Annotated in this window: 50 protein-coding genes (1 of these 50 running past the window's edge); 16 read left to right on the forward strand and 34 right to left on the reverse strand. The window is 71.1% G+C overall.

Annotated elements, in window-relative coordinates; all coding sequences use genetic code 11:
- From AC07DS_RS42365 to AC07DS_RS42380, 4 genes are all read left to right on the forward strand, one after another.
- Positions 1–1890 (forward strand): ATP-binding protein (locus AC07DS_RS42365; protein WP_479154067.1); only part of this gene is annotated, 1890 nt, incomplete at its 5' end.
- The gene (locus AC07DS_RS42370) at positions 1884–2603 is read left to right on the forward strand and encodes a response regulator (protein ID WP_479154068.1); all 720 of its coding nucleotides are present in this window, start codon (positions 1884–1886) and stop codon (positions 2601–2603) included. The genes AC07DS_RS42365 and AC07DS_RS42370, both read left to right, overlap by 7 nt.
- Before the next feature lie 43 nt (positions 2604–2646).
- Positions 2647–3045 (forward strand): OB-fold nucleic acid binding domain-containing protein, encoded by a 399-nt coding sequence (locus tag AC07DS_RS42375; RefSeq protein ID WP_479154069.1) that lies wholly within the window; start codon positions 2647–2649, stop codon positions 3043–3045.
- Positions 3046–3048: 3 nt separating this feature from the next.
- Entirely contained in the window at positions 3049–3816 is a 768-nt protein-coding gene (locus AC07DS_RS42380; RefSeq protein ID WP_479154070.1) for a DUF3159 domain-containing protein, read from the forward strand.
- 67 nt (positions 3817–3883) lie between these two features.
- Here the strand turns inward: AC07DS_RS42380 and AC07DS_RS42385 are convergent, their stop codons facing one another.
- From AC07DS_RS42385 to AC07DS_RS42395, 3 genes are all read right to left on the reverse strand, one after another.
- Positions 3884–4552 (reverse strand): potassium channel family protein, encoded by a 669-nt coding sequence (locus AC07DS_RS42385; RefSeq protein WP_145882902.1) that lies wholly within the window; start codon positions 4550–4552, stop codon positions 3884–3886.
- The gene (locus AC07DS_RS42390; protein WP_145882901.1) at positions 4552–5223 is read right to left on the reverse strand and encodes a potassium channel family protein; all 672 of its coding nucleotides are present in this window, start codon (positions 5221–5223) and stop codon (positions 4552–4554) included. The genes AC07DS_RS42385 and AC07DS_RS42390 overlap by 1 nt, the downstream gene beginning before the upstream one ends.
- A gap of 127 nt (positions 5224–5350) precedes the next feature.
- Positions 5351–5488: a hypothetical protein gene (locus AC07DS_RS42395; protein WP_479154071.1), complete on the reverse strand. Its 138-nt coding sequence runs from the start codon at positions 5486–5488 to the stop codon at positions 5351–5353.
- Between the two features lie 161 nt (positions 5489–5649).
- Between AC07DS_RS42395 and AC07DS_RS42400 the strand changes: the two genes are divergently transcribed.
- Both AC07DS_RS42400 and AC07DS_RS42405 read left to right on the forward strand, forming a co-directional pair.
- Positions 5650–7698 (forward strand): APC family permease, encoded by a 2049-nt coding sequence (locus AC07DS_RS42400; protein WP_479154072.1) that lies wholly within the window; start codon positions 5650–5652, stop codon positions 7696–7698.
- 177 nt (positions 7699–7875) lie between these two features.
- Positions 7876–9204 carry a class I SAM-dependent RNA methyltransferase gene (locus tag AC07DS_RS42405; RefSeq protein WP_479154073.1) on the forward strand — a complete coding sequence of 443 codons (1329 nt, stop codon included), beginning with the start codon at positions 7876–7878 and terminating at the stop codon, positions 9202–9204.
- A gap of 215 nt (positions 9205–9419) precedes the next feature.
- Here the strand turns inward: AC07DS_RS42405 and AC07DS_RS42410 are convergent, their stop codons facing one another.
- Complete coding sequence (locus AC07DS_RS42410) at positions 9420–10211, reverse strand: COG4705 family protein (RefSeq protein ID WP_479154074.1); 792 nt, start codon at positions 10209–10211, stop codon at positions 9420–9422.
- Positions 10212–10403: 192 nt separating this feature from the next.
- On the opposite strand from AC07DS_RS42410, the gene AC07DS_RS42415 reads away from it, so the two are divergent.
- The 4 genes from AC07DS_RS42415 to AC07DS_RS42430 are packed head-to-tail and all read left to right on the forward strand — an operon-like array spanning position 10404 to position 14526.
- Positions 10404–11255: a COG4705 family protein gene (locus tag AC07DS_RS42415; RefSeq protein ID WP_479154075.1), complete on the forward strand. Its 852-nt coding sequence runs from the start codon at positions 10404–10406 to the stop codon at positions 11253–11255.
- Between the two features lie 45 nt (positions 11256–11300).
- On the forward strand, positions 11301–11954 hold the full coding sequence (locus tag AC07DS_RS42420; protein WP_479154076.1) for a response regulator transcription factor: 654 nt from the start codon (positions 11301–11303) through the stop codon (positions 11952–11954).
- Positions 11955–12004: 50 nt separating this feature from the next.
- Complete coding sequence (locus AC07DS_RS42425; protein WP_479154077.1) at positions 12005–13213, forward strand: sensor histidine kinase; 1209 nt, start codon at positions 12005–12007, stop codon at positions 13211–13213.
- A gap of 38 nt (positions 13214–13251) precedes the next feature.
- Positions 13252–14526 carry a COG4705 family protein gene (locus AC07DS_RS42430; RefSeq protein ID WP_479154078.1) on the forward strand — a complete coding sequence of 425 codons (1275 nt, stop codon included), beginning with the start codon at positions 13252–13254 and terminating at the stop codon, positions 14524–14526.
- A gap of 64 nt (positions 14527–14590) precedes the next feature.
- Here the strand turns inward: AC07DS_RS42430 and AC07DS_RS42435 are convergent, their stop codons facing one another.
- The 5 genes from AC07DS_RS42435 to AC07DS_RS42455 all read right to left on the reverse strand — a co-directional run bounded on the left by AC07DS_RS42435 (position 14591) and on the right by AC07DS_RS42455 (position 18949).
- Positions 14591–15367, reverse strand: a complete 777-nt coding sequence (locus tag AC07DS_RS42435; RefSeq protein ID WP_479154079.1) for a polysaccharide deacetylase family protein — start codon at positions 15365–15367, stop codon at positions 14591–14593.
- A gap of 31 nt (positions 15368–15398) precedes the next feature.
- Positions 15399–16559 (reverse strand): acyltransferase family protein, encoded by a 1161-nt coding sequence (locus AC07DS_RS42440; protein WP_479154080.1) that lies wholly within the window; start codon positions 16557–16559, stop codon positions 15399–15401.
- Between the two features lie 88 nt (positions 16560–16647).
- Positions 16648–17565 (reverse strand): transporter, encoded by a 918-nt coding sequence (locus AC07DS_RS42445; RefSeq protein ID WP_479154081.1) that lies wholly within the window; start codon positions 17563–17565, stop codon positions 16648–16650.
- A gap of 35 nt (positions 17566–17600) precedes the next feature.
- Positions 17601–18518: an ATP-binding cassette domain-containing protein gene (locus AC07DS_RS42450; RefSeq protein ID WP_479154082.1), complete on the reverse strand. Its 918-nt coding sequence runs from the start codon at positions 18516–18518 to the stop codon at positions 17601–17603.
- Positions 18515–18949: a GntR family transcriptional regulator gene (locus AC07DS_RS42455; protein ID WP_479154083.1), complete on the reverse strand. Its 435-nt coding sequence runs from the start codon at positions 18947–18949 to the stop codon at positions 18515–18517. The genes AC07DS_RS42450 and AC07DS_RS42455 overlap by 4 nt, the downstream gene beginning before the upstream one ends.
- A 302-nt stretch (positions 18950–19251) precedes the next feature.
- Between AC07DS_RS42455 and AC07DS_RS42460 the strand changes: the two genes are divergently transcribed.
- Positions 19252–19956: a phosphatase PAP2 family protein gene (locus tag AC07DS_RS42460; RefSeq protein ID WP_479154084.1), complete on the forward strand. Its 705-nt coding sequence runs from the start codon at positions 19252–19254 to the stop codon at positions 19954–19956.
- Positions 19957–19973: 17 nt separating this feature from the next.
- Here the strand turns inward: AC07DS_RS42460 and AC07DS_RS42465 are convergent, their stop codons facing one another.
- The 23 genes from AC07DS_RS42465 to AC07DS_RS42575 form a co-directional block, all read right to left on the reverse strand.
- Positions 19974–21308, reverse strand: a complete 1335-nt coding sequence (locus AC07DS_RS42465; protein ID WP_479154085.1) for a glutamate-1-semialdehyde 2,1-aminomutase — start codon at positions 21306–21308, stop codon at positions 19974–19976.
- 7 nt (positions 21309–21315) lie between these two features.
- A complete protein-coding gene (rfbC, locus tag AC07DS_RS42470; protein ID WP_479154086.1) occupies positions 21316–21867 on the reverse strand; it encodes a dTDP-4-dehydrorhamnose 3,5-epimerase in 552 nt (183 codons plus the stop codon).
- Complete coding sequence (locus AC07DS_RS42475; protein WP_479154087.1) at positions 21864–23096, reverse strand: polysaccharide pyruvyl transferase family protein; 1233 nt, start codon at positions 23094–23096, stop codon at positions 21864–21866. The genes rfbC and AC07DS_RS42475 overlap by 4 nt, the downstream gene beginning before the upstream one ends.
- Positions 23093–24040 carry a glycosyltransferase family 2 protein gene (locus tag AC07DS_RS42480; RefSeq protein ID WP_479154088.1) on the reverse strand — a complete coding sequence of 316 codons (948 nt, stop codon included), beginning with the start codon at positions 24038–24040 and terminating at the stop codon, positions 23093–23095. The genes AC07DS_RS42475 and AC07DS_RS42480 overlap by 4 nt, the downstream gene beginning before the upstream one ends.
- Positions 24037–25332, reverse strand: coding sequence for a hypothetical protein (locus tag AC07DS_RS42485; RefSeq protein WP_479154089.1), 1296 nt, complete (start codon positions 25330–25332; stop codon positions 24037–24039). The genes AC07DS_RS42480 and AC07DS_RS42485 overlap by 4 nt, the downstream gene beginning before the upstream one ends.
- A 5-nt stretch (positions 25333–25337) precedes the next feature.
- On the reverse strand, positions 25338–26621 hold the full coding sequence (locus AC07DS_RS42490; RefSeq protein WP_479154090.1) for a DUF4910 domain-containing protein: 1284 nt from the start codon (positions 26619–26621) through the stop codon (positions 25338–25340).
- A complete protein-coding gene (locus tag AC07DS_RS42495; RefSeq protein ID WP_479154091.1) occupies positions 26609–27634 on the reverse strand; it encodes an NAD-dependent epimerase/dehydratase family protein in 1026 nt (341 codons plus the stop codon). Before AC07DS_RS42495 ends, AC07DS_RS42490 begins: the two co-directional genes overlap by 13 nt.
- Before the next feature lie 3 nt (positions 27635–27637).
- A complete protein-coding gene (locus AC07DS_RS42500) occupies positions 27638–28285 on the reverse strand; it encodes a PIG-L deacetylase family protein (protein ID WP_479154092.1) in 648 nt (215 codons plus the stop codon).
- Entirely contained in the window at positions 28282–29088 is an 807-nt protein-coding gene (locus AC07DS_RS42505) for a sugar phosphate nucleotidyltransferase (protein ID WP_479154093.1), read from the reverse strand. The genes AC07DS_RS42500 and AC07DS_RS42505 overlap by 4 nt, the downstream gene beginning before the upstream one ends.
- Positions 29085–30359 (reverse strand): class I SAM-dependent methyltransferase, encoded by a 1275-nt coding sequence (locus AC07DS_RS42510; RefSeq protein ID WP_479154094.1) that lies wholly within the window; start codon positions 30357–30359, stop codon positions 29085–29087. The genes AC07DS_RS42505 and AC07DS_RS42510 overlap by 4 nt, the downstream gene beginning before the upstream one ends.
- Complete coding sequence (locus AC07DS_RS42515; protein ID WP_479154095.1) at positions 30356–31597, reverse strand: glycosyltransferase; 1242 nt, start codon at positions 31595–31597, stop codon at positions 30356–30358. Before AC07DS_RS42515 ends, AC07DS_RS42510 begins: the two co-directional genes overlap by 4 nt.
- 2 nt (positions 31598–31599) lie before the next feature.
- Entirely contained in the window at positions 31600–32832 is a 1233-nt protein-coding gene (locus AC07DS_RS42520; RefSeq protein ID WP_479154096.1) for an O-antigen ligase domain-containing protein, read from the reverse strand.
- Position 32833: 1 nt separating this feature from the next.
- Positions 32834–34312: a right-handed parallel beta-helix repeat-containing protein gene (locus AC07DS_RS42525; protein ID WP_479154097.1), complete on the reverse strand. Its 1479-nt coding sequence runs from the start codon at positions 34310–34312 to the stop codon at positions 32834–32836.
- A gap of 249 nt (positions 34313–34561) precedes the next feature.
- Positions 34562–36508 (reverse strand): heparinase II/III family protein, encoded by a 1947-nt coding sequence (locus AC07DS_RS42530; RefSeq protein ID WP_479154098.1) that lies wholly within the window; start codon positions 36506–36508, stop codon positions 34562–34564.
- A 2-nt stretch (positions 36509–36510) separates the two neighbouring features.
- Positions 36511–38694, reverse strand: coding sequence for a bi-domain-containing oxidoreductase (locus AC07DS_RS42535; RefSeq protein ID WP_479154099.1), 2184 nt, complete (start codon positions 38692–38694; stop codon positions 36511–36513).
- Between the two features lie 28 nt (positions 38695–38722).
- On the reverse strand, positions 38723–40657 hold the full coding sequence (gene asnB / locus AC07DS_RS42540; protein ID WP_479154100.1) for an asparagine synthase (glutamine-hydrolyzing): 1935 nt from the start codon (positions 40655–40657) through the stop codon (positions 38723–38725).
- A 3-nt stretch (positions 40658–40660) separates the two neighbouring features.
- The gene (locus AC07DS_RS42545; RefSeq protein WP_479154101.1) at positions 40661–42181 is read right to left on the reverse strand and encodes a Wzz/FepE/Etk N-terminal domain-containing protein; all 1521 of its coding nucleotides are present in this window, start codon (positions 42179–42181) and stop codon (positions 40661–40663) included.
- A complete protein-coding gene (locus AC07DS_RS42550) occupies positions 42178–43545 on the reverse strand; it encodes a Wzz/FepE/Etk N-terminal domain-containing protein (RefSeq protein WP_479154102.1) in 1368 nt (455 codons plus the stop codon). Before AC07DS_RS42550 ends, AC07DS_RS42545 begins: the two co-directional genes overlap by 4 nt.
- Positions 43542–44822, reverse strand: coding sequence for a glycosyltransferase family 4 protein (locus AC07DS_RS42555; RefSeq protein WP_479154103.1), 1281 nt, complete (start codon positions 44820–44822; stop codon positions 43542–43544). The genes AC07DS_RS42550 and AC07DS_RS42555 overlap by 4 nt, the downstream gene beginning before the upstream one ends.
- Positions 44812–46128, reverse strand: coding sequence for a nucleotide sugar dehydrogenase (locus tag AC07DS_RS42560; protein ID WP_479154104.1), 1317 nt, complete (start codon positions 46126–46128; stop codon positions 44812–44814). Before AC07DS_RS42560 ends, AC07DS_RS42555 begins: the two co-directional genes overlap by 11 nt.
- Before the next feature lie 73 nt (positions 46129–46201).
- A complete protein-coding gene (locus AC07DS_RS42565; RefSeq protein WP_479154105.1) occupies positions 46202–47680 on the reverse strand; it encodes a sugar transferase in 1479 nt (492 codons plus the stop codon).
- A gap of 797 nt (positions 47681–48477) precedes the next feature.
- The gene (locus tag AC07DS_RS42570) at positions 48478–49143 is read right to left on the reverse strand and encodes a hypothetical protein (RefSeq protein WP_479154106.1); all 666 of its coding nucleotides are present in this window, start codon (positions 49141–49143) and stop codon (positions 48478–48480) included.
- Between the two features lie 232 nt (positions 49144–49375).
- Complete coding sequence (locus AC07DS_RS42575) at positions 49376–49888, reverse strand: MarR family winged helix-turn-helix transcriptional regulator (protein WP_479154107.1); 513 nt, start codon at positions 49886–49888, stop codon at positions 49376–49378.
- A 58-nt stretch (positions 49889–49946) separates the two neighbouring features.
- Between AC07DS_RS42575 and AC07DS_RS42580 the strand changes: the two genes are divergently transcribed.
- The gene (locus tag AC07DS_RS42580; RefSeq protein WP_479154108.1) at positions 49947–50888 is read left to right on the forward strand and encodes an amidohydrolase family protein; all 942 of its coding nucleotides are present in this window, start codon (positions 49947–49949) and stop codon (positions 50886–50888) included.
- Positions 50889–50946: 58 nt separating this feature from the next.
- Here AC07DS_RS42580 and AC07DS_RS42585 read toward each other — a convergent pair whose 3' ends face one another.
- Positions 50947–51585 carry a TetR/AcrR family transcriptional regulator gene (locus AC07DS_RS42585; protein ID WP_479154109.1) on the reverse strand — a complete coding sequence of 213 codons (639 nt, stop codon included), beginning with the start codon at positions 51583–51585 and terminating at the stop codon, positions 50947–50949.
- A 132-nt stretch (positions 51586–51717) separates the two neighbouring features.
- On the opposite strand from AC07DS_RS42585, the gene AC07DS_RS42590 reads away from it, so the two are divergent.
- Genes AC07DS_RS42590 through AC07DS_RS42600 form a run of 3 tightly spaced genes read left to right on the forward strand, consistent with a single transcriptional unit; the run spans position 51718 to position 55204 of the window.
- A complete protein-coding gene (locus AC07DS_RS42590; protein ID WP_479154110.1) occupies positions 51718–53319 on the forward strand; it encodes a bifunctional 3-(3-hydroxy-phenyl)propionate/3-hydroxycinnamic acid hydroxylase in 1602 nt (533 codons plus the stop codon).
- A gap of 8 nt (positions 53320–53327) precedes the next feature.
- On the forward strand, positions 53328–54200 hold the full coding sequence (locus AC07DS_RS42595; RefSeq protein WP_479154111.1) for an alpha/beta fold hydrolase: 873 nt from the start codon (positions 53328–53330) through the stop codon (positions 54198–54200).
- On the forward strand, positions 54197–55204 hold the full coding sequence (locus AC07DS_RS42600) for a VOC family protein (protein ID WP_479154112.1): 1008 nt from the start codon (positions 54197–54199) through the stop codon (positions 55202–55204). Before AC07DS_RS42595 ends, AC07DS_RS42600 begins: the two co-directional genes overlap by 4 nt.
- Positions 55205–55222: 18 nt before the next feature.
- Here the strand turns inward: AC07DS_RS42600 and AC07DS_RS42605 are convergent, their stop codons facing one another.
- The gene (locus AC07DS_RS42605) at positions 55223–57001 is read right to left on the reverse strand and encodes a non-ribosomal peptide synthetase (protein WP_479154113.1); all 1779 of its coding nucleotides are present in this window, start codon (positions 56999–57001) and stop codon (positions 55223–55225) included.
- Between the two features lie 189 nt (positions 57002–57190).
- On the opposite strand from AC07DS_RS42605, the gene AC07DS_RS42610 reads away from it, so the two are divergent.
- Positions 57191–57671, forward strand: partial view of a tryptophan 2,3-dioxygenase gene (locus AC07DS_RS42610; RefSeq protein WP_479154114.1) — the 5' portion only. The gene runs 263 nt beyond the window's last position; the window shows 481 of its 744 coding nt (coding positions 1–481); its start codon is at positions 57191–57193; its stop codon lies beyond the right edge, outside the window.

The raw sequence follows: 57671 nt of genomic DNA on the forward strand, positions 1-57671 counted from the left end.
GTCTCGGCCATCTGGGGTTCGCGCGAGCGGATCGTGGTCGGCCTCACCGGCGGCCCCGAGGGGCGCACCCTGATCCGGCGCGCGGCCAGGCTGGCCGAGAAGGGCGCAGGCGGCGAGGTCATGGCCGTCTACATAGCCCGCAGCGACGGCCTGACCTCGGCCTCCCCGAAGGAACTCGCCGTCCAGCGCACCCTCGTGGAGGATCTGGGCGGCACCTTCCACCACGTGGTCGGCGACGACATACCGGCCGCGCTGCTGGACTTCGCGCGCGGTGTCAACGCCACCCAGATCGTGCTCGGCTCCTCGCGCCGCAAAGCCTGGCAGTACGTCCTCGGGCCCGGCGTCGGCGCCACGGTCGCCCGGGAGTCCGGCCCCGACCTCGACGTCCACATCGTCACCCACGAGGAGGTCGCCAAGGGCCGCGGACTGCCCGTCGCCCGGGGTGCCCGGCTGGGCCGGACCCGGATCATCTCGGGCTGGGTGGTGGGCCTGGCCGGCCCGGCGATCATGGCGGTGCTGCTGAACACCGTCGACCTCGGCCTCGCCAACGACATGCTGCTGTTCCTGGCCCTGACCGTCGCCGCGGCCCTGCTCGGCGGCCTGCTGCCCGCCCTGGCCTCGGCGGCCTTCGGCTCGCTGCTGCTGAACTACTTCTACACCCCGCCCCTGCACCGGCTGACCATCGCCGACCCCAAGAACATCGTCGCCATCGCGATCTTCTTCGGGGTCGCCGTGTCGGTCGCCTCGGTGGTGGACCTCGCCGCCCGGCGCACCCACCAGGCCGCCCGGCTGCGCGCGGAGTCCGAGATCCTCTCCTTCCTCGCCGGCAACGTGCTGCGTGGTGAGACGGGCCTGGAGGAGCTGCTGGAGCGGGTCCGCGAGACCTTCGGCATGGAGTCGGCCGCCCTGCTGGAACGCGAGAGCGACGTCGAGCCGTGGACCTGCGCGGGCAGCGCCGGATTCGGGCCCGCCCTGGAACGGCCCGAGGACGCCGATGTCGACATGCCGATCGGCGACCACATGGCGCTCGCCCTGACCGGCCGCGTGCTGCCCGCCGAGGACCGCCGGGTGCTCGCCGCGTTCGCCGCGCAGGCCGTCGTGGTGCTGGACCGCCGGCGCCTGAAGGAGGAGGCCGACCAGGCCAGGGCGCTCGCCGAGGGCAACCGCATCCGCACCGCCCTGCTGGCCGCCGTCAGCCACGACCTGCGCACCCCGCTCGCCGCGATCAAGGCCGCCGTCTCCTCGCTGCGCTCCGACGACGTGGCCTGGTCCGAGGAGGACCAGGCGGAGCTGCTGGAGGGCATCGAGGAGGGCGCCGACCGGCTCGACCACCTCGTGGGCAACCTGCTCGACATGTCGCGGCTGCAGACCGGCACCGTCACCCCGCTCATCCGCGAGATCGATGTGGACGAGGTGGTCCCGATGGCGCTGGGCGGCGTACCCGAGGACAGCGTCGAGCTGGACATCCCCGAGACGCTGCCCATGGCCGCCGTCGACCCCGGCCTGCTGGAGCGGTCCGTGGCCAACCTGGTGGAGAACGCCGTCAAGTACAGCCCGCCGGGACAGCGCGTCCTGGTGTCCGCCAGCGCCATAGCCGACCGCGTCGAGGTGCGTGTCGTGGACCGCGGGCCCGGGGTCCCGGACGAGGCGAAGGACCGTATCTTCGAGCCCTTCCAGCGCTACGGCGACGCCCCGCGCGGCGCCGGGGTCGGCCTCGGCCTCGCGGTCGCGCGCGGCTTCGCCGAGGCCATGGGCGGCACCCTGAACGCCGAGGACACGCCGGGCGGCGGGCTCACGATGGTGCTCTGCCTCCGTGCGGCAGGATCGCGTCCCGAGCCCCTCCCCGTCGGGGAGTCCAGCACAGAACCAGAGAGGCAGACCCAATGCTGAGCCCCACTGGGGGGACCCCCCAGACCCCCACGAGGGTGCTCGTGGTCGAGGACGAGCCGCAGATCGTGCGTGCGCTCGTGATCAACCTCAAGGCGCGCAAGTACGAGGTCGACGCGGCTCCCGACGGCAGGACCGCCCTCGAACTCGCCGCGTCCCGCCACCCCGACGTGGTCGTTCTCGACCTGGGCCTGCCGGACATGGACGGCGTCGAGGTGATCAAGGGGCTGCGCGGCTGGACCCGGGTCCCGATCCTGGTCCTGTCCGCCCGCCACTCCTCGGACGAGAAGGTCGAGGCGCTGGACGCGGGCGCCGACGACTACGTCACCAAGCCCTTCGGCATGGACGAGCTGCTGGCCCGGCTGCGGGCCGCCGTACGCCGGGCCGAGCCGGTCGGGCCGGGCGAGGACGACGTGACGACCGTGGAGACCGAGGGCTTCACCGTCGACCTGGCCGCGAAGAAGGTCAACCGCGCGGGCAAGGACGTCCGGCTCACCCCGACCGAGTGGCACCTGCTGGAGGTACTGGTCCGCAACAGCGGCCGCCTGGTCAGCCAGAAGCAGCTGCTGCAGGAGGTGTGGGGTCCGTCGTACGGGACGGAGACCAACTACCTGCGCGTCTACATGGCCCAGCTGCGCAGGAAGCTGGAGACGGACCCGTCGCACCCGAAGCACTTCATTACGGAGCCCGGGATGGGGTACCGGTTCGAGAAGTGAGCTGCGCTACGGCGGTGTCGGTGGGCCCCGGTACGCTTCAGACATGACTGCTGTTCCCCGTTCCCAGAAGCCGGCCGGCCGGTTCCGGCGGATGCTCGACCGGCTCTCCACCTCTCAGGAGGACCTGGAGTCCGAGGAGCTGCGGGAAGACGCCGAGACCACGGGATGCACCCGGATCGGTGACTGCCTGGACCGCCAGATCGTCACCGTAACTGGTACCTTGCGCACGGTCACCCTCCGGCCGCGCGCCGGGGTCCCCGCCCTGGAGGCCGAGCTGTTCGACGGCTCGGCCGCGCTGGACGTGGTGTGGCTCGGCAGGCGCTCCATCGTCGGCATAGAACCGGGGCGCAAGCTGATCGCATCGGGCCGGATCTCCATGAGCCGGGGCCGCCGGGTGCTCTTCAACCCCAAATACGAACTGCGACCCCTCGGACGGGAGTAGCCGGTGACGCCCCTCGACAAGCCGACCGAAGACACCGAACAGACTCGGTCGGACGATGCCCGCGCGGTCACCGAGGCCGCGCTGTTCGAGGCGTTCGGCGGTGTCCGAGGCATGGTCGAGACGGTCGTGCCCGGTCTCCTCTTCGTCGCGATCTTCACGGTCAACAAGGACCTGCACATCGCGGCGATCGCCGCACTGGCCGTGTCCCTGGTGCTGGTCGTGGTCCGGCTGGTGCGCAAGGACACCGTCAAGCACGCCTTCAGCGGTGTCTTCGGCGTGGCCTTCGGCGTGCTGTTCGCGATGTTCACGGGCAACGCCAAGGACTTCTACCTCCCCGGCATGCTCTACACGCTGGGCCTGGCGCTGGCCTACATCATCACAACCCTCGCCGGTGTCCCCCTGATCGGTCTCATCCTCGGCCCGGTCTTCAAGGAGAACCTCTCCTGGCGCACCCGCAACCCCGGCCGCAAGAAGGCCTACGCGAAGGCAAGTTGGGCCTGGGGCCTGATCCTGCTGGCCAAGTGCGCGATCCTCTTCCCGCTGTACTGGTGGGCCAACACCGCCCAGCTCGGCTGGGTGCTGGTCGCCCTGAAGATCCCGCCGTTCCTGCTGGCGGTCTGGCTCACCTGGGTCTTCCTCGCGAAGGCACCCGCGCCGATCGACGTGTTCGCGGAGATGGAGGCGGAGGAGAAGGCCGAGAAGGAGCGCAAGGCCGCGCTGGCCGCCGAGGGCGGCGAGCCCACCGGCGGACGGCACCGCCGGGACGCGTAGCCGGCCAACCGGCCGTCGTACGACGAGAAGGGGCGCCCTGGAGACCCAGGGCGCCCCTTCTCGTGGTTCAGCTCTCGCGCCGCACCGACAGCAGCTCCTCCAGCTGCTCCTCCCGGGCCTGCGCGGCCACGAAGAGGAGTTCGTCGCCCGGCTCCAGGGAGTCCTCCTTGGACGGGGTCAGAACGCGGTTGCCGCGGATGATCGTGACCAGGGAGGTGTCCTGCGGCCACTCCACGTCGCCGACCTGGGTGCCGGCCAGGGCCGACTCCTCCGGCAGGGTCAGCTCGACGAGGTTGGCGTCACCGTGGCTGAAGCGGAGCAGGCGGACCAGGTCGCCGACGCTCACCGCCTCCTCGACCAGGGCGGACATCAGGCGCGGCGTGGACACGGCCACGTCGACGCCCCAGGCCTCGTTGAACAGCCACTCGTTCTTGGGGTTGTTCACCCGGGCGACGACGCGCGGAACGCCGTACTCCGTCTTCGCGAGCAGCGAGACGACCAGGTTGACCTTGTCGTCGCCCGTCGCGGCGATCACGACGTTGCAGCGCTGCAGCGCCGCCTCGTCCAGCGACGTGATCTCACAGGCGTCGGCCAGCAGCCACTCCGCCTGCGGCACCCGCTCCACCGAGATGGCGGTCGGTGCCTTGTCGATGAGCAGGATCTCGTGGCCGTTCTCCAGCAGCTCGCCCGCGATCGAGCGGCCGACGGCGCCGGCTCCGGCAATGGCGACCCTCATCAGTGACCGCCCTCCTCTTCCGGGCCCGCGGCGAATGCCGCTTCGACCTTGTCGACGTCGTCCGCCCGCATCATCACGTGGACGAGGTCGCCCTCCTGCAGCACCGTCTGAGAGGTGGGCAGGATGGCCTCGCCCAGGCGGGTCAGGAACGCCACGCGGACGCCCGTCTCCTCCTGCAGCTTGCTGATCTTGTGGCCCACCCACTTCGGGGAGGCGTGCACCTCGGCGAGCTGCACGCCGCCGGTGGGGTCGCGCCACAGCGGCTCGGCACCCGAGGGCAGCAGGCGGCGCAGCATCTGGTCGGCCGTCCAGCGGACCGTGGCCACGGTGGGGATGCCCAGGCGCTGGTAGACCTCGGCACGGCGCGGGTCGTAGATACGGGCGGCCACGTTCTCCACACCGAACATCTCGCGGGCCACGCGCGCGGAGATGATGTTGGAGTTGTCGCCGCTGGAGACGGCGGCGAAGGCGCCGGCCTCCTCGATGCCCGCCTCGCGCAGGGTGTCCTGGTCGAAGCCGACCCCGGTGACCCGGCGGCCACCGAACCCGGGGCCCAGCCGGCGGAAGGCGGTGGGGTCCTGGTCGATCACGGCGACCGTGTGTCCCTGTTGCTCCAGGGTCTGGGCAAGAGCGGATCCCACTCTCCCGCAGCCCATGATGACGATGTGCACGACCGTCCTTCCGGTGTCCAAAAGTTACTGCTCAGCATCAGGGTCTCAGACCGACGCCCAAAGCTACACACGAGTGGTTCGGGCCGGGCACCCCTGTGCCGCGGTTTCCCGCGATCACTGTTTGTGATCACCCGATGACGTCCCTCGCACGCCGCTCACCTGCGGGTGGCTGGCGGCGAGTGATGCTGCGCACGCTGAACAGGGTCAGGATTCCGAGGCCGGCCAGGGCGACCGTGGCCCCGATCAGCTCTGCAGTCGCGGGCATGGGACCTCCGAAGTGCGATGACAGGCGGGGTCTGCCATCTAGACACGGAGGGTGTACGAACCACGGAATCCGCAGTTCCGTGCGCCCGTGATTTCACTCATGAGGCAGAACCGGGATGCCGGGTGGGCGGCTGCGTGTTCGAAGGCCTACCATCCTCTGTCGTGTCCAAACTGACCGACGTGCCCAAACGGATCCTGATCGGGCGCGCACTGCGCAGTGACCGGCTGGGCGAAACGCTCCTGCCGAAGCGCATCGCACTCCCCGTCTTCGCCTCCGACCCGCTGTCCTCCGTCGCCTACGCGCCGGGGGAGGTCCTGCTGGTCCTGTCCATCGCGGGCGTGTCGGCCTACCACTTCAGCCCCTGGATCGCGGTCGCGGTCGTCGTGCTGATGTTCACGGTCGTCGCCTCGTACCGGCAGAACGTCCACGCCTACCCGAGCGGCGGCGGTGACTACGAGGTCGCCACCACCAACCTCGGCCCCAGGGCAGGCCTCACCGTCGCGAGCGCGCTCCTCGTCGACTACGTCCTGACCGTCGCCGTCTCGATCGCCTCCGGAATCGAGAACCTCGGCTCGGCGGTCCCCTTCGTGGTGCAGCACAAGGTGCTCTGCGCCGTCGCCGTGATCATCCTGCTGACGCTGATGAACCTGCGCGGCGTGAAGGAGTCGGGCAAGCTCTTCGCGATCCCGACGTACGTCTTCGTCGGCGGCGTCTTCATCATGGTCGCGTGGGGTGCGTTCCGGGGCCTGGTCCTCGGCGACACCATGCGGGCGCCCACCGCCGACTACCACATCAAGGCCGAACACCAGGGCCTCGCGGGCTTCGCCCTCGTCTTCCTGCTGCTGCGCGCCTTCTCCTCCGGCTGTGCCGCGCTCACCGGCGTGGAGGCCATCTCCAACGGCGTCCCGGCCTTCCGCAAGCCCAAGTCGAAGAACGCGGCGACCACGCTGGCGATGATGGGTCTGCTGGCCGTGACCATGTTCTGCGGCATCATCGCCCTCGCCATGGTGACCAAGGTCCGCATGGCCGAGAATCCGGCCACCGACCTGATCCACAACGGCGTCGCGCTCGGCTCGCACTACGTCCAGAACCCGGTGATCTCCCAGGTCGCCGAGGCGGTGTTCGGCAAGGGCAGCTTCCTGTTCATCGTGCTCGCGGCGGCCACCGCCCTGGTCCTGTTCCTGGCGGCCAACACGGCGTACAACGGCTTCCCGCTGCTCGGCTCGATCCTCGCCCAGGACCGCTACCTGCCGCGCCAGCTGCACACCCGCGGCGACCGTCTCGCCTTCTCCAACGGCATCGTGCTGCTCGCCGGCGCGGCGGCCCTGCTCACGGTCATCTACGGCGCCGACTCCACGCGCCTGATCCAGCTGTACATCGTCGGTGTGTTCGTGTCCTTCACGCTCAGCCAGACCGGCATGGTCAGGCACTGGAACCGCCACCTGGCGACGGAGCGCGACCAGGCCAAGCGCCGTCACATGGTCCGTTCCCGCGCGATCAACACGTTCGGCGCCTTCTTCACCGGCCTGGTGCTGGTCGTCGTCCTGGTCACGAAGTTCACGCACGGTGCCTGGGTGGCCCTGCTCGGCATGTGCATCTTCTACGCGACGATGACCGCGATCCGGAAGCACTACGACCGGGTCGCCGACGAGATCGCGGCCCCCGAGGGCCCCAGCGACGACAGTGTCCGCCCCTCCCGTGTCCACTCGGTCGTCCTCATCTCCAAGATCCACCGCCCCACCCTGCGTGCCATGGCCTACGCCAAGCTGATGCGCTCGGACACCCTGGAGGCGCTCACCGTCAACGTCGACCCGGCGGAGACCAAGGCGCTGCAGGAGGAGTGGGAGCGGCGCGGCATCGACGTACCGCTGAAGGTCCTCGACTCGCCGTACCGCGAGATCACGCGGCCGATCATCGAGTACGTCAAGGGCCTGCGCAAGGAGTCCCCGCGTGACGCGGTCTCCGTGATCATCCCCGAGTACGTGGTCGGCCACTGGTACGAGCACCTGCTGCACAACCAGAGCGCCCTGCGCCTGAAGGGCCGCCTGCTGTTCACGCCCGGCGTGATGGTGACCTCCGTCCCCTACCAGCTGGCCTCCTCCGAGGCGGCCAAGCTCCGTGCCCGCAAGCGGCAGGAGTGGAACGCGCCGGGTGCGGTGCGGCGTGGTCCGGCGACGGAGCGGCCGAAGGAGTCCGCGGCCAAGGACTGAGGCATGCAGGCCTGAGGCATGCAGGTCTCGGGCGTCCAGGTCCGAGGCGTGCAGGGAAGGCCGTAGACTGGTGGGCTGTTGTCAGGCCCACCGGCTGCGGCCGCTTCCGTTTCCTTCCCGAAGCGCCGTTCCCGACGTCCCTTCCCGATTTCCCTTCCGATCTGGAGTCACCCCACCATGCAGGCAGAACCGACCAAGTCTCTGGTGGGCGAGGACTACGAGGTCGAGATCGGCCCCGTCGCCCACGGCGGCCACTGCATCGCCCGTACCGCCGAGGGCCAGGTGCTGTTCGTCCGGCACGCGCTGCCCGGCGAGCGCGTGGTGGCCCGGGTGACCGAGGGCGAGGAGGGCGCACGCTTCCTGCGGGCCGACGCCGTCGAGATCCTGGAGGCCTCCAAGGACCGCGTCGAGGCTCCCTGCCCCTTCGCCGGCCCCGGCCGCTGCGGCGGCTGCGACTGGCAGCACGCCAAGCCGGGCGCCCAGCGCCGGCTGAAGGGCGAGGTGATCGCCGAGCAGCTCCAGCGGCTCGCGGGCCTCACGCCCGAGGAGGCGGGCTGGGACGGCACCGTGATGCCGGCCGAGGGCGACAAGCTCCCGGCGGGTCAGGTCCCGCAGTGGCGGACGCGCGTGCAGTACGCGGTCGACGCCGACGGCAACGCCGGACTGCGCCGTCACCGCTCGCACGAGGTCGAACCGATCGATCACTGCATGATCGCCGCGCCCGGTGTCACCGAACTCGGCATCGAGGACCGGGACTGGGCCGGCATGGCGTCCGTCGACGCGATCGCCGCGACGGGTTCCCAGGACCGCATGGTGATCCTGGAGCCCCGCCCCGGCGCCCGGCTGCCGCTCGTCGAGCTCGACCGGCCCGTCTCCGTCATGCGCGTCGACGAGAAGGACGGCGGCATCCACCGGGTCCACGGCCGCGCGTTCGTGCGTGAGCGCGCCGACGACCGCACCTACCGCGTCGGCAGCGGCGGTTTCTGGCAGGTCCACCCGAAGGCCGCCGACACCCTGGTGAAGGCAGTCATGCAGGGTCTGCTGCCGCGCAAGGGCGAGATGGCCCTCGACCTGTACTGCGGCGTCGGCCTCTTCGCCGGCGCCCTCGCCGACCGTCTCGGCGAGAAGGGCGCGGTCCTCGGTATCGAGTCCGGCAAGCGCGCCGTCGAGGACGCCCGCCACAACCTCGCCGACTTCCCCCGTGTCCGCATCGAACAGGGCAAGGTCGAGTCGGTCCTCCCGCGTACCGGCATCACCGAGGTCGATCTCGTCGTCCTCGACCCGCCCCGCGCCGGCGCCGGCCGCAAGACGGTCGAACACCTCTCCTCCCTCGGCGCCCGCCGCATCGCCTACGTCGCCTGCGATCCCGCTGCGCTGGCTCGCGATCTGGCGTACTTCCGGGACGGCGGATACCGGGTGCGGACCCTGCGCGCGTTCGACCTGTTTCCGATGACGCATCACGTGGAGTGTGTCGCGATCCTCGAACCGGCCACGAAGGGATCCTGACCTTACGGGGGTCGCGCTTCGGTCGGCAGCCGGGGCAGCTGTGGGGAACCGGCGACAGCTGATTCCTGTTCCCTACGGCTGGGCCTCGGGACGAACGGAGGTGCGATCACCGCCGATGCCGAGCGGGCGGTGGTCGGCCGGACCGTCTGGCCACAGGCGTTGCCGTACACGCCCTGCGGCTGTCGGGTCGGCGGCGGTTCGCGACGGTGTCGCGTTCAGATCGCGGCGTGGGCGCCCCGGTCGCGATGGGAGACGGCCAGGTAGCCGACGAATCCGACGATCGCCACCGTCCACGCCAGAGTGACCGGAGCCAGGCCGAGGCCGAGGCCGCCGCGGGTGTGGCCGAGGGCCATCCAGTCGGCGAGGGAGGCGCCGAGGGGGCGGGTGACGACGTAGGCGGTCCAGAAGGCGGTGACCGCGTTCAGCGCGCCGAAGCGATGCGCCAGGGCGGGTGCGCAGATGACCGCCGCGAACAGGGCGACCGAGCCCAGGTAGCCGAGGCCGGCGGTGGCGGTGAGGTCGCCCGCGGCGGTGCCCAGGGCGAAGGTGGCGAGTACGGCCGCCCAGTAGAACGCTTCGCGGCGACGGGTCTGGATGGTGTGGACGGAGAGGGTCCGCTCGCCGGCGTACCAGAGCGTGAAGACCGCGGCCAGGACGACGAGGAAGGCCGGCGTCGACGCCGCGTAAGGCACGCCGAGGCCGACGTGCAGGACGTCTGCGGCCATGGTGCCGAACACGCTGACCATGACGACAGCGGTCCAATAGGCCCAGGCGACGTACCGGCGCAGGGCGAACTGGACGGCCAGGGAGGCTGCCAGAGCGAGGCCGCCGAGCGCGACTGCCGGTACCGGGCCGAGAGTCCGGGCCAGGAGGTCCGATGCCGTCTCGCCCATACCGGTGGTGAGGACCTTGATGATCCAGAAGTAGACGGTCACCTCCGGCACCTTGTTCGCCAACCGGCGTACGGGGGTGCGGGGGCGGTCGTCGAGGGCGTGCATTGCGGTCATGATCCGCACGATGGCACGCCGAGCCTGAACGCGACCTGAACGGCCGGGGCGCCTCCAACCGGTGGACGATCGCCTCGGGTCCTGCCGTCCTGGACCGTCGCCCACACGGCCTGTCCGACCTGCGCGGCGAGGCGGGCGATGCGCGGCGGCAGTCAGGATATGTTCAGGATCGGGGTGCCACGGTCGGGCGGCATGACCTATGAAACGTCTGAGAGCCAGGTGGTTCCGGAGGCCGGCCGGACAGCCTCTTCGGGTCATCGCCCGGGCTGGAACAAGGTGCCCGAGCTCACCGTCTACTTCTGGGTCATCAAGATCCTGTGCACGACGGTCGGCGAGACCGCGGCCGACCTGCTCAACGAGAAGGCAGGTCTGGGGCTGACCGGTGTCTCGGTGCTGATGAGTGCCCTGCTGGCCGGCGTGCTGGTGGGCCAGTTCCGCACGAGTGCCTACCGGGCGGGCGTGTACTGGCTCGCCGTGACACTGATCAGCGTCGTCGGCACGCTGATCAGCGACAACCTCACCGACAACATGGGTGCCCCGCCGGAGACCACCACCGCCGTCCTCGCGATCGTCCTCGCGGTCGTGTTCGTGGTCTGGTACCTGCGCGAGCGGTCGCTGGCCATCCACCACATCGACACCGCCGGCCGCGAGTCCTTCTACTGGCTCGCACTGCTCTTCGCGTTCGCCCTGGGCACCGCGGCCGGTGACCTGGTGTCCGAGCGCCTGGACCTTGGGCACTGGCTGTCCGCCGTGCTGCTCGCTGCGGTCATCGCCGCGGTGGCCATCGCGCACTTCGCATTGGATCTGGACGCGGTGTGGAGCTTCTGGATCGCCTACATCCTCACCCGCCCCCTCGGCGCTTCCATCAGCGACTACCTCTCCCTGCCCACCGGCGACGGCGGCCTCGGCCTGGGCACCGTCGTGACCAGCGCCCTGTTCCTGGCGGTCGTCCTCGCACTGTTCGTCCACCTGTCCGCCACCCGCCGGGACCTCCGCGGCTCAGACCGCGGATACCTGCGCGCTCGCGGACTGCCAGGGCGCTGACCAGGGGGAATGGAGAACTCTCGCGGTAATACCTAGGGTCGGCGTGTGGCTTTTATTATGGTGTGCGAAGACGACGCGGCGGTGCGGGACGTCCTCAAGCGCGCACTCGAGCACGACGGCCATACGATCGCGGTCGCTGCTACGGCGGACAGCCTGCTGCGAAATCTTGAGCCGGTCCCTCACCTGGTCGTCCTGGATCTGGGGCTCCCGGACGCCGACGGCCGCGATGTCTGCTTGGCGCTGCGGGCACGTGGCGTCGATGCCCCGGTGCTGATGCTCACCGCTCTGGATGGCATGCACCACAAGGTGGGCGGCTTCGAGGCGGGAGCCGACGACTACATGACGAAACCGTTCGACATCCCGGAGTTGCTGGTGAGGGTCCGTGCCCTGCTGCGCAGAACAACCGCGACGACCCCACCGAGTGGCGTCGTTCTCGATCCGGCGAAACATGTCGTGATCTACGGTTCGACGAGCGAGAGCCTGACGCCGACCGAGTTCCGGTTGCTGGGCAGGCTCATCGCCTCGCAGGGCGACGCCGTACGCCGCCACGCCCTCGTTGCCGCCGGTTGGCCGCACGGCGCGCAGGTCAGCGACAACACCCTCGACTCCTACGTTCGCCGACTACGGACCAAACTCGGTGTGCTGGGCGTGGCCGATCGCCTGGCGACGGTCCGCGGGGTGGGCTATCGATGGGAGTGAGGGGTTTCCGCGGGAGGGTCGTCGCGCTTGCGGTTCTGATCGCGACAGCGGTGGTCGCGGTGCTGGTGGTGGTCTCACACGTGTTGCTGAGCCAGGTGACCGACGCCGACGCGAACGCTCTGGCGCATACGCGTGCGGAGTCGGTGGCGGCGAACGTGACCGTACGCGGTGGCCACGTCGTGCTGATCGAGAGCAGCAACGAAGCGCTGGACACGGTCTCGTGGGTGTATGCCGACGGGCACCTCATCGACGGGATCGTGCCGCCCGGCGTCGTCGACCGCGTCGAGGCGCTCGTCGGCTCCGGGCAGTCCCAAACGACCACGGTCGGCAGTCACCTTCTGTTTGCCCAGCCGATCCGGCTCGAAGGCCACCACGTCATGGCGGTCGTGAGGGTGGATCTGACGCCGTACGAGACGTCGGAGCAGCGCAGCCTGACGATGTCGCTCATGTTGGGTGGTATCGCGATCCTGCTCGCCGGCGTCGTCGCACACCTCGTGGTGGGTCGTGCGTTGCGGGTGGTCCACGAAATGGCCGCCCTTGCCGACGACTGGGGCGATCACGAACCCGGGCACCGATTCAACCTCGGCGTTCCGCGCGATGAATTCGGGGAACTCGGGCGAACTCTCGATCGCCTGCTCGACCGCGTGGACAACGCGCTCGCGGACGAGCGCCGGCTCACCGATGAGATCGCCCACGAGTTGCGGACGCCCCTGACGGCACTGCGGGGCGAGGCACAGTTGGCGCAACTCTCCGGTCACCATGTGGCACCGGAGTCCGTGCTGACCGAGGTCGACCGCCTGAGCACGGCGATCACGACGATTCTGAGTACCGCCCGGACACGGATCGATGGCGGTACCCGCTGCGATCTCAGGGCGGCGGCGCGACAGGCGATCGCCGGTCGCTCCATCGAACTCGCCATCCCGACCGACGTCGACGTCGCCGTGGCGGGCGAACTCGTCGTGGCTCTGTTGTCACCCCTGCTGGAGAACGGACTGCGGCATGCGAGTTCGCGCGTCTGGGTCACGGGGAGCATCCAGCCCCAGGGGGTCGTGATCGATGTCCTCGACGACGGCCCGGGGTTCGATCCGGCAGAGGTTGATCGGGTCTTCGAAGCGGGTGTGACCAGCGGCGACGGGCACGGGTTGGGGCTGGCCGTGGTAAGGCGTCTCGCCGCGTCCGCGGGAGTGGCAGTCCGTGCGATCGCGGACGGTCACGGTCGTGTCGAGGTGACCTTCCCCACGCCGGAGGCGATCGCGTAGTCAGGTTGTGTGCAGGTTGGCCGAGCCAACGTCGTCGCATGACGACGACGAGCGAAGCCCGCACGCACCGCAGCGGGCGGCTGATGCTGAACAAGGTTCCCGAGGTCACCATCTGGTTCTGGGTGATCAAGATCCTGTGCACGACCGTCGGTGAGAGCTTCGCCGACTGGATCAACATGAAGCTGGGCGTCGGCCTGGTGAACACGGCCTGGATCTTCACCGCGGTGTTCGTGGTGGTTCTGGGCGTCCAGCTGCGGCTCAAGCGGTACGTCCCGTTCCCGTACTGGCTGACCGTGGTCGTCGTCAGTGTCACGGGCACGCTGTACACCGACATCCTGACCGACCAGCTCAACGTGCCGCTGTGGATCAGCTCCGCAGTGTTCTCGGTCCTGCTCGCCGTGGTCTTCGGCGCGTGGTGGCTGCGCGAGCGCACCCTCTCGATCCACTCGGTCAACACGCTGCCGCGTGAGTCGTTCTACTGGCTCACCGTTCTCGTCACCTTCGCGCTCGGCACCGCGACCGGCGACTGGACCCTCGAACTCACCGGCTGGAGCCCGGGCGTCTCGGTCCTGCTGCCGCTCGGCCTCATCGCGGCGATCGCGCTGCTGCGGAGGTTCGGCGCGAACCCGGTGCTGTCCTTCTGGCTCGCCTACATCCTGACCCGCCCGCTGGGCGCCAACATCGGCGACTGGCTCGCCTCCCCCAAGGTCGCTCAGCCGGGCGAGCCGACCGGCCTCGCGCTGGGCACCTTCACCACCAGCCTGATCTTCCTCGGCCTGATCCTGGCGACCGTCATCTACCTGACGGTGACGCGCTCCGACGTGACCGAGACCTACGACGCCACGCACACCCCGCAGATCAGCGCCAACCCCCACAGGGAGCGCAGCGCGCTGGCGTGCTTCGCCCTCCTCGCCGTCGCCACCGGGGGTCTGCTGGTCTGGGCGCACAGCCGGCCGCACGTCGGCCCGGCGCCGGAGGAGGACGCCACCTCCACCGTTCAGCTCGCCCCTGGCCAGGCCGTGAAGAAGTTCCCGTCCAAGAAGGTCGACGCACTGAAGGCACTCGCCTCGACCTCGCTCAAGGACGCACGGTCGGGGAACGCGACCGGCGCCCATGCGGCTGCCCAGTCGCTGCGAGACCTCTGGGATGCCGACCAGGCGTCGTTGCAGCCGCTGGACAACACCGGCTGGACGTTCATCGACGCCCAGATGGACCAGGTCCTGAAGACCTTCGGCATCGATCACTCGAACCCGCCGATGTCGCCGGCCCGGCAGGAGGCTGAACTCAACACCCTTCTCACGGATATGCGCTGACGGACCCGATCGGCGGCGACCACTTCCCTGAGGCCGCCGCCGATCACGCTCTCGCGGTGCTTCCTCAGGGCCGGTAGACCATGCCCGGCTGCGGCTCGGCGGGGGCGAGCAGCTGCGACACGGTGACGATGGTGTAGCCGCGCTGTTCGAGCGCCTTGATGATCCCCGGGACGGCGGGCACGGTCCCTTTGTGCAGGTCGTGCAGCAGGATGATGCCGTCGCGGTGCGTCTGGTCGAGCACCCTCCGGGTGATCAGCGCCGAGTCGGTCGTCTCGTAGTCCTTGGCCGTGACGCTCCACAGCACCTGGGCCAGCCCCAACTCCCGGCAGATCTTGGACACTTTGCGGTTGGTGCGGCCCTCCGGGGGACGCATCAGGACGGGCTTCCTGCCGGTGATCCTCTCGATGGCGTCCTGTGTCCGGGTCAGTTCCCGGCGGGCGTCGGCCTCGGCGAGGTCCGTCAGCCTGGGGTGAGTCCAGGTGTGGTCGCCGATCTCGTGCCCCTCGGCAGCGATGCGGCGCAGGATGGCGGGGTACTTCGCGATGTGGCCCTCGCCCTGCACGAAGAAGGTGGCGTGCAGGCCGTCCTGTTTGAGGATGTCCAGCAGTTCGGGCGTCGTCGGGCTGGGGCCGCCGTCGAAGCTGAGGGCCACGCACTTCGCCTTGCGGCAGTCGGTTCCAGCCACCGATCCCGACGCCTTGGCGCGGGCGGCGCGCGGTGAGGTGTGATCGTAGGTCGTGACCGTCAGGGCCAGAGTCAGCGCGACGGCCAGGGCGGCGGCCACCGTCGTGACGGCGGCGATGAGTATGCGTGAGCGTCTTGTGCGCGTGCTGAAGCGCATGCGAGACCTTTCTTCGGATGGAGTTCCGGGGTTATCGAGTGCGGGCGGGAGCCGGCTTCGCGGCCAGGTCCCGCGCCCGCATGTCGAGCGTCAGGCGATGCCTCAGCAGGTGTCCGAGACGGCGCTCCACCGTTGTGTGGATGAGCAGGGACAGTCCCAGCGCGCAGACGACGGCCATCGCCATCGAAGGCAGCGGCCCCAGGCCTGGAAAGGCCCGGAGCAAGCCCTTGGCCAAGGGAATTCCGATGCTCTGGTGGACGAGGTAGAAGGGGTAGGTGAGTCCCCCCGCGGTGACCAGCCAGCGTCGGCGCAGCCTCGCCAGTGGTCCTTTGCCACCGGCCAGCGCCAGCAGTCCGAGACAGACCGTGAGCACGGCCGCGCACACGGCCCAGGAGGGCCGGCTCTCGCCGGGGGGCACGGTGGCGTGGTCGGCCACCCGGAGTTCGAGCACGGTGAGTTCGTAGGACCACGCGAACCCCAGCAGCAGCCACAGCAGGAGGCTCTGTCCGAACCTGTGCATGAGGTAGAGGACGATTCCGGCCACGAAGAGGCCGGCGTACCGGGGCAGTACGAATTCGTCGAGCAGGGGCGAGTGGAGTTCGAGGGCGATGACAGCGGCCAGGAGCCAGGCTCCGCAGAAGGTCACCACCCGCCGGTACGACAGGCCGAACACGAGCAGCACGGCCATCAGCAGGTAGAAACGGGCCTCCACCCAGAGCGTCCAGGCGACTCCGTCCACCAGTTCGACTCCCAGTGGTCCCGGAGCCATCGTCAGGTTTCCGAGGACGGTACGAGGGTCGACACGGGTGGCGGCGGGCCAGTGGCCCAGCCGTGAGACAAGGACGAGCGCGACGACGAGGAGGACGGTGCACCAGTAGGCCGGGAAGAGCCGTGCGACACGGGAGACGGTGAACTGTGCGGGAGTCCGGCCCCAGCAACTCATGCAGATGACGAAGCCGCTGATGGCGAAGAAGAACTCGACGCCGAGCCAGCCGTAGCGGCTGATCTCGTGCAGGAATGGCGTGAGGTCGCGGAGTTCGGTGCGTCCCCAGAAGTGTGGGGTGGGTGTCCCGAGGAAGTGGTACGCGGCCACCATGACCGCTGCCACCAGGCGGAGCCCGTCCATCGCGGCCAGGCGTGCGGGCCTGGCCGTGCGGGTGCTTCTCCCAGGTGACGTGGCGTCGGCGGGCATGGCGAAGCGACCTCCGTACGAAAGGTGATACCGGTGGGGATGAAAGGGGGAGGGGAGGGGGTGAAGTGGCCGGATGCGGTCGCCGCGGTCAGACGCGGCGGCGCAGGAGCAGCACGGTGACGACCGTGAGCAGCGCGGCGAGGCCGCCGAGTACGGCGGTGTCGGTCCACTGGAAGATCCAGTAGTCACCGGCCGGGCTGGCCTCGTAGAACCGGGCGACGTACCCGTGTGCCGCCATGCACTCCCTGAGCTGGGCGCCGGACGGGAAGGCGCAGTTCAGCACGGAGTCGTGGCGGCCCGAGGCGGTGATCAGGCCGTAGTTGCCGGTCGACCACTTCTCGCCCATCACCGGTTTGGGGATGCTGCCGGCGCTGACGTAGGTGTGCGGCGGGACCAGCACCCGCGCCCGGTGCGTCCACTCCAGCAGGAGTGTCACCGCCCCGGTCACCAGCAGGGTCAGGCCCATCGCCGCCAGTACCCGGCGGGCCAGCAGGCCCAGCAGGGTGCCGGCCGCCAGGCCGAACAGGGCGGCCGCCACGACGCGGGGGCCCGAGCCGCTCAGGGCCGTGGCGTCGTACCAGAACAGCCCGTAGCTCCGGTCGGCGGCCGGTCGCCACCACCAGGCGAACACTGAGGCGAGCAGGCCGGAGAGGGCGGTCGTGATCGCCGCGGCCAGGGCGAACCGGAAGGTGAACCACTGGCCCCGGCTCACTCCCTGGGCGAGGATCATGCGGTGCGTGCCCAGTTCCCGGTCGCGGCCCAGCAGCGGGGCGCCCCAGAAGACGCCGATGACGACAGGCAGGGCGATGTTCAGCGCCCCGAGGTATTTCAGCGGTTCGACGTCCAGCAGCAGGGGCAGGCCGGTGTCGGACCGTGTGCAGTACAGCGGCCCGGTGGCGCAGTGGTCGAACAGTCCGCTGTGCAGGGCGTCCAGCATGCCCGAGCGGTAGTACGCGGCGATCGCCGCGGCGACGACCAGGGCGGCCGCGCCGATGGCGGCCGACACGCGTTGCTGTCTCCATGCGAGCCAGAGGGAGCCCTTCACGCCGCCGCCTCCGTCCGCTCGACGAGCGCGGTGGCGGGGTGCCCCGGCTCACCGGCCTGGAGGTAGCCGATCAGGACGTCCTCCAGTCCGGGCCGTTCGACGTGCCAGTCGCCGCGCGGCGGTCCGTGCCGCCGTATCAGGGCGGTCAGTTGTCTGCCGGCGGTACGGCTCCGCACGACGGTGTGCTGTCCGGCCAGGGTGTCGGCCTGGTCGGCGGGTCCGGTCAGTACGGCATGGCTTTCGCGCAACGTTTCGGCGTCCTCGCTCAGCTCGACTCGGCCGTCCCGCAGTACCAGCACCCAGTCGCAGGTCTCCTCGAGTTCGGGCAGGACGTGCGAGGACAGCACGATGTTCGTGGCGCGTTCGGCTGCCTCGGCCATCAGTTCTGCCATGATCTCGCCTCGTGCCACGGGGTCGAGGTCGGCCAACGGCTCGTCGAGCAGCAGGAGTTCGGGTCGCTTGCCCAGTGCCAGAGCGAGTGCGACGCGAGTGCGCCGGCCGGGGGACAGTTCGCCGACGCGGGCGTGGAGCGGGATGCCGCCCGCGCGGACGATCCGCTCGGCGGTCGTACGGCACCACGAGGAGTTCAGCTTCTCGCCCATCAGCAGGGTGTCGGCCACGGTGAAGCGGGGGTAGAGCGGCTTGTCCTGGGTCAGCAGCGCGACCCGGGCGCGAGCCTCCGGCGTGCCGGGTGCGGCGCCCAGCACGCGAAGTTCCCCGGAGCCGGGCCGCAGCAGGCCGCCGGCAAGGTGCAGCAGAGTGCTCTTGCCGGCGCCGTTGCGTCCGACGAGTGCGGTGATACGACCGCCGGGCACGGTGAACTCGCAGTCCCGCAGAGCCCGGCCGCCCCGCCTGCGGTACCGGAATCCCAGTCCCGTGGCGCACAGCGCGGCCGACGCGTCAGGCCCGGTCATGCATCCTCCTCCTTCTTCCGGTCCCGGTCGCCCGGGATTCCGCTGTTCTGCTCGTTGTCGTAGGCGTCCAGGACCGCTGTGACCAGGGCGAGGACATCGGCCCGCTCCAGCCCCGCGGCCCGCGCGCGGGCCACCCAGTCGGTGACCTCCTGGCGCAGCGGGGAGTCGCCCTCCGATCCGGGCCGGGCGAGCGACCGCGTCACGAAGGTCCCGAGGCCACGGCGCAGTTCGACCAGACCGGCCTGTTCCATGTCGCGGTAGGCCCGCAGCACGGTGTTGGGGTTGATGGCGGTCGCCGCCACCACCTCCCTGGCCGTGGGCAGCTTGTCCCCGACCTGCAGGGTGCCCATCCGGAGCGCCCGTTCGGTCTGCTCGATGATCTGCACGTAGGCCGGTACGCCGCTGCCACGGTCGATCCGGTAGTCGATCACGTCGCCTTCCTAGATTCCACCATGCTTGTATTAATGAATTAATGGAAGCATGGTGGATGTCCGGTGGCGATGTCAAACACCTGGGGATCGGCGCTCCGCGGCTCCGGCGCGGAAGAGCGATCCGCGGACTTTCCGACAGCGGCCTGCCCCGGCCGCGTTGTTGGTTAGGGTGGCGAGCAGAGACTGATTCCGTTGTCCATGACCGGGGTGATGGACAGGCCGGCGAGCTCGCCAGGTCGGACACGACGGGGGGCTCGTAGGTGGGGAGTTGGCGCGCGCAGAAGCCCGGACGCGGTGGGCGGGTGACCGGCCGGCCGGCGCGCGCGGTGCTGCCCCCAACGCTGCGCGTGCGGCTCGGGGCGATTGCGGCCCTCGCCGCGCTGGTGGTCGTCGTGCTCGGGGTCCTGTACGCCGACGACAGCAGGCCCGGCAGGGTGGACGCGCGGATCGGGGCGGCGCTGGACGGAGTGGGGTCGCCCTGGAGGCATGTCGCTCTGGCCTTGGACTTCCTGGGGGAGCCCGGGGGATCGGTGCCGCTGGTTCTGGCCGTCGTGGCGGGCTGTCTGTTGCTACGGAGTCCTCGTGCCGCGGTGCTCGTCGTCGCCGGCGCCGGCGTCGCCGTGGGGACGGCGACGTTGCTCAAGTCCCTGGTGGGACGCACCATCCACGAGGGGAACCTGTCCTATCCGAGTGGGCACACCGCCTTCCTCACCGCGCTCGCCCTCGTGGTGGCGCTGCTCGCGACCGGCCGGCTCGGCCTCGGCAGGACGGCCGGCACGTCACTCGTGCTTGGCGCGGCGCTGGTTGCCGGTGCCGCCATGGGCTGGGCACAGGTCGCCCTGGGCGCGCACTACCCGACCGACGTCCTCGGCGGCTGGTGCACCGCGCTGGCGGTGATACCGGCGACCGCGTGGCTGGTCGACCGGACGGCCGACCGGAAGGCTGACCGGCCGGCCGACGGGAAGGCCGGCCCGAAGGCCGACGCCGGTCGGCGGGAGCGCCGCTGACGTCACGCGACGTCGGTTCACGCCAAGCGGCGGAATACGGGCTTCACCGGGCGTCCGCCCAGCCAGGGGGTGGGGTCGGCGGCGTCGAGTGCCTTCCGGTACACCGCACACGCCTGGGCCACCACCTCGACGGTGTGATCGATGTCGGCGTCGTCGAGCGCGCTGCTCACCACGAACGACGGGGCCAGCACCCCGCCCGCGAGGAGCCGGCGCAGGAACAGGGTGCGGTACTCCTGCGACGGCTGCAGGTTCTCGTCGAGGGTCGCGAAGACCAGGTTGCTGGCCCGGCCCCGGACGACGATGTGGTCGCCGACGCCCATGCCGGCCGCGGCGGCGCGGACACCGTCGGCCAACCGCTCGCCGAGGGTGTGCAGCCGCGCGGTGACGCCCTCTTCGACGTAGGTGGTGAGCACGGCCATCGCGGCTGCCAGGGAGTGCGTCTCCGCACCGTGCGTGGTCGACAGCAGGAACACCCGGTCGCCGGAGTGACGCAGCCCGCCCAGCTCCATCAGTTCGCGGCGCCCGGCCAGCGCGGAGACGGCGAATCCGTTGCCCAGCGCCTTGCCGAACGTGGAGAGGTCGGGGACGACGCCGTACAGGCCCTGGGCGCCCGCCTCGGACCAGCGGAAGCCGGTGATCATCTCGTCGAAGACCAGTACGCAGCCGTGCCGGTCGGCCAGCTCGCGCAGGCCGGCGAGGTAGCCCGGCGGGGGCTCGGTGTGGGTGGCGGGTTCGAGGATCAGGCAGGCGACCTCGTCCTGGTACCGGGTGAGCAGTTCCTCCGTGGCCGCCAGGTCCCCGTAGGGGAAGGACACGGTGAGTCCGGTGGTCGCCGCCGGGATGCCGGCGGACATCGGCGTGGTGCCGATGAACCAGTCGTCGACGGAGAAGAACGGATGGTCGGCGCAGATGGCCACCCGCGGGCGCCCGGTGGCGGCGCGGGCGAGGCGCACCGCGGCGGTGGTGGCGTCGGAGCCGTTCTTCGCGAACTTCACCATCTCGGCGGTCGGTACCGTGGCCAGGAAGCGCTCCGCGGCTTCGACCTCCACGATGGAGGGCCGGACGAAGTTGCCGCCGCGGTCGAGTTCCCGCCGCACCGCCTCGTTCACGCGTGGGTGGGCGTGGCCGAGGCTGACCGACCGCAGGCCGGAGCCGTACTCGATGTAGCGGTTGCCGTCGACGTCCCACACGTGGGCACCGCGGCCGTGGCTGATGACCGGGGCCAGGTTCTCGGGGTACTGGTCGTCGCCCTTGGCGTAGGTGTGCGCGCCCCCGGGGATCATGGCGTGCAGCCGTTCGTTCGCTTCTCGCGACCGGGGCAGGAGGAACTCTGCGGTGTCTTCGGTGTGCACGCAGACCTCAGCTTTCTCTGTGCTTCAGGACCTCGGCGAGGCTCGGCGCCTCCCGGTCCCGTTGGGACATCAGCGCGACCGGCAAGGGCCAGGGAATGGCGAGCTCCGGGTCGTCGAAGGCGATCGTCACGTCCTCGGCCGGATCGTGCGGGCGGTCGATCCGGTACGAGGTGTCGGCGGTTTCGGTCAGCGCCTGGAAGCCGTGCGCGCACCCCGCCGGGATGTACAGGGTCGCCTGTGTCTCGCCGGACAGCTCGAAGAAGGCCCGGTTGCGGTACGTCGGCGAGTCCGGCCGCAGGTCCACGACGACGTCGAATATCTGCCCGTACGAGCACCGCACCAGCTTGGCCTCGCCCGCGCCGGAGCGCAGGTGCAGGCCGCGCAGCACGCCCCGGACCGAGCGGGACACGCTGTCCTGGACGAAGGCGTCCGGGTCGAGGCCCACCGAGCGGACCACATCGGCGTCGAAGGTGCGGCAGAAGAAGCCGCGCTCGTCGGCGTACGGCGTCGGCTCGAACAGGTACGCGCCGGCGATCTCGGGGACTTCGGTCGCTTTCACGGAGCCTCCCGCAGGGCGTGGGCGTGGTGGTTCGCCGGGAACAGTGTCGTGGTCAAGGCGGTGAACTGCTGGGCGAGTTGCTGCGCGGCGGTCCGGTTTCGCTCGGTGAGGGTCTGCCGTAGCTCCGCCGCGTGCTTCTCCAGGTCCCGGAACTGTTCGAGCAGCCGGTCGGCGTCGACCTCGCGGGCCGGGTGGCAGTACGAGCCGAGGCCCATCCGGTCCATGAGCGCCTCGCTCTTCGCCGCATAGCAGAGGGCGAGCACGGGCGTTCCGGCCTTCAGCGCGGAGATCAGGTTGTGGTAGCGGACGGCCACCACGGTGTCGGCGGCCGCCATCTCGTTCATCAGGTCGGCCAGTGAGGCCGGTTCGGCCGCGGTGACCAGCGGCGAGTCGACCGCGTCGAGGATCGCGGCGACCACCGACTCGTCGCACGTGTCGCCGGTGAGCAGCCGGACCGGCCTGCCCTCCTCGACCAGCGTGCGGACGAACTTGATCGTCCCGTCGAGGTAGCGCCGGTATATCTCCTCGGCCCGGGCCCGGTCGTCGTTGCCGCCGTGGAAGTCCATGACGCCGAGGCAGACCGTGCCCGACCGGCCCGAGGAAGGTCTCGCCTTCGGCGTCGGCAGGGAGAACGCGAGGTCCGGGTAGACCTCGTCGCGCGAGGTGTCCACGCCCGTCGCCCGCATCGCGTCGCGGGACTGGGCGTCCCGGTAGGACCGGTACGCGGCCAGCCGTGCCGACCAGCGCACCAGAGCCCGGGTCGGGCGGCTCTGGATCTCGGCGGCGCCGACGCTCACCAGCGCGACCCGCGTGCGCGTCAGTCGGCCGCTCGCGCAGAGCAGGAACAGTGAGTACGGGAAGCCCCACGGCCGTAGCGGCAGGGTGGCCTCCAGGACGCCCATGCCGGGCACGATCACCACGTCGTGCCGGCGCACCCAGGCGGCGGTGCGGTAGACGTCGACGAGTTTGCCCAGGCCCTTCGACGCGATCGCGCCCGCACGGGACGCGGTCCGGTACTCCGCGCGGTTCCAGTGCAGCCGTGTCGCGGGGATCCCGAACTTCGCCGTCACCGTCTCGGGTCCGCCGCACAGCGCGTCCACGGCCGCGTCCGGATGTTCGGCGCGGAGGTATCCGAGTACGGCTTCCAGCGATCCGTCGTTGCCGAGGTTGCCGGAGCCGAGCAGGCCGAACAGCCCTACGCGCACCGGAGTTTCGTGCGTCGGCGTCATGCCTGCCTCCCTTCACGCCCGGCGACGAGGGCGTCGACGGAGACGGTCAGCCTGGCCGGATCGACCGGGGCGCGGTCCTCGACCCGCTCGCCGGCCCCCGGCCGGACCCGGCTGGTCATCCACGCGGCCATGTGGCGATAGCAGGCACGCCGGTCCGCCGGGGACAGCGGCGCCCGCCGGATCGCCGATGCGAAGCCCCAGACGTACTCGGCGAGCAGCCGGGGCGTCGGGTGCAGCAGGCCCGCCCGGCGCGGGTCCAGGTTGACGCACCGGGAGCGCTTGGACGGGTTGGCCCGCTCGGCGCGGGTGGGGTGGTCGCGGCGGAAGTACAGGAGTTCCGGCACCTGGTGGAAGCGCCCGTGCAGGGCGATCTCGGCGACGAACGTGCGGTCCGCGTGGTGGTAGCTGTCCATCGGCTTCACCCGGCGTAGCGCGTCGGCCCGGATCACCCCGTAGAAGTCGTCTCCGCCGGGCTCGAACAGCATGCTGCGGAACCGCTCCGGTGCGTGCGGCGAGTCGGTGGCGAGGGTGTACTCGTAGGGGACCTTCACCTGGCCGTCGCCGTCGATGACCGCCTGGTCGGCGTGGGCGAGGATCACGTCCGGCCGTTCGTCCAGCGCCTGAATGCAGCGCCGCAGCAGGTCGCGGGCGTAGAGGTCGTCGTGGGAGGCCCACTTGAACAGTTCGCCGCGGCACTCGGCGAAGACCCGGTTGTGGTTCGGGGTGGCGCCGATGTTCCGGGGCAGGCGGAGGTACCGGATGCGTGAGTCCTGCGCGGCGTACTTGCGGCAGATGTCCTCGGTCCCGTCGGCGGAGGCGTTGTCCGAGATGACCAGCTCGAAGTCCTCGTAGGTCTGGCCGAGGAGGGCGTCGAGCGACTCGGCCAGGTACTCCTCGCCGTTGTAGACGGGCAGGCCGATGGTCAGCCTGGGTTGGGCGGTCATGAGGTCCTCACTTCGGGGATGGGGTGGTGGCGCTCGCGCAGGGCGGTCCGCAGGTGCAGCCACCACACGGCCGAGCCGCCGACGGTCGCGGCGGCGACGCCCCAGGCCGAGCCGACCGTGCCGGCGAGGGCCGCCCCGCCGAGCCCGCCGCCGACATAGCAGGCGGAGGCGAAGAGCTGGGAGCGCAGGCTGCGCCGGGCGGCGCCGAGCGCGCGCAGCCCGGCCGCCGCGCCGGTGCCGAGGCCGGCGCCCGCGACGCCGAGGGTGATCATCACGATGAGCTGCGAGGAGGAGTGCCAGACGTCGCCGAGGACGAACTCGCCGAGCCGGTCCGGTACCAGCAGCAGCGCCCCGCCCCAGAGCAGCGCGCCGACGGCCTGCCCGCTGCCGAGGAGGAGGCAGAACGCGCCGAGGCGGTGCGGGGCCCGCCGCAGCACGCGTGCCGCCTCCGGGACGGTGACCAGCGAAAGGCCCATCAGTACGGCGAGGAACGGGCCGAGCAGCAGCTCGGCGCCCCGCACCGCACCCACCGCGCCGAGCCCGACGATCGCGCCTAGCCCGTACGCCCGAAGCTGGCTCGCGCCGCTGAGGCAGGTGTTCTCGACCAGGTAGCGGTAGCCGAGATCGCGCTGTCCGCGAAGCCAGCCGCGGGCCTCGGTCACCCGGGGCCGGATGCCGGACTGGACGCAGCCGTAGCCCGCGGCCACCGTGGCGGACGCGCCCCAGGCGAGCACGAAGGCGGCCACGCTGCCCACGTGGGCAGCCACGACCATGGCGGGGACGAGCGCGACGCCCCACACCACGTCGTTGACGAACGCCTTCCGTCCGGTGCCGGCGGCGAAGAACGAGTACCGCCAGGCGTCCTGCAGCAGCAGCCCCGGCAGCATGACGCCGAGGCAGACGAACGCGGGACCCACGCGGCCGCCGAGGGCCGGCCCGGCCACCAGACATCCCGCGCCGATGACTGCGCCGACGCCGAGCGCGGTACCCGACGCCCGGGCCACCGCCCCGCGCCAGGAGGCCTCCGGCACGCCGCTGAAGCGCACCACGAGCGGATCGGTGGCCAGCCCGCGGGAGACGTTGAGCACCACGCCGTAGGTCACCCAGGCCAGGCTGAACACGCCGAACGCGGTCACCCCCAGCGAGCGGGCCACGTAGATGCCCACCGCGAAGTTGGAGATGCTGGAGGCGGCCTGGTCGGCCAGTCCCCAGGACAGCCGGCCGACCAGGGCCCGCTTGGCGGATCCGGCCGGTGGCGCCGTCGTCTGCGGATTCTCCTTCTCGGTGGTCATCGGCGTCACGCCTTGATCAGTTCGGCGCCGCACAGGGCGTCGGCCGCGGCGGCGACGGTGTCGAACGGCAGCCCGGACCGCTCGGCGACGTCCAGCAGGGTGTGCTCGCCGTCGGAGAGGTTGAGCACCCAGAGCATGGCCATCTGGGCCTGCTTGGTGTCGCTGCGGCCGCCGAGCGCGTCGTACAGGCCGCGCCGGCCCAGTTGCGGTTCGCCGTAGGGGCTGAGGTTGAGGTACCGCCGGTTGCGATCGAGGACGGTGAACGCCTCGCGGCAGACGGCGAGGGTGTCCGCCATCGCCGCCGGGGAGACGAAGTCCAGGTTGTCCGCCGAGGTGTGGTACTCGGGGTAGCCGGCGTACGGGGTCCGGGTGAGCGAGCCCACGCCCAGGTTGAAACCGGGCGAGCAGAACTGCCGTTCGTCGTAGCCGTACGGCGTGAACCCGGTGATGCGGTGCGGCCGTTCGGAGGCGGTCAGCACATGCCGCAGCACCCGGTCGATCTCGGCGTCGCCACGTCTGCTCTGTTTGTACGTCAACCGGCCCGGGTCCCCGGCACAGGCCAGCACCAGCCCGTGTTTGACCTGTTCCACCCGCTCCGCGTTGCGGGCCAGCCAGGTGATCGCACCGATGGTGCCGGGCGCGTAGATGAACCGGTAGGTGTAGTACGGCGTCTCCTGCGCCAGCGCGCGGGCCAGGAACGTCGCCACCGCGATGCCGGCCAGGTTGTCGTTGGCCAGCGACGGGTGGCAGACATGGCAGGAGACGATCACCTCGTCGGCGACCTGCCCGGGGACCACGTGTTCGGCATAGGTGAGGTGGCCGTCGGCGAGTGTGGAGTCGATGCGCACCTCGTACTCGCCGTCCGGCAGCGCGTCCAGGGTCTCCTGGGCCAGGCAGAACCCCCACTCCGGCTTGTAGTAGCTGGTGCGGTACGGCACCCAGGACGGACGGTCCGGCAGGGTGTGCAGGTGTCCGCGCAGCTCGGCCAGCGGCATGGTCGCCGACACCGGCACGCTGTAGCCGAGCACATGCAGGCTGGACGCGGCGAAGTCGACGACCCGGTTGCCCGCGGAGTCGGCGATGTACGCGTCCCGGATGTTCCACTCCTGCGGCACCGTCCAGTCGAGCACCTGAGTCCCGGTCGGCACCTCGTGCACCTGCAGCGGGACGTACTCGCCGACGATCTCCAAAGTGGCGCGCACCCCGTCGCCGGTGATGCTCCGGCACAGCGGGTACAACCGCTCCACCAGCGCGTACATCTCTTCGCCCGCCGTGGTCACCGGCGCCACCGCAGGGTGTCGTCGACGGCGCCGGCTTCGGACGCCGCGCGCAGCACGGCCAGCCGGGTGAAGCGTCGCTCGAAGTCCTCCTGGGTCAGTGCGTGTTTCCGGTAGGCGTCGGCGAGTTCGAGCGCGCCCTGCTGCACCGTCCACTCGCAGTCGAAGCCGGGGATCGCCGTGCGGAACCGGGAGAAGTCCACCCGGTACGACCGCGGATCGGCACCGTTCTCCCCGGTGATCACCACCTTCGCGCCGGACACCGCCTCGGCGACCTGCTCGGCGATCTCGGCGACCGTGACGTTGTTGATCTCGCTGCCGATGTTGAACGCCCGGTCGTGCACCGCTTCCCGCGGCGCGACCAGCGCGGCCGCGAAGGCCCGTGCGATGTCGGCGGCGTGCACCAGCGGACGCCAGGGGGTGCCGTCGGAGAGCACCAACACCTCGCCGGACAGGAGCGCGTGGCCCACCAGGTTGTTCAGCACGATGTCGGCGCGCAGCCGGGGCGAGTATCCGAAAGCGGTGGCGTTGCGCATGAACACCGGGGTGAAGTCGCCGTCGGCCAGCGCGTGCAGGTCGTCCTCCACCCGCACCTTCGACTCCGCGTACGGCGTCACCGGGCGCAGCGGGGCGTCCTCGGCCACCAGTTCGTCGCCGCCGGCGGCGCCGTAGACCGAGCACGTCGACGCGTACAGGAAGCGCCGTACTCCGGCGTCGCGGGCCAGCCGGGCGAGACGGACGGACGCGTGGTGGTTGATGTCGTAGGTGAGTTCCGGCGCCAGCGAACCGAGCGGGTCGTTGGACAGCGCGGCCAGGTGGATCACGGCGTCCACCCCGGCCACGTGGTCGGCCGTGACGTCGCGCAGGTCCACCCGGTGCCCGGGCGGGTCCGCGGGCTGCGGGCCCAGCACGCAGTCTGCGAACAGGCCGGCGTCGAGGCCGACGACCTCGTGCCCGGCGGCCGCGAGGACGGGGGCCATCACGGTGCCCAGGTAGCCCTGGTGTCCGGTGAGCAGTACGCGCAAGGTTCATTCCCCCAGGTCGAGAGTGAGTTTGGTGACGGCGAACGCCTCGGCGTAGCGCGCGTGGCATTCGATGCCGCGGATCCGTGCGAGGCCGAGGAAGGCCTCCCGGTCGTACCAGGGCCGGTGGCGCTGCGAGGGGTAGTGCTCCTGCAGCAGCCGCACCTTCCGTTCGGCGATCTCCGGCGACAGCGGCTGGTAGGCCGCCGGACGGCCCAGATCGCCGTCCCACTTGACGATCTCGTAGCCGAGGACCAGGTGGTCGCGGAACGCGGTGGGCAGCAGCTGCGCCAGGCCGCGGTGATCCTGGTGCGCGTCATCGGTACGCGGCGCGAGCACCAGATCCGGATCGGTCCGCTCGCGCAGCTCCTCGACCGCGGCCTTCGCCTCGTCCCAGTACGCGGGCAGCCGGCCGTCCGGCAGCTTGAGCACGGTCAGCCGCAGGTCGGCACCCGGGCAGAAGGCGGCGAGCGCGGCCTGCTCCTCCCGCTCCCGCTCGCTGCCACCGCCGGAGAGCACCAGCGCGTCGACGCGGATACCCGGCCGTGCGAGGCACAGCGTCAGCAGTGTGCCGCCGGCGCCGATGGCGATGTCGTCGCAGTGCGCGCCCACCGCGACGATCCGGTCCAGGGGCCCGGCCCCGAGCCGGATCACGCTCGCGCCCCGGCGCCGGCTCCCACGCCGTCCTGTTCCCACACGGCCCACGGGCGCTCGCCCCGGGCGTAGGCGTCGTCGAGCGCGGCCCGCTCCTTCACGGTGTCGGTCGGCTTCCAGAAGCCACGGTGCTGATGTGCCACCAGCCGCCCGCGCTTGGCCAGTTGGGCACATCCGTCGGCGACCAGGTCCCCGTTCTCCGGTATGTGGTCGAAGATCTCCTGGCGGAGCACGAAGTAGCCGCCGTTCTCCCACAGCGGCAGTTCGCTCACCGCGGTGATGCCCCCCACCAGGCCGTCCTCGCCCAGCTCCACGCAGTGGAACGACGACTGCGGCGGCACCACCATCATCGACGCCCCGGCGTCACGCCGGGCGAACCGGTCGATCATCTCCGGCAGCGGGGCGTCGGTGAGCACGTCGGCGTAGTTGGCGAGGAACATCTCGTCGCCGTCCAGGTGGTGCCGTACCCGGCGCAGCCGCTCCCCGATCGGTGACTCGATGCCGGTCTGCGCGAACGTGATCGTCCAGTCGGCGATGTCGGTGGACAGCAGCTCGGTCCGCCCGCCCCGCAGCACGAAGTCGTTGGACGTCGTCTCCTCGTAGTTGAGGAAGAAGTTCTTGATGTGGTGAGCCCCGTACCCGAGACACAGGATGAACTCCGTGTGCCCGAAGTGCGCGTAGTAGCGCATGACGTGCCAGATCAGCGGGCGCGGGCCGACCATCGCCATGGGCTTGGGGACGTCGTCGGAGGCACCGCTGCGCATCCGCATCCCGTAACCGCCGCAGAACAGAACGACCTTCATGACCCCACCTCGACGATGCTCAGTTCCGGGACGGGGAAGACCAGCCGGCCGCCCCAGTCGTGCACGAAGGACAACTGCTCGACCAGCTCGGCCCGGAGGTTCCAGGGCAGGACGAGGACGTAGTCCGGTCTGTCGGCGGCTATCTGCTCGGGCGGCAGGATCGGGATGCGGGTGCCCGGGGTGAACCTGCCGTGCTTGTAGGGGTTGCGGTCGACCGTGTACGGGAGCAGGTCGGGCCGGATGCCGCAGTGGTTGAGCAGGGTGTTGCCCTTGCCCGGGGCGCCGTAGCCGACGACCGTCTCGCCGCGCTCGGCCGCCTCGATGAGGAACCGCAGCAGGTCCCGGCGCACCTTGGCCACCCGGGCGGAGAACTCGGTGTACCCGGACAGCTCCTGCAGCCCGGCGGCCTTCTCCCGGTCCAGCACCTCGGCCACCTTTCCCCAAGCTCTCGGCTCCGCTCGAGCAGGGGATACCCCATCGGACGGCTCCCCGGCCACCTCGGCCGGCCGGGCCCACAGCCGGATGGAGCCGCCGTGCGTGGGCAGCAGCTCGACGTCCACGAGCGCGAGTCCGCCGCTCGCCAGCGCCCGGATCGCGGACGCGACCGTGTAGTACTGGAAGTGCTCGTGGTAGATCGTGTCGTACTGGTTCTCCTCGATCAGGGTCAGCAGGTGCTGCACCTCGATGGAGACCCAGCCGTCGTCGGCGACCAGGGCGCGCAGCCCCTGCGTGAACCCGACCACGTCGGGGATGTGCGCGTACACGTTGTTGGCCACGACCAGGTCCGCCGGTCCGTGCTCGGCACGGACGTCGCCGCCGGTGGCCGGGTCCAGGAACGCCGTCAGCGTGGGCACACCCGCGTCCCGCGCCGCGGCGCCGACGTTCACCGAGGGCTCGATGCCCAGGCAGCGGATCCCCCGATCCACCACGTGCTTCAGCAGATACCCGTCGTTGCTCGCGACCTCCACCACGAAGGAGTCGCCGCCGAGACCCAGCCGCGTCGCGGCGCTGTCGACGAAGGCGCGCGCGTGCTCCACCCAGGAGGTCGAGAAGGAGGAGAAGTACGCGTACTCGCTGAACGTCTCCTCCGGCGTGATCAGCGGCGGGATCTGCGCGAGCCAGCAGTCGGTGCAGACCCGCAGGTGCAGCGGGTACGCCGGCTCCGGCCGATCCAGTTGGTCCGCGGCGAGAAAGCTCTCACAGGGTGGCGTCGCCCCAAGATCGACGACGCTGGCCATCGCTTCCGAGCCGCAGAGTCGGCATCGTGTCATCTACTGCCCCCATCCCCCCTGCTCGCGCGGGTGTCCCCGCCGCGAGCCAGTACTGACCGTCCCGCGATCGCGGTGCGGTACCCCTCCACCAGGCGCTCCAGCCCGACGGCCGGGCTGAAGTCCTGCTCGTACCGGCGCCGGGCCGCCTGTCCCATCTCCCGGTTGCGGTCCGGATCGGCCGTGATCCGGCGCAGACAGGACGCGAGCGAGCCGGGATCGCCCGGCAGGTGCCGCAGCCCGGTCACCCCGTCCTCGACGAGTTCCACGAAGGCCCCGTGACCGGCGGCGACGGCCGGGACCCCCGCCGCCATCGCCTCCACGACCACCAGGCCGAACGCCTCCAGCCAGGTGGAGGGAGCCACCACGGCCACCGACCGTGCGACGGCCCGCCGGCACTCCTCCTGGTCGTACAGGCCGACGTAGCGCACGTCGTCCCGGCCCGCGGCCCAGGCGGCCACGTCCGGCTCCAGGGGCCCCGTGCCGGCGATCATGAGCGGCACACCGATCCCGCCGCCGGAGGCGATCTCGTCCCATGCAGTCATGAGCAGCCGTACGCCCTTGGCCTCCGCGAGCCGGCCGAGATAGAGCAGATGCTCGCCGGCGCCCGCCCGGACGACACCCGGTTCGGGCACGAAGTTGTGCTTCACCGCCAGGAGTTCGGCCGGCATGCCGGCCCCCACCAGGACCTCGCGCTGCGCCGCCGAGATGCAGAAGAAGCGCTCCACGCCGGACCACCACCGCCGCCGGTTGGCCGACAGGCTGACCGCGAGCGGCACGGTCGCCAGCCGGGAGCCGCGGTAGCAGCCGTGCCGGACCGCGGGCAGCGGCGTGGAGCCGACGCACTCGGTGCACGGCCGGCCGTCCCGCTGCAATGTGCCGGGCGGGCAGACCTGGGTGTAGTTGTGCAGGGTGGCGACGGCGGGCACGCCCGCGTCGGCGCAGGCGGCCAGCACCGCGGGCGACAGCAGCGGGAACACGTTGTGGACGTGCACCACGTCCGGCCGCTCGGCGCGGAGCTTCGCCGCGAGCTCCCTGCGGACCGCCCGGTTCCACGGCACCCGCAACGGCAGCGCGGCCTTGGCCGGCAGGGACAGGGCGCCGATGTCGTCGCTGCGCCGCTCGAACAGCTCGACCCGGTGGCCGGCCCCGCGCAGCAGCGCCACCTCCTGGTCGACGACCTTGTTCTCCCCGCTCGGCTGCGCCGAGGCGTAGCGGTTGTGCACCACGAGGACCTGCATGCTCAGCCCACCTCCGTTCTCTGGGCCCAGCGCGGGACGCGCCGTCGGGGGACTTCGGGTGCCGGGAAGGGAGCGGCCGGCGCGGGCGTCGCCAGCAGCGAGGCGGCCACGGCCAGATGCAGCAGATACGGGGAGGCGTCGCCCAGCCCGGCCTCGGTGTACGACGCGATCGCGCAGTAGCTGATCAGGAAGATCGCGCAGGCGCGCGAGAGCGACGGCGGCCGCAGCAGCGCGACGCCGCCCAGCACGACGATGAACGCCGCCACCAGACCGACGCCGATCACACCCTGCTCGTTGTAGACGGCCAGCCAGCTGTTGTCGATCGGCAGCCCGTCGAACGACTTGTCGCCCAGGCCCACGCCGAACAGGTACTCGGTGGTCGTCCGGGGTGCGGTCAGCAGAGCGTGCCAGACCTTGGCCCGGCCGGTGAGGCTGGAGAAGTTCTCCTGGCTCTGCCCGCGCAGGAACCACGTCTGCAGCGCGGAGGCGAACCCCACCGCTGCCACCGCGGCGATCGCCACCGCCCGGGTGAAGAACCGGCGGGCGGCGCCGCTGGTCAGCATGAGCGAGCCGATCGCCAGCGCCAGCCCGAGGAGCAGGCCGAGCGTGGCCGTGCGGGTGTGGGTCAGGGCGAGCAGGACGAGCGACGGCACGATGACCACCGCCGCGCTGGTCCCGTCGGTCCGGCGGTCGAGCAGGAGCAGCACGGTCAGCCCGATGATCACCGCCGCGTACTGTCCGATCTGCGGCGGGGTCAGCGGCCAGAGCGCGCCGACCAGCCGCCCGCCGTAGAGGTCGGGCAGGGCCGCGCCCGGTGAGGCGACCAGACCTGCGGCCACCGTCCCGAGCACCGCCAGGTACATCCGGATGTGATGCCGGACGAACGTAGTGCCGCCGTCCCACCAGCGGCTCAGCAGCCACAGCGTGCCGACGAACAGGGTCAGCCGGAAGCAGCGGAACAGAGCCCCGAACCCCGACTCCAGGTGCGAGCTGGAGATCACGCTCATCACCAGCAGCAGGGTGAGCAGGAACAGGTAGGCGCTGGCCCGCAGGCGCAGCCGGAGGTTGACCGCGAGCGCCAGGGCGAACGCGGTGACCAGCGCGCCCATCGTGACCATCTGGATGAGGGAGCGGGGGAGCGGGACGATGGTCTTCGCCCCGGCGGAGCCGAGCGTGTTGAGGACCAGCAGCCCCCAGACCGTCCCGACGATCTTCGGCGTGTGGTTCGCGCTCATCTCAATCACCGTCCGGTGCGCGGAAGGTGCTGCCCGCGTCCTGCTGGTACGGCATGCCCTGCCACTGCCCGTAGTCGAGGATCCGGCTCGGGTCGTGGGCGATGAACTTCCATGGTCCGACGTAGACGTTGTCGTGCCAGCGGTTGTGCTGCTTGAGGGTGATCGCCTCGGCCACCCGCTCGCCCTGGTACGGCGACCAGTCCGGATAGGTGCCGTAGTTGGCCAGCACCGCCATGCGGTCGCACTTCACCGTGCAGTCGACGACGGACTTGTCCAGCACGAAGCGGTTGTTGTGGATGTCCACCCGCTGGGTCCGCCACCGGCAGTCGGCGTAGAGCGGTGCGCTGGCGATCGCCGGCCGTGCGCAGCGCTTGGTGTTCTTCACCAGCAAAGTGCAGTCACCGGAGGAGGTGTTGGCCGGGCTGTTGCAGAACCGGTCGGCGTTCTCCCACAGGGTGATCCCGGACCAGTTGTTCTCCAGCACGTTCCGGTAGATCTCGATCTTGTCCGTGCGGGCCCGGATCCGCGGCTCGCCGCCGGACTCGGACAGGTAGACGGTCGCGAACGGGAAGCTGTCGCCCCGGTCGGCGTACCTGCGGCCCTCGACCCAGTTGTTCCGCCGGATCGTGTTCTTCCGGATGACCGCGTTGTAGCTGGTCTCGTAGATCAGCGCGGCACCGTCGTTGGCCTCGAGCAGGTTGTCCTCGATGCGGAAGTCGTTGTTGTTGGTGTCCGCCCACAACCCTGTTCCGCGGTTGTCGTGCACCCAGTTGCCACGTACGTCGGCGCCGTCGACGGCCCAGAACTTGACGCCCCCGGTGCAGCCGCAGCCCGGCCGCCGCCGCTCCCAGTCGTCCTTGTTGTTGCCCACGATCTCGTTGCCCTCGACCACCAGGCCGCTGATCCGGCCGGTGGCCTTGTAGGCGTTCATGCCGTACTGGCCGTTGCCGCGCAGACAGCTGGCGCGGACCTGCTGGCGGGCACCGGCCATCAGCCCGGCGCCGGAGTTGTTCTGGATCGTCGCGTGCTCTATCACCCACCCGTCGGCCGAGTCATGGTTGACCACGCCCTCGTTCTGCGGCGCGACGAAACCCTGGACGGTCAGGTAGCGGATGGTGACGTTGCGGGCGGTGCCGCCGAACGCGTACTGGTTGGTCTTCCGGCCGTCGAGCACCGCGCCCGGCGCGCCGAGGTAGCTGTCCCCTTCCTTGGGGATGACCTGGGCGTAGCGGTTCGGCTCGAGCCTGTGCCTGCCCGGTCGGAGCCAGAACGTGGTGTGCGGAGGGCTGTTCCTGGTCTTCGCAGCGAGGTCACCGGCCACCGCGGGATCGACGGTCACCGCGCCGGCCGGCGCCTTCGCCGGCCCGGCCGCGGGCTCGGCGCACATCCGGGCCAGGGGTGTGGACCGCACAGCGGTCGGCTTCGGCCGTGCGCTCGCCGTGTTCTCACAGCCGGTCGCCGCCAGCAGGACCAGCACCATCGGTGCCGCCGGCCACGCCCAGTGCCGCCGCCTGATTCCCGGGCGTCCTCCGCCCGGGGGCTGCCGAGGGATCTCCGCGGCGTCGCGACGTCCGGCACGTTCCCCCACTGCCGCAAGGGCGTTGCGCCGGCTGCGGTCATCGGCCTCCCTCAAGCTCTCGGCCTCCCCCGAGCTCGCGGCTTCGCTCGGGCAGGGGGGACCCCCGTCGCGGCGGGCGCTCCTGCTTCCACGGAGATCCACCAGAGCCCCCTAGCCGCGGAACCTGAGCACGGTGGTGAACTCCTCCGTGCCGTCGGCGAAGCCGGTGCCGACCAGCGTGGTGGCGGGTTCCTTGCGTCCGAAGCCGGCGGAGTACCAGCCCAGTGGCGGGTCGCTCTCGCCGCGATGCGCCCGCCAGCTCAGCTGCCCGGGCAGGTCGAGCGCCGCGGAGCGGTCGTCGCCGTCCCGGGTCCAGCTGAGCTGTGCCCGGTTCCCCACCAGGTCCGCGGCGATCGCCGGGCCGAGGTGGAACGCCAGCTGCACGGCCCGGCGCGGGCCGCGCACCTCGTCGACCACCGTCAGCTCCTGGCTCGCGGCCGTCAGTTCCACCCGGCGGCGGTGCACGGAGTGCTGGTAACCGTCGTGCTCGGCGCACCAACGGGCCGTTCCTCCGTCGGAGGCGCCGGAAGTGTCCGCGACCAGGACGCGGGTGCGGGCATGCCGGGTCCACAGGAACGGGCCGCCGGAGACGGACTGGTCACCGCCGTCCAGTTGCAGGGTGTTGTGGCCGAGGGTCGACCGGAAGTACTGCCGCCACTCGGGCTGCCCGTGGTAGCAGAACGTCCCCGGGTCGGCGAGCACGTCGACCCCGTCGTGCCGGACCTCCACCGACAGCGCGTCCGCGTGAGCATGCGCGGCGATGGACAGGAACCCGTGCGGACCGCCGTCGCAGCGGCACCAGATCTCCGCCGGACCACGCAGGATGGTCATGCCCGCGTCGGCGAAATGGTCCGGTCGGCCTGCCGGACGGGACACCGCCGGTGCCGTGGGCCGGATGAGCGCGGCCAGCAGCGGCGTGCGCACATCGGTGCCGGTCACCTCCGGCCACCAGCCGAGCCGGCCGAACACGGCGTCCCCGGTGGCCAGCAGCGAGGCCCAGCGGTCGGTGCCCGCGCCGTCCACGACCAGACCGTGTCCGTCGTCCGCGTCCCCCTGGCGCGGCGGCCGTAGCCGGCCGTCCACGACGGCCGCGAGCGCGTCGGTCATCCGCAGCAGCACCAGCCGGATCGACGCGGGAACCGGCACGCCCGCGGCATCCGCCTCGGCCACCGCGGCGAGGCCCAGCTCCAGCACGAGGCCGTGATACTCGGTGGCCAGCTCGCGGTTGAGACCGGACTCGAAGGTGTTGTCGCGCAGATGCCGCTCCAGCGACTTGAGCGCGTCGGCTCGCAGGCGCGCCGAGGAGGGGAACCATGCGAACGCGCAGGCCGCGGCGAACTGCCCGGCGGCCTCGGCGATGATGTGGTTGTTCGCCGAGGACCCCCGGCTGGGGAAGGCGGCCAGCCAGCGCTGGTGGTGCCAGATCTGGCGGTGTGCCACAGGGTTTTCCTCGAACAGCGCGGCCGCGCCCGGCCAGCCGTCGAGCAGCCGGCGGATCCACACCCAGGACAGCAGCCGGATCCCCAGCTCGATGCCGCTGGTCCAGTGCACTCCGCGCAGCGGCGCGTTGCCCGCCCACCACGACCGCAGGTGCTCGGCCACCCGCTCGGCGTACCGCACGTCCCCGGTGATCGCGTAGGCGGCGGCGAGCCGGGTGAGGTACTGATGCCGGGACAGCTCCCAGATCTGCTTGATGTCCCCGACCGCGTCCTCGTTCCGGTACGGCACGTCGAAGGCGTAGCCCCACGGAGCCCGGCGCCCGGTCTTCGGGTCGTACCACCAGTCCGGGTCGGCCAGGTCGTCGCGGTCCACCCCGAAGTACCCGGCGTGCCCGGCCATCAGCCGGTCCGCCTCGGCGATGAGGCGTTTCGCGGCGTCCGGCGGCACGGCGGCGATCGTCCCTGCGGGCAGTACGGCGGTGAACCGGGCGCCGGTCACGCTCGGGCAGTCCGGCCGCACCGACCGCCACCGCCGCCTGCGCACCGCGTCGCCGACCCGGCCGCCGACCTCCCGCGGCCCCATCCGGGACAGCCGCCGCAGGTACCAGCCCGGGCTCATGGTCACAGCGCCCTCGCCAGCGTCACCGGCGCGCCGCCGGCCAGACCGGCCTGCACGGCGAGGGTCGCAGCCGTGGTGGCGACCAGCGACTCCAGCGGCACCGGCATCGGGCCGCCGGTCCGCACGGCCTTGATGAACGCGGCCAGTTCGGCGGACTGGCCCTTGTCCCGGGCCTTGGGCAGCCGCGAACTGACCCACCGCTTGCGGGCGTGCACCGAGGCACGGACGAAGTCGTCCAGCCGCAGCACCTTGCCGTCCGCGACAAGGTCCAGCGTCTCCTTGGGGAAGCCGGGCGCGCCGGTGGTGACGTAGCTGATGGTGGCGGTGGACCCGTCCGGGTAGCGCAGCACGGCCTGCAGATCCTCGTTGCCCGACGTGGCGACCGCGTACACCGAGACCGGATCGGCATCGAGCAGCCAGCCGGCCGTGTCGATGAAGTGACCGCCCTCGCCGGCGAACCGCGAGCCCTCGGTGCCCTGTTGGAGGTACCAGCTGCCGTGCGCCAGCCGGCCCGCGTTGACCAGGTAGCGCAGGCTCGCCGGACCGGTCCGGGCGCCGAACTGCTTCCTGGCCTCCTGCAGCAGCGGGGCGAACCGGCGGTTGAAGCCCACCTGCAGCCGGTCGTTGCCGGACTCCTCCACCGCCGCGAGCACGCCGGCCAGCTCGTCCTCGGTGAGCGCCAGCGGCTTCTCCACGAACACCGTCTTGCCGGCCAGCAGCGCCTTTCGGGTCAGTTCGGCGTGCGAGCTGTGCCGGGTGACCACGAACACCGCGTCGATGGTCTTGTCGCCGAGCACGGCGTCGAGATCGGTGGTCGCCTCGGCGAAGCCGAACTTCCGCTGCGCGTTGGCCGCGGACAGCGCCGTCGTGGTGACGACCGTCGACAGCTCGACGCCGTCGCGCTGTGCCAGGTGCGGCAGCAGCATCGACGTCGCGTAGTTCCCCGCCCCGACGAACGCCAGCCGCACCGGCGTCCTGGCGGCCCGGACCGGGGTGGACGCTCCGCCGCTGTGTCGCTTCACCGCGGGCACGGCCACCGCCGGAGGCTCCGCCTCGGCCGCGTGTTCGGGGTACCGGAACAGCACGGCCACGGCCTTCAGGTCGCCGTCCTTCAGACGCCGGTACGTCTCGACGGCGTCGTCGAAGTCGGCGATGTGGGAGACCAGGGGGTCCACGTCGACGCCGCCGCGGGCGACGAGGTCGAGGAAGCAGGCCAGGTTGCGGCGCTCGGTCCAGCGGACGTAGCCGATCGGGTAGTCCCGCCCCTCCAGCTCGTACTCCGGGTCGTAGCGCCCGGGGCCGTAACTGCGGGAGAACCGGACGTCGAGCTCCTTCTCGTAGTACGCGTTCCACGGCAGGTCCAGGCGGCACTTGCCGATGTCGACGACGCGGCCCCGGTCCCGGCAGAGCCGGGCGGCCAGCTCGACGGGCTGGTTGCTGCCGCCGCCGGCGGCCAGGTACACCTGGTCTACACCGTGGCCGCCGGTGAGTTCGGCGACGGCGGTCTCCACGGCAGCGGAGGAGGGATCGCCGCAGGCCGCCGCGCCCAGGCGCTCGGCCAGCTCGCAGCGCACCGGGTCGGGGTCGGCCCCGACGACCCGGACTCCCGAGGCGGCCAGCAGCTGCACCACCAGCTGCCCGATCAGCCCGAGGCCGATGACCAGCGCCACTTCGCCGAGCTGCGGCTCGCCCTGGCGGACGCCCTGCAACGCGATCGACCCGACGGTGCCGAAGGCCGCGTGCCGCGGCGCGAGGCCGTCCGGCACGGGGGCGTAGAGGTTCTTCGGTACCCAGTTCAGCTCGGCGTGCAGGGCGTGCTCGTTGCCCGCGCAGGCCACGAGGTCGCCGGCCTTCACGTCGTCGATCCCGGCGCCGACCTGCTCGACCACCCCGCACAGCGAGTAGCCCAGCGGCGTGTAGGAGTCCAGCTTGCCCATCACCTTGCGGTAGGTGGCGGGCACCCCGTTGGTGGCCACGCTCTGCATGACCTTGGCCACCTGGTCCGGCCGGGAGCGGGCCTTGCCCAGCATCGACATGCCGGCCTCGGACACCTTCATGAGCTCGGTCCCGGTGGATATCAGCGAGTAGGCGCTGCGGACCAGCACACCGCCCGGCTTGCACCCCGGTACCGGCACGTCGAGCACCGCCAGCTCGCCGCTCTTGTAGTTCTGCACAACCTGCTTCAACGAAGTCCCCTTGTTTCTGAGCCGTCTTCTACGCCGCCGAGCGAGCGTTCCGGCCTGGCCCGGAGGTCGCGCCGCGGTACCAGTACTCGAGGGTCAGCACATGCCACAGATGTTTGGAGTAGTCCCGGTGCCCGGCGGCGTCCTCGGCGGCCAGCCGCGCCAGCGCGTCGCGGCGCAGGAGCCCGGAACGGACGAGCTCGCCGTCGTGGATCACCTCGCGCACCAGCGGTGCCAGATCCCGGCTCATCCAGGCGCGCAGCGGGGCGCTGAACAGGCCCTTGGGCCGGTACACGATCTCCCGCGGCAGGACCGAGGCGGCCGCCTCCTTGAGGACGGCCTTGCCCTGCCGGCCGACGATCTTGCGGTCACCGGGCACGGTGAACGCCGCCCTGACCACGTCGACGTCCACGTACGGCACCCGCACCTCGGTCGACGCGGCCATGCTCGACCGGTCCGTGTAAGCGAGGTTCAGGCCCGGCAGGAACATCCGGGCGTCGCCCAGGCACATGCGGTTGACGAAGTCGTCGAGGTCGTTGTCCTGGTAGACGTCCGCATGCTCGCTCAGCACGTCCTCGACCGCCGGGGCCAGGTCCGGGTCGACCAGGGCGAGCAGCTCGTCCTGGTCGTACATGGTGTAGCTGCGCCGGAACGCGGTCTCCTCCGGCAGATCGGCGAAGGAGAGGAACCGCTTCGCGAAGCGCACCGACCGGTACCCCCGGCGGGCCGTGGCGACCGGGAGCCGGTCCACGGCCCTGGACAGGCCGCGCCGCAGGGGCCGCGGGACGCGCTGGTAGCGCAGCGCGATCAGGTTGGCCAGGTGCTTGCGGTAACCGGCGAACAGCTCGTCGGCACCCATCCCCGAGAGCATCACCTTGACCCCGGCCTCCCGGGCGGCCGAGCAGATCAGGAACGTGTTGATCGCCGCGGGGTCACCGATCGGCTCGTCCAGGTGGTACGTCATCCGCGGCAGCAGGTCGAGCACATTCGGAGCGATCTCGATCTCATGCAGGTCGACACCGAACCGCCCGGCCACCTGCCGGGCGTAGCGCAGGTCGTCCGGCATCGCCTCGAACCTGGCGTCCTCGGCGCGGAACCCGATCGTGTAGGCGGAGATCCCGGGCCGTTCGCGGGCCGCCAGCGCGGTCAGGTAGCTGGAGTCCAGACCGCCGGACAGGAAGGTCGCAACGGGTACGTCGGAGAGCAGGTGGCGCCGGGTCGACTCCTCGACGACGGCGGCGATGTCCGGCTGCTCGCCGGCCCGGGCCCGCTCCCGGCCCTCGGCCGCGACGTCCTTCAGGTGCCAGTACCGGCCGCGCTCCGTCCGGCCGTCGGGCCGGATCCGGAGCCAGCTCCCGGGCGGCAGCTTCTCCGCCTCGCGGAACGCGCACCGTGAGTCCGGCACCCAGTAGTACAGCAGCGAGGCCACCAGCGCCGCATGGTCCACCTGCAGCGACCCGCCGGTCACGGCGGCGAGCGCCTTGAGCTCGGAGGCGAACACCAGACCCTCACCGCGCCGGAGCAGGAACAGCGGCTTGATGCCGAGCTGGTCGCGGGCGAGCACCAGGTCACCGGTGCGCTCGTCGAAGATCCCGAACGCGAACATGCCGCGCAGCCGGGGCAGGCAGTCCGTGCCCCAGCGCCGCCAGGCCTCCAGCAGCACCTCGGTGTCCGAGGTACCGCGGAAGCGCACCCCGGCGGCCGACAGCTCGGCACGCAGCTCGGGCGCGTTGTACAGCTCGCCGTTGTACGTCAGGACGAGGCCGCCCGAGACCATCGGCTGGGCGCCGGTCTCGGACAGGTCGATGATGGCCAGCCGACGGTGCCCGAGGTGTACTTCGCCGTCACCGGCGGAGTGGCTGTAGCGGCCCGCCCCGTCCGGACCGCGATGGGCGAGGGTATCGGTGAGCCGGTCGGTCACGGCCTTCCCGTCCGGCCATCGGTAAGTGCCTGCGATGCCACACATGTCCTACCGCGCCTCCTGGTCGCTGTCCGGGACCCGGTCCGCCCACATCGGCAGCCGCTCCCTTCGCCGCCGGCCCGACCCGCTCTGCCGGGCCAGCCGCTCGCTCTGGCCGCGCAGCGCGGTGTGCAGGCCGTCCCACAGCGTGCCGTCGGACCGGTCACGCGGATCGGGGTCGATCAGCACCACACCGATCACCGGGATGCTCTGGTCCGCGAGCTGCCGCGCCACGGTGTGCAGCCATGCGGCGCTGCCGTGTCCGGCCCGTACGACGAGCACGGTCTGGGTGCCGAGGTACTGCAGGTCGGTCCACGCGGTGCCGGGCGCCACCGAGCCGACGCCGAGCCGGCGTTCCTGGTGCGGCACGGACGCGGCACGCGCGCCGCTGACCACGGTCGGGTCGCCCGGCTTCGGGCGGCGCCTGGCCAGCTGCGGGCCGGGCAGGCCGTCGATGACGGCCACGGGCCCGTCCGCCGCCAGTGCCCTGGCCACATCCAGGGCGAGCGCGCTCGTGCTGCGCGCACAGCCCAGCTCGAGCAGCGACACGGGGTCCGCACAGCCGCGCACGGTGCGGGCCAGGGACGTGGTGAGCCGTTCGCGTGCCGTCCGGATCCGTCGGCGCGGCCAGAGCCTGCCCGACCGGCGGGGCAGTTCCGCGATGACGGAGGCGCCGAGGTTCGCCGCGATCTCCCGGCGCAGCACGGGGCGGTCCGCCACCACCGTGCCGACCGCGGCCACCGCGAGTCCGAGGACGAGCCCGAGGACGAGCCCGATCGCTGAGTTCGTCGCAGCGGTCCTGGGCAGGGAGTGCCGCACCGCGCGCGGGGCGTCCACGACCTGTGTGCCGGCGATGAGCTGGGGCGTGCCGATGCGCGCCTCCGCGGCGCGCTGGCCGAAATCGGAGATCCGCGAGGTGAGCTCGGCCCTGCGGGCGAAGAGCGACTCCAGGTCCGCCGACGCCTTCGGCCCGCTCCCCGTCGATCCGTCGCCGATCGCCTTGTTGACCTGGGCGAGTTCGCCCTGCAGCCGGTCACGCTGGTCGAGCAGGGCCTTGGCCTCGGCGTTCGCGGCTTCCTGTATCCGCCTCACGTGGTCCGCGACGAACGCATCGGCCAGCGCCTTGGCGCGGGCCACCGCCTCCGCGTCGCTGTCACCCGTCACGGTGATCTGCATCAGATTGTTGGTCAGGCCGACGGCACTGTAGTCCTTCAAGAAGTCCTCCGGTTTCTCGGGGGACTTGACGGACTGCAGGGCTGCGGCGGCGATCCGCGTGGTCTGCAGCAGCCCGACGTCGGTGCGGATCAGCGTTCCGGGGTCGTTCGGCTGGTCCTCCTGATGCGCGACCAGCACCTTGGCCACGGCGGCCGGAGGCGGCGGCATCAGGATTGCCATCGCCGCGCCGAGGAGCAGGCCCAGCAGAGCCGTGGAGCACCAGAGGCGGCGGCGCCGGCGCACCGCCACCACCAGCGCCTGCAGGTCCAGCAGCGGAGCGGCGGCCGACGACTCCGACGTCGTACTCGTCGTCACCCTGAACTTCCCTTCACCTTGTCGCCCACCGCGAGGACCGGCGTACCGGTCTCCCGGGGACGGCCGGCGGACTGCGTCGCACGGGCCCGGACCGGGCTCGCGAGGACGATGCCGACGACCTCGTGCTCGGCGTCCGCACACGCCTCGGCGATGCCGGCGAGCTCGACCGCGGTCCAGCTGCCCGCGCTGAGCACGACCAGGGCACCGGACTCCTCGTCGCGGTCCGGCACCAGCGGCTGGGACACCGGGACCTCCACCATCCGCAGCACCGGATCGCTCCCGGCCGCGGCGACGAGCTGCCCTGCGGCCCGGCGGGCGATCTCGTCGCCGTCCGGGACCACGACCAGCAGCCGCCGCGAGGAGGGCAGTTGGTCCCGGAGGCGGGCGCACACCCGCCGGTAGCGGATCTGCAGACCGGCCTCGTCGCCGGACGTCTGCGGGGTGGGCAGGTCCCACCGGATGTCGGTGCCCAGCAGCCGGCGGATCCGGGCCCGTGGGCCACGGCCCTGCGAGCGGTGCGCGGAGCGTTCACCCGGTACGTCGACGGTGCCGAGCAGCGTCGAGCCCAGCGCCGCGGCGATCTCCGGTTCGCTGCGCAGCCGACGGCTCATCCGCGCGGCGGTGAGATGGCCGATGACGGCGAGCAGGAAGAACAGCAGCGCCCCGCCGACGATCAGCTGCAGTCTCGTCGGCGGTGCCTCGCCGGTCGGCCGGGCGGCCGGCCCCATGACGACCATGCTGGCCTTGTTGGCGGCCGGGGCGGCCTGGTCCAGCTTGTTGAGGGCCTCCTGCAGCGAGGTGCGCAGCTTCTCCAGTTCGGTGCGGGACTGGACGCTCTCCACGGTCCGCCCCGGATCTGCCGCGTCGGCCAGGTCGGTGATACGGCGGTTGGTCTGCACCACCGACTGCCGCAGGGCCTCGAGCTGTTCGGCCGCCTCGGGGTCGGTGTTGCCGTCCGCGACCCGTGCGGCGAACGTGACGAACTGCTGAGCCACCTGGTCGGAGAGCTGCTGTGCGCGCTCCGGGGTGTCGGCCGTGCCCGAGATCTTGATGATGTTCCCGTCGGCGGCCGTGGCGCTCACCTGGTCCCGCAGCTCGCTGCCGCTGGTTCCGGGCCAGTGGAGCGTGGCGGCCGCGCGGTCGACCACCACCGAACTGGTCGCGATCTCCTGCTGCGTGAGCAGCTCGCGCTCCTCCCACGCGCCCGGCAGCAGTACCGATGCCGATGTCGTGTAGCGCGGTGGGAACAGCAGAGAGGTGCCGTAGCCGGCGAGCCCACCCACCAGGGCGAGGATGGTGAGGAGCCGCCAGCGCCGGCGGATGATCCGCCCGACCGTGACCAGGCGTATCGTGTCGTCGTTCAACTGCGCGGCCTCCGCCCTGCACGGTTCTTGTCGCCCGCCCGGACCGGAGCGTGGTCACGGCAGGCAGTGGCGTAGGCGGCGAGCAGCGCTCGCTGGGAGTTGCGCCAGGAGAGCGGTCCGCTGATCCGCTCCTGGCCGATCTTGCCCATCAGGGCCCGCTTCTCCGGATCGTCCATGAGCTGCGCGACGAGCCTCGCGAACTCGGCCTCGTCGTTGGCCGGTGCGTACACGGCGGCGTCGCCGGCGGAGACCCGCGCCTCCCGGAGGTCGAACGAGACGACCGGCCGGCCCATCACCATGTACTCCAGGACCTTGTTCATGGTCGACACGTCGTTGAGCGGGTTGTGCGGGTCGGGGGAGAGGCACACGTCCGCGGTGGACAGGTAGCGCACCAGGTCGGCGTCCGGAATGCGCCCGGTGAACTGCACCTGCTCCGAGAGCCCGAGCCGCCGGGACAGCTCCACCATCGCGTCGAAGGTGTCGCCGCCGCCGACGAACACCGCGTGCCAGTCGGTCCGCCCGAGCTCGTCGCGCAGCTTCGCGAGGGCCCGCAAGGCGTAGTCGACGCCGTCCTGCGGGCCCATGACGCCCAGGTAGCACAGCAGATGAGGCTTGCCGCGCTTCAGCTCCGGCTCGGGCGGCACGGGGTGGAACCGGTCGATGTCGGGTGCGCTGCGCACCACGAAGACGTCCTCCGGCCGCCGGCCGCCACGGCGCACCGCAGTGTCCCGGTAGCTCTCGTTCGTGGCGAGCACGACGTCCGCGGCGCGGTAGGTCAGCCGTTCCAGCGCGCACACGCCGCGGTAGAGCAGGTCCTCGCCGCGGTCGAACCGGGAGAGGTACAGCTCGGGAACCAGGTCGTGCTGGTCGAAGACGAACCGCGCTCCGCGCCGCTTCAGCCACAGTGCCGGCAGGAACAGCAGGTCGGGCGGGTTGCAGGCGTGGACCACGTCGACGGGGCCGACCTTCCGGGCCAGCCGGAGCGTGTGCCACAACGCCGACCCGTACTCCCGCAGGTAGCCGGCCGGCCCCCCGGTGGCCGCGCGCAACGGGTAGCGGTGGATCCGCACCCCGTCGATCTCCGCCTCCGGCTCCGTGTCCCGTTTGGTTCCCTGAGGACAGATGACGTGCACCGTCCAGCCCGCGTCGCGCAGCGTCGTGCACTCCTGCCACACCCGCCGGTCGAACGGCACCGACAGGTTCTCCACCAGGATCAGCGCGCGCCGGCCCGGCCGGCCGGCGCCGGCCGTGTCACCGAACGATGTGTCACCAAGCAAGGCCCACGTACCCCGGTTCGGCCCGGCGCGTCTCGGCGTCGGGAAGGCGGATGAGGTCGACGATCACCGGGCCGTCACCGTGAGGCAGCGCCGACAGCACGGCCGGATCCCTGGTCCCGACCAGGCACACCTCGGCGTGCTCGAGCACCTCGTGGACGGAGTCCGCGAGCAGCTGCGCGAGGTGCGGCAGCCGGGTCTCGACGTACTCGCGGTTCGCGCCGAGCAGCCGGGAAAGGCTCACGTTGGCGTCGTAGATCTTGAGGTCGTAGCCCTTGCCGAAGAGCCGCTCCGCCAGCTCGACGAGCGGGCTCTCGCGCAGGTCGTCGGTGCCGGGTTTGAAGGACAGCCCGAACAGGCCCACCCGGCGCTTGCCGGTGCGCTCGACCAGCTCCACCGCGCGCTGCAGATGGTCGGAGTTGGAGGGCAGCACGTGGGCGAGGATGGGCACCGAGACGTCGGCCCGCTGCGCCGCGTGGACCAGGCTGCGCAGGTCCTTGGGCAGGCAGGAGCCGCCGAAGGCGAAGCCGGGCCGCAGGTAGGCGGGGCTGATGTTCAGTTTGCGGTCGGCCAGGAACACGTCCATCACCTGGTGCGAGTCCACCCCGAGCGCCTGGCACACCGCACCCAGCTCGTTCGCGAAGCCGATCTTGAGGCCGTGGAACGCGTTGTCCGCGTATTTGATCGCCTCGGCCGTCGGGACCGGTACCCGGAACACCTCGCCGGGCAGGCCGTCGTACAGCGCCTTCACCGTGTCGCCGCTTGCCGGGTCGAGCTCGCCGATGACGGTCTTGGGCGGATCGAAGAAGTCCCGCACGCTCGTGCCCTCGCGCAGGAACTCCGGGTTGACCGCGACCCCGATGTCCACCCCGGCCGTGCCGCCGACGTACTTCTCCAGGATCGGTACCAGCAGGTTCAGACAGGTGCCCGGGAGCATGGTGCTGCGGAACACGACGGTGTGCCGCCCACCCCGCTCGGCCAGCGCGGCGCCGATCTGCTCGGTGACCCGCTCCAAGTACGTGGTGCACAGGCTGCCGTTGGGCTCCGACGGCGTGCCCACGCAGACCAGCGACACCTCACTGCCCATGACCGCCTCGCGGACGTCGCCGGTGGCGCGCAGTGCTCCGGTCCGCACGACCTCGGCGATGAGTTCGCCGATCCGTTCCTCGACCACCGGGGCCTTGCCGTCGTTGACCAGGTCGACCTTCACCTGGTTCACGTCGACCCCGATGACCTCGTGCCCCATGCTGGCCAGGCACGCGGCCGACACGCAGCCCACGTAGCCGAGCCCGAAAACGCTGACTCTCATGACCCGTTCCTCCCCCAAGGGCAGGCCTCCCGGCCTGCGGTCCCTGCGCCGGCCGGACGCCGACCCCCGCCCATCAGTACGCCCCCTGCCCGTAGAGCACCGCACGCAGCGTCTTCCACAAGATCACTGTGTCCAGGGCGAGCGACCAGTCCTCCACGTACCGCAGGTCCAGCCGGACCGCCTCCTCCCACGACAGGTCGCTGCGTCCGCTGATCTGCCACAAGCCGGTGAGTCCGGGCTTGACCAGCAGCCGCCGCCGGATGTCCGGGCCGTAGGCGGCGGACTCCTCCGGTAGCGGAGGCCGCGGACCGACGAGCGACATCGATCCGGTGAGCACGTTGAACAGCTGCGGGAGCTCGTCGATCGAGTACCGGCGCAGCACTGCTCCCACCCGGGTCACCCGCGGATCCCGGCGGAGCTTGAACAGCGGGCCGGCGCCCTCGTTGCGGCCGGCCAGCTCGGCACGTGCCCGGTCGGCCCCGGCGACCATGGTGCGGAACTTGAGAATGGTGAACTCGCGGCCGTCCTTGCCGACCCTGCGCTGGCGGTAGAACACCCCACCGCGACTGTCCACCAGGACGAGCAGCCCGACGAACACCATCAGCGGCGCGAACAGCAGGACCAGGAGCGCCGCGCCCATCCAGTCGACGACGCCTTTGACCACCCGGCGCCCCCCGGTGAAGGTCGGCATGCTGACCCGCAGCAGCGGGATCCCGAGCACCGCGTCGACGTGCAGTCGCGGACCGGCCACCTCCATCAGCACCGGGGCCACGACCATCTCGGCATCGCTGCCCTCGAGGTTCCAGGCCAGCCGCTGCAGCCGGTCCGGCGTCCAGTGCTGGTCCGGTGTGACCGCGACGACGCGGTAGCCGTCGTGGCGGACGTGCTTGGCGACGTCCTCCAGGCGGCCGACGACCGGCACTCCCTCCAGTTCGTCACCGTCGAGCCCGCGACCGTCCGGCGTGCACACCGCCGCCACTTGCCAGCCGATGTGCGGGAACTTGCGGGTTCGGGTGATCAGGTCGCACACGGTGTCCGGGCTTCCGGCAGCGAGCACCGGTCTCAGACACTGCCCTTCCTTCCGCTGTTTGTGCAGACAGAGGCGGAGCAGATACCGCGCGGTCATGGTGACGAGCGCGATCGCGGGGATCGCGACGAAGATCCAGAGCTTGATGTTGCGCGAGGTGAGGGCGATCCCGCCGAGCGCCAGCACGACGGTCGCCGTGAACAGCGAGCGTCCGAGCCGGCGGAACTCCTCGGCGCCCTGGCCGAGCACGGCCGGAGCCCACGCCCGGCTCACCGCGAACGCCCCCAGCACCAGCAGCTCGGTGCCGAAGGCGAGAATCCCCCACTTCTCGTGCCAGTTGGCCGCGTCCCGGGCCCCGAAGAAGTTGCCGATCGCCGCCACCACGAACGCGGTGGCCACGGTGTCGCTGATGATCACGGTACGGCGGTACCGCTGTTCCCAGTCGATCGTGGGCCGGCTGAACGCACCGTTCGCCAGACGCCCGCGCGCAGACGGAAACGGGCCGACTAGTCCCCCTTGCCGCACAGAACCCCCCAAGGTCCCCAGTGGTTCGACGTGTTCGCCTAACACTGTTTTCGCCCCCCGGGAGGCCCCCGCCTCCCGTGCTGTTTCGCCCCCCGGGAGGCCCCCCGCGCATGACATCCCGGCTAGTGCAGAGCTATGTGATCAACCCACCCTGGCGACAGCGGACTCGCATGTCCCGCCAGACTCTCGAGGTACGTGGGAACCCGTCGAAACCCCGGTTGCTCCCCGCAGCCAAGGCCCACTCCCGGGCTCCAAGAATTGATCACCCCCACGTCCGGCGCCGGAGACGCGACTGCTGACTTTCCGCAGCGCCGGACCTATAGATCATTATCGGTCGCCTCGTGTTCGAACAGCTGAAGCACGGTCAATCTAGACCATCGGGGCCAGTATGAAGAGAGGGATGTATGTAATTTGTGCTCAAGCTGTGTGGCCGGCCCCACCGGCCGGTGACCGCCTACGGGCGCTTTCACGCCACCGCCCGCTCCGGCGGCTCGCCCGGGCGCCGGTGCGGGTTCTGCGCGCAGTGATCGACTGGCAGCGGGGCTTCTGTGGCGCGCGGTTGGGCAAGTGGGGCGCACGACTTGATCGTTTCGGTGCGTACGCCACTGCGGCCGAGCCGCCGGCGATAATAAACAGGTTCCCATTCCGAATAATTTGCTCGCCTGCACCCTGACCCAGAGGGAAGGGGAGGAAATTGCTGATCAGTCCGGCCGGGCGGTACGACCTGTCTTGTAATTCCAGCAAACTGCCGGCGGTCGTACCCGTCCTGTCGAATCCGCACACCCGTCGGCGGGAATTCACTGGGTGACGAGGCCGAGCGGATGGCGCCGTTCGCGAGGGCACACTGCGATGGTCAGGCGGCCGCGGCCCGGCGAGACCTCGGTGGCGTACCGCAGGTGGCGCAGGGCAGAGGCCGTGGTCCGGTGAGGTTCCAGGCGATGTGGCCGCCGGTCTTCCAGCCGGGGCTGTGGACAAGTCGTAGATGTACTGCGGGCCTTCGTCGTCCTCCGGTCCTTCCCATGCGTCGATGCGAGCCTGCAGATCGGGGGGGGCAGGGTTTCGAGGCAGGGGTGTTCGACGATCTCCTCGGGGTGCAGTACGCGGGGGGCGAGTTCTTCGCGGCCGACGACCTCGGGGGCCGGCTGTCCGGCCGGCGGTGCGGCGACGTCCGCGGAGTGGCGCCGGTGGAGCTGTGCATGGAGGTCGTGGCGGGTGTCGCCGTGCCGTTCGAAGCCGCACCAGAACACCTGAAGCAGGTCGTCCTCCCCGGGCCAGGGCAGGTCGGGGACGTCACGGCGGTACAGCTGGGCCACGGCGAGCAGGGGGATGGGGTCCGTGTCGGCGAGGTACGGTACGTGCCGGGCCCGCTTGAACCCGGCGAGTTCCTCGCGTTCCTCGGCGTTCGGCCCGGTTCGTGGATCGCGCCGCCGGGCCCGTTCCAGGATCTCCCGCCTGCGTGTCACCTCGGTGCAGCGGTAGCCGCTGGCCGCCGTGGCCCCCCGGGAGGCCCCCGCCTCCCGTTGGCGGTCCGGCGCATCGCGGCCGGCTCGGGGAAGAGCGCTTCGACATCTGCAGGGCGGGGTGGGGCGGTGCGCGGCATGAGCCAGCACTCCCAGGGCTCGGTGGGCGGAGGTGCGTGCCGTGGTCGCGGTCGTCGCGCCCGGCTCCCTTTGCCGCCGGCGGCAGTCCGAGTCGCTACCGCCGGAAGTCCGGGCCGGTGTCGGAGACGAGTTCGGTGAGGCGGCGCAGAAGGGTGACCAGCTGGGTGCGCTCGGCCGGTGTGAACGCCTCGTAGGCCTGGGCCTGGCGCTCCCGCAGCCGGACCCGCAGGGTCGCCACCAGTTCGGCTCCCTCGTCGGTGAGGCCGACCAGGACCCGCCGCTCGTCCTCGGGGGACCGGCGGCGCATCACGATGCCCTTCGTCTCCAGTTGCTGCAGCATGCGGGTGGCGGTCGGGACGCTGACGTCCGCGCTGCTCGCCAGCCGGCCCACCGGGATGTCCTGCTCCGTGGCCAGTGGTTCGAGCAGCGAGACCTGGGCCAGGGAGAGTCCGCCGAAGTGCTCTGCGCCCGCCGAACGGGCCCGTCGCATGGCGACGAAGAGGGCGTCGGTCGCCTGTGCGATCTCCTCGGCGCCGACCTCGCCGACCGCGCCTGCCTCGCCGACGGCGTTCGGTGTGACCTGCCCGCCATTGTGTTTCTTGCTCACGGAGGTGTAACTTACCAGACTAATAGTTAGCCACCTAAATATTAGGAGGCGAGAGGTCGTGCCCTCTCCGTACCGCATCGACGTCCACCAGCACCTCATCCCGCAGGCCTACCGGGACGTGATGGACCGTCACGGCGTGACGGCCGCCGGCTGGCCCACCCCGGCGTGGGACGCGGACAGTGCGATCGCGATGATGGATCGCCGGTCGATCGCCACCGGCATCCTGTCCGTCAGCTCCCCGGGCACCCACTTCGGTGACGACGCCGAGGCCCGTGCGATCGCCCGCGGTGTCAACGACTTCAGCGCGGAGCTGGCGAAGGACCGGCCGGACCGCTTCGGGTTCTTCGCCGCCCTCCCGCTCCCGGACGTGGACGGCGCCGTCGCCGAGGCCGCCCGCGCGCTGGACGAACTGCACGCCGACGGCGTGGTGCTGATGTCCAACGTGCGGGGCCGCTACCTCGGCGACAAGATGTTCGAGCCGCTGTGGGCCGAGCTGGACGCCCGCGCCGCGGTGGTCTTCATCCATCCCGACGCGCCGCCGATGCCCATGTTGGAGGGCATGCCCGGCCCGCTGCTGGACTTCCCGTTCGACACCACCCGGACCGCTGTGCACATGACGCTGGGCGGCGTGCTGAGCCGGTACACCCGGATGAAGGTGATCCTCTCCCACGCCGGCGGCTTCCTGCCGTACGCGGCCTGGCGGTTCACCGGCGGCGCCCCGTTCAACCCCGGCACCACGCCGCTGGGCATCCTGACCGATCTGCAGCGCTTCTACTTCGACACCGCGCTGTCCTCCACGCCGTCCGCCCTGCCCTCGCTGCTCGCCTTCGCCGCTCCCGGGCACATCCTCTACGGCAGCGACTTCCCCTTCGCCCCGCAGGAGGCCGGTGCACTCCTCGACTCCATGCTGGACGGCTACGACGGCTTCGAGCCCGGCCGGCTGGACGCGATCAACCGCGGCAGTGCCGAGGTCCTCTTCCCCCGGCTCGCCGGGGCCTGATCAGGCAGCGCCTCGGGCGCGCGGCCCACGGTGCCGGGACCGTCGGCCGCGCCCGGCCTCATGGCCGCGCCGGGCTGCTCGCGGCCATGCGGGTGGCCGCGTCGAAGATCACACGCGCGTGCAGTTCGAACATGGCCACCAGGTCGACGCCGTCGCCGGAGATCTCGCGGTGGATGAACAGGCCGTCGGCGCCGGCCACGGCGTAGGTGGTGAGGGTGTGCACGGAGTCCTCGTCCAGGTCCGGGAAGAGGCTCTCGATCATTTCGGCGATCTTCAGCCGGGAGATGTCGCGGACCTGGAGGAACACGGTCCGGCCCCGCGGCTCCGTGGGGCGCCGCTCCAGGGCGAGCATCAGGCCGAGGCGCAGGAAGTCGGGCGCGTCGACGAGTGACCTGGCCACGTTCGCCGCCATGGTGGTGACTCGTTCCAGCGGTGTGCCCGCCGCTTCGCCGGGCAGCTCCACGGCTGTCAGCCAGGTCTCGAAGCTGCGCTCGATGACCGCGGCGATCAGGTCGTCCTTGTCCTTGAAGTGCCAGTAGATGGAGCTGGCGGGCAGCCCGCACTTGGCGCTCACCGCCGCGATCGACGTGCCCTCGTACCCGCGCTCGCCCGCGATCTCCACCGCGGCGTCGAGGATCCGCTGCCGCGACTCCACCCCGTTCGCACGCTTCTTGCGCGTCGTCTGCGGCCTGGTCATCGAGTGTGCCCTTTCTCCCGTCCCCGGCACTTGACCCTATCCCGCGCCCATCCTTAGTGTAGCAATCATTCCAATTGGAGTGACCACTACAGCAAGAGCCGTGCGCAACAGGGACGACAGTGAGGTGGCCTGGTGACCGGGATCAGTGCCGAGGACAGGGCCGGGGACAGCACGTACGACGTGGCGGTGATCGGTTACGGCCCCACGGGGGTGACCGCAGCGAACCTGCTGGGAGGGATGGGGCTCAGGGTCGTCGTCCTGGAACGCGACGCCGAGGTCTTCTCCCGCGCGCGGGCGATCTCCACGGACGAGGAGGTCGTACGGATCTGGCAGCGCACCGGCCTGGCGGAGCGGCTGAAGGAGGACATGCTGGCCGAGCGGGCCCTCGACTTCGTCGACGCCCGGGGCCGCACCTTCCTCAGCGCTCACCCCACCCCGCGCGGCCACGGTCATCCGCCGCAGATGTTCATCTACCAGCCGGCCCTCGAGCAGGTCCTGCGCGACGGAGTCGGCCGCTATCCGAACGTCGAGGTGCTCCTGCGCCACGAGTGCCTGCGCGTGCGCCAGGACGGCGACGGCGTGGAACTGACGGCCCTCTCCACCGCCGACGACTCCGTACGACGCCTGCGCGCCACCTACGTCATCGCCGCGGACGGCGGCTCCAGCCTCACCCGCGCCCAGCTGAACGTCGGCTACGAGGGGCGGACGTACGAGGACCGCTGGGTGGTCGTCGACACCGAGATGCTCAAGCCGTGGCCCGATCACGACCGGCTGCGCTTCCGCTGCGATCCGGCGCGGCCGGCCGTGGACTGCCCGACGCCGCTCGGGCACCACCGCTGGGAGTTCCCGATCCTGCCCGGGGACGACGAGAAGCGTCTGACCACCGACGACGCGATCTACTCGATGGTGGCCCGGTACGGCATCGGCCGGGACCGGATCAGGATCCTGCGTGCCACCGTCTACAGCCATCACGTCCGTTTCGCGGCGCGCTTCCGGGCGGGGCGGGTCTTCCTCGCGGGTGACGCCGCCCACGCCATGCCGCCGTGGATCGGCCAGGGCATGGCCGCCGGAGTGCGGGACGTGGCCAACCTCTGCTGGAAGCTGGCCGCGGTGCTGCGCGGCGAGCTGCCCGAGCCGGTGCTCGACAGCTACGAGGCCGAGCGCAAGCCGCACGTCAAGGAGGTCACCAGGCGGGCGGTGTTCGTCGGCCGGATCATCACCGAGCGGCGCCGTGCGATCACGGCTGTCCGTGACGCCGTGCTTCCCGTCCTGAACCGGGCGCCGGGTGCCTCCGACTGGCTGCAGGACTCGAACTGGATACCCGTCGCCCACTACGCCGACGGCCTGCAGGACCGCGCGCGCACCAAGGCGTCCGGGCGTCAGATACCGCAGCCCTGGGTGACCGGCCCCGACGGCAACCGGGTCCGCCTGGACGACGTGCTCGGCGGCCGCTGGCTGCTCCTGCACGGCGGACTGCCCGTGCCCCAGCCCGCCTGGGAGCGCCTGGGCGTCCCCTCGCTCACCGTCACACCCGCCGGATCCCGCCCGGCCGGGGGCACGGTCGTCGACAGCGACGGCGTCCTGCTGCGCTGGACGAAGGAGCACCGGGTGGCCACCCTCGCCCTGCGCCCCGACGCCTACGTCTACGCCGCCGCACCCCGCGGCGCCCAACTACCGCCTCCACCGGCCGGGTTCGCGCCCACGCCCCGGCCGGCCACCGTCTCGGCCCAGTGAGGAGCGCCATGACCACGCGGAACGAACCGCCGGCGATGCGGGAATCCCTGCTCGACGTGGCCGGCAAGAAGATCTTCGTCGCCGAGACCGGTGACGGCCCGGCCGTGCTGCTCCTGCACGGCGGCGGCCCGGGCGCCTCCGGCGTCTCCAACTACGCCCGCAACATCGGTCCGTTGGCGAAGGAGTACCGGGTCGTCGTCCCCGATCTGCCCGGCTACGGCCGCAGCACCAAGGGTGTCGACGGCGCAGACCCGTTCGGCTGCCTCGCGGACGGGATCCGCGGTGTGCTCGACCGGCTCGGCCTGGACAAGGCCCACTTGGTCGGCAACTCCTACGGCGGCGCGTGCGCCCTGCGCATCGCGCTGGACACCCCCGACCGCGTCGACCGCATGGTCCTGATGGGCCCCGGTGGTGTCGGCACCACCCGTGCCCTGCCCACTCCGGGTCTCAACAGTCTGCTCAACTACTACTCGGGGGAAGGCCCTTCGCGGCCGAAGCTGGAGAAGTTCATCCGCAACCACCTCGTCTTCAATGCCGCCGACGTGCCCGAGAGCGTCATCGAGGAACGTTTCCGGGCGAGCCTCGACCCCGAGGTCGTCGCATCCCCGCCGCTGCGGCGGCCCTCCGGTCCGAATGCCCTGCGCACCATGTGGAGGATGGACTTCACCCGCGACGGCCGCCTGGCCCGGGTGCCCGTGCCGACCCTGGTGCTGTGGGGCGCCGACGACAAGGTCAACCGGCCGTCCGGCGGCCGGATGCTGGCCGAGCGCATGCCCAACTGCGATCTGTACGAGGTCGCCAACACCGGGCACTGGGTGCAGTTCGAACGCGCCGAGCTGTTCAACCGGCTGTGCGCCGACTTCCTGGCGGGCCGCCGATGAACACCACCGTTTCCGTCTTCGGCGCCGTCCACCTCGGCCACATCGTCATCGAGACCGACCGCTTCACCGACTGGCGCCGCTTCGGCACCGACGCCATCGGCATGCACCACGACGACCTCTCCCGCGACCTGATGCGCTTCCGCCTCGACGACCAGGACTGCCGGTTCCTGATCCGGCGCGGCCCGGCCGAGGACGTCGTGGCCACCGGCTGGCATGTCGACGACCACGGCAGCTTCGAGCGGATCGAGGCCCGCATCCGGGCCCATGGCGTCCCCTGCGTCGAGGGCAGCGCCGAGGAGGCGGCCCTGCGCGGTGTCGAACGACTCCTGCGTTTCCCGGGCCCCAAGGGCATCACCCAGGAGATCTGCACCGCCCCGGTGAAGTCGGCGGAGCCGCTGCGCATGCCGGCCTCCGGCTTCGTCACCGGCGACTCCGGCATGGGGCACATCGCGCTCACGTCCACCAGACCGGCCCAGCTGCGCGGCTACTTCGACACCGTCTTCGACGCCCGCCTCACCGACTACATCGACGAGACCATCAGCGGCGTCAGACTCAGGATCCGCTTCCTGCGCGTCAACGAACGCCACCACTCCATCGCGATCGCCGCCGTACGCGGTCTGCCCGTCGACCCGGTCCGCACCCGCGTCCAGCACCTCAACGTCCAGGTGTCCACCCTCGACGACCTGGCACGCAGCTACCAGCGTGTCCGCGAACTCGGCTTCGACATGGCTCTCTCCGTCGGCCGGCACACCAACGACAAGGAGCTGTCCTACTACGCCCGCACCCCCTCGGGCTTCGAGTGGGAGGTCGGCTGGAACCCGATCGTCGTCGACGAGTCCACCTGGGAGCCCAGCACCCACCAGGGCATCAGCATCTGGGGCCACACCCCGGTCGGCCGGACCATCCTCGACAGGCTCGGCCAGTTCCGCCTCGCGGCCCGCTCCCTCGCCCGCGCGGAGAACACCGTCCCCGCCCTCAGCGGCGCCGGCATCCCCGACGACTGAGGGCCGGCGACGCACACCTCACGGCTCGTGGTGCGTACCGGTCCGCCCTTCGGCCGCCTCCACGAGAACCGCCAGTTCCTCCAGCGTGGCGGCCTGGAAGATCGTCCGCATCGGGATCACGACGTCGAACTCCTTGCGGATTCTCCGGGCCAGCAGCGTGGCCAGGACCGAATGCCCGCCGAGCTGGAAGAAGTTGTCGTCGGGCCGTGCCTCCGGGACCGCGAGGATCTGCTTGACGAGGTCGTACAGGTCCGTGCCGGCGGAGGCCGCCGTTTCCGGCTCGGGCGGGCTGGCGCCGGCCTCGCGGAGGGCCGTGCGGTCGACCTTGCCGTTCGGCGTGGTGGGAAAGCGGTCGAGGACGATGACGGTGTACGGCACCATGTGCTCCGGCAGCGACCTGGCCACGTAGTCCCGCAACTCCGCGCCGGTGGCCTCCGCGCCCGCCGACGTGGTCACGTAGCCCACGATCCGCGCGGTCGCGAGATCGCCCTCCACCACGACACAGGCGAGGTCGACGACGGGATGCGCGGCCAGCCGGGTCTCGATCTCGCCCAGCTCGATACGGAAGCCACGGAGTTTCACCTGGTCGTCCGCCCGGCCCGCGAAGAACAGCTCTCCGTCCGCGCGGCGCCAGCCCCGGTCGCCCGAGCGGTACATCCGGCTGCCCGGCGGACCGGCCGGGTCGGCCACGAACCGCGCGGCGGTCAGCCCGGCCTGGTTCAGATACCCGCGTGCCAGTCCCGGCCCCGCCAGGTAGAGCTCGCCCTCGTCGCCCGGACCGGCCTCGGCCAGCCGCTCGTCGAGGATGTGCACGGTGCTGCCGGGGAACGTCCGGCCGATGCTGATGTCGTCGGGCCCGGTGATCCGCCCGATGGAGATGCCGACGGTCACCTCGGTGGGGCCGTAGCCGTTGAGCAGGGACCTGCCCTCGGCCCAGGTCCGCACGAGGGACGGGGACAGGGCGTCACCGGTGGAGACGAGCGTCCCGCCGGGCAGGACGCCGTCCGCCTCGGTGACGCTGAGCGCCACCGGGGGCAGCGTGGCGTGCGTGACCTTGTTCTCGGTCATCGTATCCCGCAGCGGCTGGCCGGGCAGCAGGTCGTCGGCCGGCGCCATCACGAGCGCCGCACCGGACAGCAGGGCCAGCGAGATGTCCCAGAAGGCCGCGTCGAAGCTGATCGACGCCCACTGCAGGACCCGGTCGCCCGGGCCCGCCCCGATCTGCTCGGCCTGGCTCGCCACCAGGCCGGCGACGCCACGGTGCGTCACCGCGACGCCCTTGGGCCGGCCCGTCGACCCCGAGGTGTAGACGACGTACATCAGATGCTCGGCGCGCAGTTCGGCGAGGCGCTCCCGGTCGGACACGTCGTGGTCGGCGTGCGCCTCGCACTGCGCGCGGAACGCGGGGTCGTCGAGGACGACCTCCGGCACGCCCCCGTCCGGCTGCGCGAGTCCGGTGTGCTCCGCCGCGCGGATCAGCAGCACCGGCCGCGCGTCGGCCACCATGTGCGCCAGCCGCTCCACCGGATACGCCGGGTCGAGGGCGAGGTAGGCACCGCCCGCCTTGAGTACCGCAAGGAGAACCGTGACCAGTTCGGCGGACCGGGGCACGGAGACGGCGACCACCGAGTCCGGTCCCACGCCACGGGCGATCAGGTACCGTGCGAGCCGGTTGGCCGCGGAGTTGAGAGCCGTGTAGCCGACGGCCTTGCCCTCGAACAGGATGGCGGTGTCGTCCCCCGCCTCGGCGGCGACGGCCTCGAAAAGCCGGGGGACGGTGTGCTTTGCATCGCCCATTTCGCGTCCATTCAGTGATGCATTGGAACGACGACGATTTCTCCTGGCACTCATGCTTCCCCATCATGATGGCCTGCCAGGGCGGTGAGCCGCCCCGTTGAATGAGAGGTGACAGATTCTGACCTTCGGCCGGTTTCGCCGTGTTACCAAGGGGAGTAAACGCCCGGCGAGCGGAGGCCCCGACCCGTGATGAGCAATTCCCATTCCGCCTACTGCGGCTATCGTGATTACTTGGTTCTCGAAACGTTGCTCGACATTCAGAAGCCGATCACGGAACAGCATGACGAGTTGCTCTTCGTCGTCGTCCACCAGTCGCACGAGTTGTGGTTCAAGGAGCTGCTCCACGAACTGGACGCCCTCCAGGTGACCTTGCGCAAGGCTGACAGCGGCCCCGCCCTGCGGACGCTGCGCCGGGCGCGCGCGATCTTCCGGGCGCTGACGGCGCAGATCGACGTGCTGGAGACGATGACCGCCGACCAGTTCGACGCGTTCCGCGACCAGTTGGTGGGCAGCGGCTTCTACTCGGCGCAGTTCCGCGAGATCGAGGTGGTGCTCGGACGGCGTGACGGGACGGCGGCCGAGCACTTTCCCGAGGGCAGCCGGGAACGGGAGCGCATCAGGGCGCGGGCCGGCGAGCCCACGCTCTTCGACGCCTTCCTCGCCTGTCTCG

Source organism: Streptomyces sp. NPDC044064 (assembly GCF_056434245.1).

Coding starts and splice junctions, on each gene's coding strand:
- AC07DS_RS42585 (WP_479154109.1), bottom strand. CDS start 51,585: ATGACCAGGCCGCAGACGACGCGCAAGAAGCGTGCGAACGGGGTGGAG.
- AC07DS_RS42440 (WP_479154080.1), bottom strand. CDS start 16,559: ATGCCCGCCGACGCCACGTCACCTGGGAGAAGCACCCGCACGGCCAGG.
- AC07DS_RS42435 (WP_479154079.1), bottom strand. CDS start 15,367: ATGCGCTTCAGCACGCGCACAAGACGCTCACGCATACTCATCGCCGCC.
- AC07DS_RS42485 (WP_479154089.1), bottom strand. CDS start 25,332: ATGACCACCGAGAAGGAGAATCCGCAGACGACGGCGCCACCGGCCGGA.
- AC07DS_RS42520 (WP_479154096.1), bottom strand. CDS start 32,832: ATGAGCGCGAACCACACGCCGAAGATCGTCGGGACGGTCTGGGGGCTG.
- AC07DS_RS42480 (WP_479154088.1), bottom strand. CDS start 24,040: ATGACCGCCCAACCCAGGCTGACCATCGGCCTGCCCGTCTACAACGGC.
- AC07DS_RS42410 (WP_479154074.1), bottom strand. CDS start 10,211: ATGACCGCAATGCACGCCCTCGACGACCGCCCCCGCACCCCCGTACGC.
- AC07DS_RS42595 (WP_479154111.1), top strand. CDS start 53,328: ATGACCACGCGGAACGAACCGCCGGCGATGCGGGAATCCCTGCTCGAC.
- AC07DS_RS42395 (WP_479154071.1), bottom strand. CDS start 5,488: ATGCCCGCGACTGCAGAGCTGATCGGGGCCACGGTCGCCCTGGCCGGC.
- AC07DS_RS42510 (WP_479154094.1), bottom strand. CDS start 30,359: ATGACACGATGCCGACTCTGCGGCTCGGAAGCGATGGCCAGCGTCGTC.
- AC07DS_RS42415 (WP_479154075.1), top strand. CDS start 10,404: ATGACCTATGAAACGTCTGAGAGCCAGGTGGTTCCGGAGGCCGGCCGG.
- AC07DS_RS42600 (WP_479154112.1), top strand. CDS start 54,197: ATGAACACCACCGTTTCCGTCTTCGGCGCCGTCCACCTCGGCCACATC.
- asnB (WP_479154100.1), bottom strand. CDS start 40,657: ATGTGTGGCATCGCAGGCACTTACCGATGGCCGGACGGGAAGGCCGTG.
- AC07DS_RS42475 (WP_479154087.1), bottom strand. CDS start 23,096: ATGACGCCGACGCACGAAACTCCGGTGCGCGTAGGGCTGTTCGGCCTG.
- AC07DS_RS42385 (WP_145882902.1), bottom strand. CDS start 4,552: ATGAGGGTCGCCATTGCCGGAGCCGGCGCCGTCGGCCGCTCGATCGCG.
- AC07DS_RS42530 (WP_479154098.1), bottom strand. CDS start 36,508: ATGAGCCCGGGCTGGTACCTGCGGCGGCTGTCCCGGATGGGGCCGCGG.
- AC07DS_RS42450 (WP_479154082.1), bottom strand. CDS start 18,518: ATGACCGGGCCTGACGCGTCGGCCGCGCTGTGCGCCACGGGACTGGGA.
- AC07DS_RS42505 (WP_479154093.1), bottom strand. CDS start 29,088: ATGAAGGTCGTTCTGTTCTGCGGCGGTTACGGGATGCGGATGCGCAGC.
- AC07DS_RS42370 (WP_479154068.1), top strand. CDS start 1,884: ATGCTGAGCCCCACTGGGGGGACCCCCCAGACCCCCACGAGGGTGCTC.
- AC07DS_RS42405 (WP_479154073.1), top strand. CDS start 7,876: ATGCAGGCAGAACCGACCAAGTCTCTGGTGGGCGAGGACTACGAGGTC.
- AC07DS_RS42375 (WP_479154069.1), top strand. CDS start 2,647: ATGACTGCTGTTCCCCGTTCCCAGAAGCCGGCCGGCCGGTTCCGGCGG.
- AC07DS_RS42605 (WP_479154113.1), bottom strand. CDS start 57,001: ATGGGCGATGCAAAGCACACCGTCCCCCGGCTTTTCGAGGCCGTCGCC.
- AC07DS_RS42560 (WP_479154104.1), bottom strand. CDS start 46,128: ATGAGAGTCAGCGTTTTCGGGCTCGGCTACGTGGGCTGCGTGTCGGCC.
- AC07DS_RS42525 (WP_479154097.1), bottom strand. CDS start 34,312: ATGGTGCTGGTCCTGCTGGCGGCGACCGGCTGTGAGAACACGGCGAGC.
- AC07DS_RS42430 (WP_479154078.1), top strand. CDS start 13,252: ATGACGACGACGAGCGAAGCCCGCACGCACCGCAGCGGGCGGCTGATG.
- AC07DS_RS42515 (WP_479154095.1), bottom strand. CDS start 31,597: ATGCAGGTCCTCGTGGTGCACAACCGCTACGCCTCGGCGCAGCCGAGC.